General features: G+C 61.4%; 49 protein-coding genes, 2 pseudogenes and 1 riboswitch (1 of these 52 only partly in view). Of the genes and pseudogenes, 35 read left to right on the forward strand and 16 right to left on the reverse strand.

Annotated elements, in window-relative coordinates; genetic code table 11:
* Window positions 1-428 precede the first annotated feature (428 nt).
* The gene (locus E4634_RS01250) at window positions 429-1,043 is read right to left on the reverse strand and encodes a MiaE family protein (protein WP_135440777.1); all 615 of its coding nucleotides are present in this window, start codon (window positions 1,041-1,043) and stop codon (window positions 429-431) included.
* Window positions 1,040-1,510, reverse strand: a complete 471-nt coding sequence (locus E4634_RS01255) for a DUF1289 domain-containing protein (RefSeq protein WP_135440778.1) — start codon at window positions 1,508-1,510, stop codon at window positions 1,040-1,042. Before E4634_RS01255 ends, E4634_RS01250 begins: the two co-directional genes overlap by 4 nt.
* A gap of 186 nt (window positions 1,511-1,696) precedes the next feature.
* Here E4634_RS01255 and acnB point away from each other — a divergent pair, with 186 nt between their 5' ends.
* From acnB to dbpA, 3 genes are all read left to right on the forward strand, one after another.
* The gene (acnB, locus tag E4634_RS01260) at window positions 1,697-4,312 is read left to right on the forward strand and encodes a bifunctional aconitate hydratase 2/2-methylisocitrate dehydratase (RefSeq protein ID WP_135440779.1); all 2,616 of its coding nucleotides are present in this window, start codon (window positions 1,697-1,699) and stop codon (window positions 4,310-4,312) included.
* 542 nt (window positions 4,313-4,854) lie between these two features.
* Window positions 4,855-7,995: a P-loop NTPase gene (locus tag E4634_RS01265; protein WP_135440780.1), complete on the forward strand. Its 3,141-nt coding sequence runs from the start codon at window positions 4,855-4,857 to the stop codon at window positions 7,993-7,995.
* A gap of 273 nt (window positions 7,996-8,268) precedes the next feature.
* Window positions 8,269-9,645: an ATP-dependent RNA helicase DbpA gene (gene dbpA / locus E4634_RS01270; protein ID WP_135440781.1), complete on the forward strand. Its 1,377-nt coding sequence runs from the start codon at window positions 8,269-8,271 to the stop codon at window positions 9,643-9,645.
* A gap of 96 nt (window positions 9,646-9,741) precedes the next feature.
* On the opposite strand, the gene E4634_RS01275 is transcribed toward dbpA, so the two are convergent.
* Window positions 9,742-10,146 (reverse strand): YchJ family protein, encoded by a 405-nt coding sequence (locus tag E4634_RS01275; protein WP_135440782.1) that lies wholly within the window; start codon window positions 10,144-10,146, stop codon window positions 9,742-9,744.
* 22 nt (window positions 10,147-10,168) lie between these two features.
* On the reverse strand, window positions 10,169-10,762 hold the full coding sequence (locus tag E4634_RS01280; protein ID WP_167854712.1) for an HdeD family acid-resistance protein: 594 nt from the start codon (window positions 10,760-10,762) through the stop codon (window positions 10,169-10,171).
* Between the two features lie 403 nt (window positions 10,763-11,165).
* Here E4634_RS01280 and E4634_RS01285 point away from each other — a divergent pair, with 403 nt between their 5' ends.
* The 4 genes from E4634_RS01285 (at window position 11,166) to E4634_RS01300 (ending at window position 16,122) form a co-directional block, all read left to right on the forward strand.
* Entirely contained in the window at window positions 11,166-12,698 is a 1,533-nt protein-coding gene (locus E4634_RS01285; RefSeq protein ID WP_135440784.1) for a PQQ-dependent sugar dehydrogenase, read from the forward strand.
* Window positions 12,699-12,720: 22 nt separating this feature from the next.
* The gene (locus E4634_RS01290; RefSeq protein WP_135440785.1) at window positions 12,721-13,122 is read left to right on the forward strand and encodes a gamma-glutamylcyclotransferase family protein; all 402 of its coding nucleotides are present in this window, start codon (window positions 12,721-12,723) and stop codon (window positions 13,120-13,122) included.
* Between the two features lie 206 nt (window positions 13,123-13,328).
* Window positions 13,329-14,573, forward strand: coding sequence for a cytochrome P450 (locus tag E4634_RS01295; protein WP_135440786.1), 1,245 nt, complete (start codon window positions 13,329-13,331; stop codon window positions 14,571-14,573).
* 178 nt (window positions 14,574-14,751) lie between these two features.
* Window positions 14,752-16,122, forward strand: a complete 1,371-nt coding sequence (locus E4634_RS01300) for an MFS transporter (protein ID WP_276606613.1) — start codon at window positions 14,752-14,754, stop codon at window positions 16,120-16,122.
* Here E4634_RS01300 and E4634_RS01305 read toward each other — a convergent pair.
* Entirely contained in the window at window positions 16,119-16,766 is a 648-nt protein-coding gene (locus E4634_RS01305) for a sulfotransferase family protein (RefSeq protein ID WP_167854713.1), read from the reverse strand. The two genes, E4634_RS01300 and E4634_RS01305, sit on opposite strands and share 4 nt — an antisense overlap.
* A 190-nt stretch (window positions 16,767-16,956) precedes the next feature.
* Between E4634_RS01305 and E4634_RS01310 the strand changes: the two genes are divergently transcribed.
* Complete coding sequence (locus E4634_RS01310) at window positions 16,957-17,385, forward strand: hypothetical protein (RefSeq protein ID WP_135440788.1); 429 nt, start codon at window positions 16,957-16,959, stop codon at window positions 17,383-17,385.
* A gap of 191 nt (window positions 17,386-17,576) precedes the next feature.
* Here the strand turns inward: E4634_RS01310 and E4634_RS21810 are convergent, their stop codons facing one another.
* The gene (locus E4634_RS21810) at window positions 17,577-17,867 is read right to left on the reverse strand and encodes a 2TM domain-containing protein (RefSeq protein ID WP_240725042.1); all 291 of its coding nucleotides are present in this window, start codon (window positions 17,865-17,867) and stop codon (window positions 17,577-17,579) included.
* Between the two features lie 30 nt (window positions 17,868-17,897).
* Window positions 17,898-18,053 (reverse strand): annotated as a pseudogene (locus E4634_RS21965) (helix-turn-helix transcriptional regulator); the annotation flags it as partial.
* 258 nt (window positions 18,054-18,311) lie between these two features.
* Here E4634_RS21965 and E4634_RS01320 point away from each other — a divergent pair.
* The gene (locus E4634_RS01320) at window positions 18,312-19,031 is read left to right on the forward strand and encodes a transposase (RefSeq protein WP_206046751.1); all 720 of its coding nucleotides are present in this window, start codon (window positions 18,312-18,314) and stop codon (window positions 19,029-19,031) included.
* A gap of 116 nt (window positions 19,032-19,147) precedes the next feature.
* Window positions 19,148-19,747: a class I SAM-dependent methyltransferase gene (locus E4634_RS01325; protein ID WP_135440791.1), complete on the forward strand. Its 600-nt coding sequence runs from the start codon at window positions 19,148-19,150 to the stop codon at window positions 19,745-19,747.
* Window positions 19,748-19,767: 20 nt separating this feature from the next.
* Here the strand turns inward: E4634_RS01325 and E4634_RS01330 are convergent, their stop codons facing one another.
* Complete coding sequence (locus E4634_RS01330) at window positions 19,768-20,778, reverse strand: aldo/keto reductase (protein ID WP_135440792.1); 1,011 nt, start codon at window positions 20,776-20,778, stop codon at window positions 19,768-19,770.
* 169 nt (window positions 20,779-20,947) lie between these two features.
* Between E4634_RS01330 and E4634_RS01335 the strand changes: the two genes are divergently transcribed.
* Window positions 20,948-21,817, forward strand: a complete 870-nt coding sequence (locus tag E4634_RS01335; RefSeq protein ID WP_135440793.1) for an AraC family transcriptional regulator — start codon at window positions 20,948-20,950, stop codon at window positions 21,815-21,817.
* Between the two features lie 154 nt (window positions 21,818-21,971).
* Window positions 21,972-22,058: riboswitch (cyclic di-GMP riboswitch) on the forward strand.
* Complete coding sequence (locus E4634_RS01340; protein WP_135440794.1) at window positions 22,059-22,361, forward strand: hypothetical protein; 303 nt, start codon at window positions 22,059-22,061, stop codon at window positions 22,359-22,361. It abuts the riboswitch before it with no gap.
* Between the two features lie 110 nt (window positions 22,362-22,471).
* Here the strand turns inward: E4634_RS01340 and E4634_RS01345 are convergent, their stop codons facing one another.
* Complete coding sequence (locus tag E4634_RS01345; protein WP_135440795.1) at window positions 22,472-24,229, reverse strand: ATP-binding protein; 1,758 nt, start codon at window positions 24,227-24,229, stop codon at window positions 22,472-22,474.
* Between the two features lie 230 nt (window positions 24,230-24,459).
* A complete protein-coding gene (locus E4634_RS01350; protein WP_167854714.1) occupies window positions 24,460-26,106 on the reverse strand; it encodes an ATP-binding protein in 1,647 nt (548 codons plus the stop codon).
* Window positions 26,107-26,486: 380 nt separating this feature from the next.
* Between E4634_RS01350 and E4634_RS01355 the strand changes: the two genes are divergently transcribed.
* The 3 genes from E4634_RS01355 (at window position 26,487) to E4634_RS01365 (ending at window position 32,231) form a co-directional block, all read left to right on the forward strand.
* Window positions 26,487-27,596 (forward strand): CoA transferase, encoded by a 1,110-nt coding sequence (locus tag E4634_RS01355; RefSeq protein WP_167854715.1) that lies wholly within the window; start codon window positions 26,487-26,489, stop codon window positions 27,594-27,596.
* Window positions 27,597-27,748: 152 nt separating this feature from the next.
* On the forward strand, window positions 27,749-30,739 hold the full coding sequence (locus E4634_RS01360) for a DUF11 domain-containing protein (protein WP_135440798.1): 2,991 nt from the start codon (window positions 27,749-27,751) through the stop codon (window positions 30,737-30,739).
* A complete protein-coding gene (locus E4634_RS01365) occupies window positions 30,702-32,231 on the forward strand; it encodes an amidohydrolase family protein (RefSeq protein WP_206046752.1) in 1,530 nt (509 codons plus the stop codon). Before E4634_RS01360 ends, E4634_RS01365 begins: the two co-directional genes overlap by 38 nt.
* A 148-nt stretch (window positions 32,232-32,379) precedes the next feature.
* Here E4634_RS01365 and E4634_RS01370 read toward each other — a convergent pair whose 3' ends face one another.
* Window positions 32,380-33,282, reverse strand: a complete 903-nt coding sequence (locus E4634_RS01370; RefSeq protein WP_206046753.1) for an enoyl-CoA hydratase/isomerase family protein — start codon at window positions 33,280-33,282, stop codon at window positions 32,380-32,382.
* Window positions 33,283-33,368: 86 nt separating this feature from the next.
* Between E4634_RS01370 and E4634_RS01375 the strand changes: the two genes are divergently transcribed.
* On the forward strand, window positions 33,369-34,208 hold the full coding sequence (locus E4634_RS01375) for an SDR family oxidoreductase (RefSeq protein ID WP_135440800.1): 840 nt from the start codon (window positions 33,369-33,371) through the stop codon (window positions 34,206-34,208).
* Between the two features lie 994 nt (window positions 34,209-35,202).
* Here the strand turns inward: E4634_RS01375 and E4634_RS01380 are convergent.
* The 3 genes from E4634_RS01380 to E4634_RS01390 form a co-directional block, all read right to left on the reverse strand.
* The gene (locus E4634_RS01380; protein WP_135440801.1) at window positions 35,203-35,433 is read right to left on the reverse strand and encodes a biotin/lipoyl-containing protein; all 231 of its coding nucleotides are present in this window, start codon (window positions 35,431-35,433) and stop codon (window positions 35,203-35,205) included.
* A gap of 24 nt (window positions 35,434-35,457) precedes the next feature.
* Entirely contained in the window at window positions 35,458-37,476 is a 2,019-nt protein-coding gene (locus E4634_RS01385; protein WP_167854716.1) for an alpha-ketoacid dehydrogenase subunit alpha/beta, read from the reverse strand.
* Window positions 37,477-37,713: 237 nt separating this feature from the next.
* Window positions 37,714-38,535 (reverse strand): alpha/beta fold hydrolase, encoded by an 822-nt coding sequence (locus E4634_RS01390; RefSeq protein WP_135440803.1) that lies wholly within the window; start codon window positions 38,533-38,535, stop codon window positions 37,714-37,716.
* 156 nt (window positions 38,536-38,691) lie between these two features.
* Here E4634_RS01390 and E4634_RS01395 point away from each other — a divergent pair, with 156 nt between their 5' ends.
* From E4634_RS01395 to E4634_RS01405, 3 genes are read left to right on the forward strand one after another with little or no spacing between them, the layout of a single operon-like run.
* Window positions 38,692-39,849: an alpha/beta hydrolase family protein gene (locus tag E4634_RS01395; RefSeq protein WP_135440804.1), complete on the forward strand. Its 1,158-nt coding sequence runs from the start codon at window positions 38,692-38,694 to the stop codon at window positions 39,847-39,849.
* Between the two features lie 2 nt (window positions 39,850-39,851).
* Window positions 39,852-40,868: an LLM class flavin-dependent oxidoreductase gene (locus tag E4634_RS01400; protein ID WP_135440805.1), complete on the forward strand. Its 1,017-nt coding sequence runs from the start codon at window positions 39,852-39,854 to the stop codon at window positions 40,866-40,868.
* A 13-nt stretch (window positions 40,869-40,881) separates the two neighbouring features.
* On the forward strand, window positions 40,882-42,036 hold the full coding sequence (locus E4634_RS01405) for an epoxide hydrolase family protein (protein WP_135440806.1): 1,155 nt from the start codon (window positions 40,882-40,884) through the stop codon (window positions 42,034-42,036).
* Window positions 42,037-42,136: 100 nt separating this feature from the next.
* Here E4634_RS01405 and E4634_RS01410 read toward each other — a convergent pair whose 3' ends face one another.
* Together E4634_RS01410 and E4634_RS01415 are read right to left on the reverse strand one after the other, a co-directional pair.
* Window positions 42,137-43,039, reverse strand: coding sequence for an SDR family NAD(P)-dependent oxidoreductase (locus E4634_RS01410; RefSeq protein WP_135440807.1), 903 nt, complete (start codon window positions 43,037-43,039; stop codon window positions 42,137-42,139).
* Window positions 43,040-43,110: 71 nt separating this feature from the next.
* Window positions 43,111-44,181 carry a CNNM domain-containing protein gene (locus E4634_RS01415; protein ID WP_135440808.1) on the reverse strand — a complete coding sequence of 357 codons (1,071 nt, stop codon included), beginning with the start codon at window positions 44,179-44,181 and terminating at the stop codon, window positions 43,111-43,113.
* 167 nt (window positions 44,182-44,348) lie between these two features.
* On the opposite strand from E4634_RS01415, the gene E4634_RS01420 reads away from it, so the two are divergent.
* The 16 genes and pseudogenes from E4634_RS01420 to E4634_RS01495 form a co-directional block, all read left to right on the forward strand.
* Window positions 44,349-45,512 carry an LLM class flavin-dependent oxidoreductase gene (locus tag E4634_RS01420; protein ID WP_135440809.1) on the forward strand — a complete coding sequence of 388 codons (1,164 nt, stop codon included), beginning with the start codon at window positions 44,349-44,351 and terminating at the stop codon, window positions 45,510-45,512.
* 122 nt (window positions 45,513-45,634) lie between these two features.
* Complete coding sequence (locus tag E4634_RS01425) at window positions 45,635-46,930, forward strand: metal-dependent hydrolase family protein (protein ID WP_135440810.1); 1,296 nt, start codon at window positions 45,635-45,637, stop codon at window positions 46,928-46,930.
* A gap of 401 nt (window positions 46,931-47,331) precedes the next feature.
* Entirely contained in the window at window positions 47,332-47,652 is a 321-nt protein-coding gene (locus E4634_RS01430; protein WP_135440811.1) for a hypothetical protein, read from the forward strand.
* Between the two features lie 727 nt (window positions 47,653-48,379).
* Window positions 48,380-48,535, forward strand: a pseudogene (locus E4634_RS22065) (hypothetical protein); the annotation flags it as partial.
* A gap of 163 nt (window positions 48,536-48,698) precedes the next feature.
* Window positions 48,699-49,145 carry a GNAT family N-acetyltransferase gene (locus tag E4634_RS01440; protein WP_206046754.1) on the forward strand — a complete coding sequence of 149 codons (447 nt, stop codon included), beginning with the start codon at window positions 48,699-48,701 and terminating at the stop codon, window positions 49,143-49,145.
* Window positions 49,146-49,308: 163 nt separating this feature from the next.
* On the forward strand, window positions 49,309-49,767 hold the full coding sequence (locus E4634_RS01445) for a GNAT family N-acetyltransferase (RefSeq protein WP_135440813.1): 459 nt from the start codon (window positions 49,309-49,311) through the stop codon (window positions 49,765-49,767).
* A 1-nt stretch (window position 49,768) separates the two neighbouring features.
* The gene (locus E4634_RS01450) at window positions 49,769-50,458 is read left to right on the forward strand and encodes a DUF3667 domain-containing protein (protein WP_135440814.1); all 690 of its coding nucleotides are present in this window, start codon (window positions 49,769-49,771) and stop codon (window positions 50,456-50,458) included.
* A gap of 344 nt (window positions 50,459-50,802) precedes the next feature.
* Window positions 50,803-51,552: a type 1 glutamine amidotransferase domain-containing protein gene (locus tag E4634_RS01455; RefSeq protein ID WP_135440815.1), complete on the forward strand. Its 750-nt coding sequence runs from the start codon at window positions 50,803-50,805 to the stop codon at window positions 51,550-51,552.
* 115 nt (window positions 51,553-51,667) lie between these two features.
* Window positions 51,668-52,063 carry a VOC family protein gene (locus E4634_RS01460; RefSeq protein ID WP_135440816.1) on the forward strand — a complete coding sequence of 132 codons (396 nt, stop codon included), beginning with the start codon at window positions 51,668-51,670 and terminating at the stop codon, window positions 52,061-52,063.
* A gap of 325 nt (window positions 52,064-52,388) precedes the next feature.
* Window positions 52,389-53,255 carry a CPBP family intramembrane glutamic endopeptidase gene (locus E4634_RS01465; RefSeq protein WP_135440817.1) on the forward strand — a complete coding sequence of 289 codons (867 nt, stop codon included), beginning with the start codon at window positions 52,389-52,391 and terminating at the stop codon, window positions 53,253-53,255.
* Window positions 53,256-53,680: 425 nt separating this feature from the next.
* Window positions 53,681-54,427, forward strand: coding sequence for a class I SAM-dependent methyltransferase (locus tag E4634_RS01470; protein WP_135440818.1), 747 nt, complete (start codon window positions 53,681-53,683; stop codon window positions 54,425-54,427).
* 190 nt (window positions 54,428-54,617) lie between these two features.
* Window positions 54,618-54,950 (forward strand): DMT family transporter, encoded by a 333-nt coding sequence (locus E4634_RS01475; protein ID WP_135440819.1) that lies wholly within the window; start codon window positions 54,618-54,620, stop codon window positions 54,948-54,950.
* A 152-nt stretch (window positions 54,951-55,102) separates the two neighbouring features.
* Complete coding sequence (locus tag E4634_RS01480) at window positions 55,103-55,384, forward strand: hypothetical protein (protein WP_135440820.1); 282 nt, start codon at window positions 55,103-55,105, stop codon at window positions 55,382-55,384.
* Window positions 55,385-55,434: 50 nt separating this feature from the next.
* Complete coding sequence (locus tag E4634_RS01485) at window positions 55,435-56,688, forward strand: serine hydrolase domain-containing protein (RefSeq protein ID WP_135440821.1); 1,254 nt, start codon at window positions 55,435-55,437, stop codon at window positions 56,686-56,688.
* A gap of 105 nt (window positions 56,689-56,793) precedes the next feature.
* The gene (locus tag E4634_RS01490; protein WP_135440822.1) at window positions 56,794-57,261 is read left to right on the forward strand and encodes a GNAT family N-acetyltransferase; all 468 of its coding nucleotides are present in this window, start codon (window positions 56,794-56,796) and stop codon (window positions 57,259-57,261) included.
* A 153-nt stretch (window positions 57,262-57,414) separates the two neighbouring features.
* On the forward strand, window positions 57,415-57,671 hold the 5' portion of the coding sequence (locus tag E4634_RS01495; protein ID WP_135440823.1) for a GNAT family N-acetyltransferase. Its footprint extends 226 nt past the window's final position; 257 of the gene's 483 nt are visible here — the first part of the coding sequence; the start codon lies at window positions 57,415-57,417; the stop codon falls past the right edge of the window.

Genomic DNA, 57,671 nt, shown 5'->3' on the forward strand with positions numbered 1-57,671 from the left:
AGCCCGTGAGCCCGGCTCCAACCTCTCGCGCTGCGCATTGCTTCCCCAGACGAACCTCAGAGGCCCGGCGCGCGGCACGCCCCTCCGGAACAATCAGGCCACGCTTTTAGCGGAGCCGCGTTTGTGGGGGCTTTCTGCGAGCACTGTCCGAGTCCCACAAATTGCGTTAGCAATTTGGACGACCGGAGGTCGCCCCGAAGGGGTGAGAACACCCCTAAGGGTGTTCGAATCAATTTTTCGCGGAGCGAAAAATGGTCGAGTTGCGCAGCAGCCCACAAACGCGGCGGAGCGTGTGGCCGTTCCGAAGGGGCGTGCCGCGTGCCGGGCCGGCTTAAATGCGCCCTCAAACCGCCGCCGCAGACCCGAGGCCGGTCCAGCTAAGCCCTCGAATCCCCAAAGCACGCGCAAAACCGGCCAGACAGCGCCCCCTACCCCGGCACCCCAGAATGAAACCGAAACTCCACATCCGGCGACTCAATCAACTCCCGCTCCAGCTCCAGAAACACCGGCAACCGCTCAGCCACCTCCGCAGCCGATCCCAAGGACTCCGCCAACTTCAGGTAATCCAGAAAATGCCGCGACTCCGACTTCAGCAGCGACTCATAGAACTCCCGCAACTCGGCATCCAGCTCCGGCGCCAAAGCCGCAAACCGCTCACAGGAACGCGCCTCGATGATCGCCCCAACGATCAACGTGTCGATCAGCCGCCCCGGCTCGCCGTCACGCGCCGCCCGGCGCAGCCCGCCGGCGTAACGGGCCGCCGCAATCTGCGGATAGTCGATCCCACGCTTCTTCATCAGCGCGATCACCTGCTCGAAGTGCCGCAGTTCCTCCCGCGCCAGCCGCGAGAGCTTGTGCAGCAGGGAGTGGTGCTCCACATAGCGGTACATGAGGTTGATCGCCGTGGAGGCCGCCTTCTTCTCGCAATTGGCGTGGTCGATCAGCAGCAGTTCCGGGTTCTCCAGCGCCCAGTCCACCCAGGCGCGGGGCGTGGCGCAGGGCAGGAAGTCGCGGATCGGGGCGAGGTCGACGGGCTTGCTCATTCAGGGTCTCCGGCAAACAGGTCGGGGGTGGCGATGTAGCGGTCGTAGTGGGCTTCGGAAAGGGTGTAGAACTCCGCGTCGATGCGGTCGCGCAGGGCCGGCAGCGGCAGGTCGCGCCAGGCGAGGTCCACCTCGAAGCCGAAGTCGCGCGGCTCAGCGATCTGGCCCGCGCCGGCCTTGAGCAGGCTGAAGACCCAGCAGTACTCGTCGTGGTGGGCGGCGAAGCGCACGTTCTGCACCTTGAGCTGCCACTTGAGCAGGGCCGGGTCGAGCACGCGCAGCTTGTTGCTCACGCACTGGGAGAGGAAGCCCGCCAGGCGGCGGTCGACGATGCGCTTCTGTTCGGCGGTGTAGGCGTTCCAGTCGATCACCTCGTGGTGAAAGCGCTTGCAGCCGCGGCACACGCTGTCGCCGATGCCGGTGGAGCAGATGCCGATGCAGGGCGTTTTTACCGATTCGTCGAGCATGGGTCGCGGGGGTCTACTGGGCCCGGCAGTGTAAGGTATCGACCCAGTGAATGCACGGTATCAGGCCCCGCTTCATTTATCTGGGGGGCGCTTGGCGTTATAATCCGCAGTCGATTTTCATCGCCACCGGAATACCGCACCGGCCTCCCCGCCGGGGCAACCCTGGTTACCCAAAGGAGCGCTACCGTGCTAGAAGCCTACCGTGAACACGTGGCCGAACGTGCCGCACAGAATATCCCGCCCAAGCCGCTGACCGCGGAGCAGGTGGCGGGCCTCGTCGAACTGCTGAAGGCGCCCCCGGCGGGCGAAGAAGAAGCGCTGCTGGACCTGATCAGCAACCGCGTGCCCCCGGGCGTGGACGAGGCGGCCTATGTGAAGGCCGGCTTCCTCTCCGCCATCGTCAAGGGCGAGGCCAGCTCCCCGCTGATCGACAAGCCGGCGGCGGTCAAGCTGCTGGGCAACATGCACGGCGGCTACAACATCGAAACCCTGGTCGGCCTGCTGGACGACGCCGACCTCGGCGCCATGGCCGCGGAAGAGCTCAAGCACACCCTGCTGATGTTCGACGCCTTCCACGATGTGGCCGAACTGGCGGAGAAAGGCAACGCCAACGCCAAGGCCGTGATGCAGTCCTGGGCCGACGGCGAGTGGTTCACCAGCCGCGAGGCGGTGCCCGAGTCGATCAAGACCGCCGTGTTCAAGGTGACCGGCGAGACCAACACCGACGACCTCTCCCCCGCCCCCGATGCCTGGTCGCGCCCGGATATCCCGCTGCACGCCCTGGCCATGTACAAGATGACCCGCGACGGCCTGACCCCGGAAGAGCACGGCGTCACCGGCCCGATGAAGCAGATCGAGGAAATCCAGGCCAAGGGCCTGCCCGTGGCTTTCGTCGGCGACGTGGTCGGCACCGGCTCCTCGCGCAAGTCCGCCACCAACTCGGTGCTGTGGTTCTTCGGTGACGACATGCCCGGCGTGCCCAACAAGAAAGGCGGCGGCATCTGCATCGGCGGCAAGGTCGCGCCGATCTTCTACAACACCATGGAAGACGCCGGCGCGCTGGTATTCGAAGCCCCGGTGGACGACATCGGCATGGGCGACGTGATCGAGATCCGCCCCTACGACGGCAAGATCCTCAACGAGGCCGGCGAGACCATCTCCGAGTTCGAACTGAAGTCCGACGTGCTGCTGGACGAAGTGCGCGCCGGCGGCCGCATCAACCTGATCATCGGCCGCGGCCTGACCACCAAGGCCCGCGAAGCGCTGGGCCTGGGTGCATCCGACCTGTTCCGCACGCCCGAGCAGCCCGCCGACACCGGCAAGGGCTACTCCCTGGCGCAGAAGATGGTCGGCCGCGCCTGCGGCGTCGACGGCATCCGCCCCGGCACCTACTGCGAGCCGAAGATGACCACCGTCGGCTCCCAGGACACCACCGGCCCGATGACCCGCGACGAGCTGAAAGACCTGGCCTGCCTCGGCTTCTCCGCCGACCTGACCATGCAGTCCTTCTGCCACACCGCGGCCTACCCCAAGCCCGTGGACATCGACACCCAGCACACCCTGCCGGACTTCATCATGACCCGCGGCGGCGTCTCCCTGCGCCCGGGCGACGGCATCATCCACAGCTGGCTGAACCGCATGCTGCTGCCCGACACCGTGGGCACCGGCGGCGATTCCCACACCCGCTTCCCGATGGGCATCTCCTTCCCCGCGGGCTCCGGCCTGGTGGCCTTCGCCGCGGCCACCGGCGTGATGCCGCTGGACATGCCGGAATCCGTACTGGTGCGCTTCAAAGGCGAGATGCAGCCCGGCATCACCCTGCGCGACCTGGTGCACGCCATCCCCTACTACGCGATCAAGGAAGGCCTGCTGACCGTCGAGAAGAAGGGCAAGAAGAACATCTTCTCCGGCCGCATCCTGGAGATCGAGGGCCTGGACAAGCTGACCGTCGAGCAGGCGTTTGAGCTCTCCGACGCCTCCGCCGAGCGCTCCGCCGCCGGCTGTACCATCAAGCTGCCGGAAGACGCCATTTCCGAGTACCTGCGTTCCAACATCGTGCTGCTGCGCAGCATGATCGCCGACGGCTACGGCGACCCGCGCACCCTCGAGCGCCGCGCGCGCAAGATGGAAGAGTGGCTGGCCAACCCGGAACTGATGGAAGCGGACGCCGACGCCGAATACGCGGCGGTGATCGAGATCGACCTGGCGGAAGTGAACGAGCCCATCGTCTGCTGCCCCAACGACCCGGACGACGCCAAGCTGCTCTCCGACGTCGCCGGCGACAGCGTGGACGAAGTCTTCATCGGCTCCTGCATGACCAACATCGGCCACTTCCGCGCCGCCGGCAAACTGCTGCAGCAGCACAAGGGCAGCATCACCACCCGCATGTGGATCTCGCCGCCGACCAAGATGGACGAGCACCAGCTGATGGAAGAAGGCTACTACAACATCTTCGGCGCCGCCGGCGCGCGCACCGAGATGCCCGGCTGCTCCCTGTGCATGGGCAACCAGGCCCGCGTGGCCGCCAACAGTACGGTGCTTTCCACCTCCACCCGTAACTTCCCCAATCGCCTGGGTGATGGCGCCAACGTCTACCTGACCTCCGCCGAACTGGCGGCGGTGGGCGCCATCCTCGGCAAGCTGCCGACCCCGGCGGAGTACATGGAATTCGCGAAGAACCTGGATGCGATGTCTGCGGAGATCTACCGCTACATGAACTTCGACCAGATTGCGGAGTTCCAGAAGTCTGCGGAGGAAGGGAAGCGGATTGCTGCGGTGGAGATTACGGAGCTTAGTGCTTAGTTTTAGCTGACTTTAGTTAGAACTTTTGAAGTGCCCTGCACCGGGAGGTGTGGGGCTTTTTTGTAACAAATATTGGCTTCACTGACGGCAAATTTTATTACCACTATTTGATCAGAGACAGATATAGTAAAGGTTGGAACTTAAATTGGTCTTAAAGTAAGAATGAAAGCTCTAAACAGATTTCATTTACCGTTGACCACTTCGATCCCGGCTTCGGCCAATACAAAAATAGATAATATGAAAACTCTCAGGACTCAGCGCCTGCCCCCTTAGTAGCTTGAGTGCTACGCCACTGCCCCGGTAGCTCGCAGTGGTCGCACAAATATTAATTCCCCGTAAGAAGAGTATTCTAACTGGCACCAAAGTTTCTCTTTACCATCCGTCGATCTTAAATTGGTTTGTAATGGATTGTTAAATACAGCTGAACATTTTCGGCAATTGGACATTATGTATATAGATTACCTTGAGCGCCTCGCCCTAGCCACCTCAGAGCCTTAAAATGGTCACGTCTTAACAGGCAAGCAAACATGGAGAAGTAATATATGGAGAATGAAATTTCTGCCTGGATCCTAGACAAGATTAGAAATGGTCAAGCAATATTGTTTTTGGGGGCGGGAGCATCCTACGATGCAGAGATACCTGAAGGGCCGGTAAGATTCTCTGCAGAAAAACTCCGTGACTTAATTTGTGATAGGTTCCTCGGGGGCGATCAAAAGGACAAAAGCTTAGTTCAGGTCGCCGACTACGCCAAACACCAAGCGGGATTGAACGAGGTCCAAGTTTTCATAAAAAATCAGTTTCACCCACTACAACCGGCAAACTTCCATAAATTAATCCCGCTTTTTAGGTGGCACTCAATATATACCACTAACTACGACTTGGTGATTGAGCGAGCATATGACCAAGTTAAAGATAGGCTCCAGAAGTTAGCCCCGATATTTCGCGACGGCGATCAGTTCAGCGAAGCGATGCGAGATCCTGATAAGCTTCCGTATTTTAAGCTGCATGGCTGCATATCGGTAATAAACGATGAGAATTTACCCTTAATTCTCGCGAGCGAAGAGTACGCTAAGCACCAAAGAAATAGAGTGAGACTTTTTCAGCATCTTTCTGACTCTGCACTTGAGCACCCAATTATATTTTGTGGTTATAAGATCGGAGATCCAAACATACAACAAATACTCTTCGATTTGTTCGACAAGGGAATTAATCGCCCAAACTATATGGTAGTAGATCCGGGTTTGAATAAGTTCGACGTTCAAATGTGGCAATCAAACCGTATAAACCCTGTTAAATCCACTTTCGCCGAATTTTTGTCGAATATTGATAATTTGATTGAAAAAAACATGAGGGTTCTTGGTGCGCTTATTCAACCCTCAAAAGAATCCTATAGAAGTTTCCTCAAATCAGGCGCAAGCGTCACGCCGCAACTCCTGCAATATCTCTCAACAGAATTAGAACATGTCTACGACGGCATGCCAGTTGGTGGGGTTTCGCCTAAGGACTTTTACACCGGGCTCGACGATGGATGGGCAGGCATCAACCAGGATTTAGATGTAGAGAGAAAGATAAGTGACCAATTGCTTATCGATGCGGTGATAGATGATCAGATAACAGGATTCAATACTTTCTTAATCAAAGGATACGCTGGTAGTGGTAAAAGCGTGTGTTTGAGACGTGTCTCATGGAATGCTGCTCGAGATCATGAGGCAGCGGTTTTTTACTTGAAGAAAGGCGCTGTACTACGGCCATCTTTAGTTAAAGAACTTATCGGGCATATTGATGGACGGTTGGTCATCTCACTAGATGATGCACTGGCTAATAAAGCAGACCTTCAAAAACTTTACGATCAACTCGAGCATGATAATGACGAACTAGTCATTTTGACCACTTCGCGCAGCAACGAATGGAACCAAGATGGCGGTGACTTAGAGCGATATGTCTCGGCAGAATATGAGTTAGAAAAGCTGAGTGATCGCGAAATCGACTTGTTGATTAGCAAACTAGAAAAATTCCAATGTCTCGGAAACCTCAGAAATGAAGATATGCCCGAGGTCAAACGGAACTTTGGGCTAACATCTGACCGTCAGCTTCTCGTAGCGCTGCATGAAGTGACGTCAGGGAAGCCCTTCGAGCAAATCGTATATGACGAGTATCAGAGAATAAACCCAGCAGAAGCCCAGCTACTATACATGGACGTCTGTACGCTACACAGACTCAATGTTCCAGTCAGGGCAGGCCTTGTATCTCGTATTTCAGGCATCAGTATCGAAGATTTCAAATCGAGATTTATTGCACCCTTAGAGCACCTAGTAAAAGTTTATATGGATCAGCGCTCACGAGACTATGTATATGTTTCGCGACACCCATTAATCGCCGAGTTTGTATTTGACCAAGCTCTCGATAATCCCGCTGACAAAGCAGAGCAAATAGTCCGGGTTATATCGAAAATGAATATTGATTACGATGCTGATAAGCATGCATTTTCGTCAATTATTCGGGGTAAGACACTCGCCAAACTATTCAGTGACAAAGGGTTGGCAAAGAAAATTTATGATGCTGCAGAAGAAGCTGGTGCTTCTCCTTCATATATTTGGCATCAAAGAGCAATATTTGAGCTAAATCATCCAGGCGCACAGGCTTCCGCTGCCATGAGTGCGATCAATCGGGCTGAGAGAGAACTAGAGGCGCATAGAACTGACAAATCAATTCTGCACACCAAAGCACTAATTTACAAAAGAATGGCGAAAGAATCTCAAAATAAATTGGAGATAGACAAATATCGGGCGGAGGCGAGACTTATCCTTGAACGACTGCTCAAGAATGATAATGACTCTAGGCCCAGCCACTCCATTGCCGAGTTGCTATTAGACGAGCTGGAGGATCAGCTACGGACTATTGCAGACCCTAGCAGCGAGCCGGAAGATCTTAAAGAACGGGCGCTGATTAGCATTATCAAGAGAGCAGAGGATGCTATATATAAAGGCTTACAGCGATATCCTAGTGATGAATATTTGCTTGTCTCTCAAGCCAAGTTGGCCGAAAAGCTTAACGACAGTAGCAAGGTACGGGCAGTCCTAGACCGGGCTTATCGACAAAACATGTCTAGTGACTATGTCGCAATTGCTTTGGCTAGAAACCTACGGCACGGGGGAGAGACCGAGAGCGCAACAAAAATATTGAGGGAAGCTATTACAAAAAATCCAAATAGTAAGCCACTGCATTTAGAATTGTCCAAGTACCTGATAGCGAAAAATGACCAATCGGTCGCCGAAGAAATAATGCACCATTTAAAGCGAAGTTTTTCTCCTGGCGACAGCAATTATACCGCTCAGTTTTGGTTTGCTAGGCAACATTACCTGTATCAGGACAAGTCAGTCGCTTTAGGTATTTTTGACAATCTTAAAGCAGCCAAAATGCCACCTTTTGTCAGACGAAAGCTTGACGGTCACAGCCTCGACGGTGCAGGAAAAATGCTCTCCTATAACGGTCAAGTTACATCAGATCGTGTCGACTTCGGGTTTATAAGATGTGCAGAACTGGGTGACGATATCTTTACACACATTAGTCACTTAGATTCAGAAAACTCAGCGAGCGGGCTTCGCGTTGGGCTCGAAGTGACATTCAATCTAGCTTTCTCGATGAGAGGGCCTGTAGCAATAAATGTTAGACAAAGGTATTAAAAAGGTTGTTGGTATAAAGCAAATAAAGAAGGAGAAATAATGGGGTCAGAGCCCTTATCGGCCACATCTGATTGGCGCTAGACCATTATTGTCATTCGCTTGGACAGTTTGTGGCTAACGGCTAGTCTGCACATCAATACTAACCTGAATAAAGGGGTCCTCCCTTTTTCCGACCCCCTTTCCCTTTTCGTCGTAGACTGTGCTACCCGCCAACAAAAGTAACTCCGTCGCTGCTGCGGAGTCTTTGATGGCCCACAGCAGAGCAAACACCCCATGAACAGCAACGACTTTTCCGGCCTGCCGCTACCGCCTGAAGTACTCGCCAATCTCAAGAGCCTCGGATATGAGACCATGACACCCATTCAGGCGGGAAGCCTGCCAGCGGTGCTGGAAGGCAAGGATGTTAAAGCCCAGGCCAAGACAGGTAGTGGTAAAACCGCCGCTTTCGGTATTGGCCTGCTGCAAGGCCTGGACACTCGTCTGTACCAGACGCAGAGCCTTGTCGTTTGCCCAACCCGCGAGTTGGCCGACCAGGTGAGCAAGGCGCTGCGCCAGCTTGCCAGGCCCTTCGCCAATGTAAAAATTCTCACGCTCTGCGGCGGAAAGCCCATGGGTCCGCAATTGGCGTCGCTGGACCATCCGCCACACGTGGTGGTAGGCACTCCGGGGCGGCTGCTCAAACACTGCCAGAAAGGCTCGCTGAAACTGGACCAGCTGCGGACGCTGGTCCTGGACGAGGCCGACCGGATGCTCGATATGGGCTTTCTCGACGACATCAACGCCCTGATCGCGTTTACGCCGGATCAACGCCAGACCCTGCTCTACTCGGCCACCTACCCGCAGGAAATTCTCGCCATCAGCAACCAGGTGCAGAAAAATCCCGTCGAAATTACCGTCGAGAGCCTCCACGACGACAGCGTGATCCAACAGCTTTTTTACGAAATCGGATCGGGTAGCAAGCTGGACGCCATTGAAACCTTACTTCGACACTTCCGCCCCGACAGCAGTGTCATTTTCTGCAACCGCAAACAACAGTGCGAAGAACTGGCCGAGGCACTGAAGCAGCGCGGCATCAGCGCCGTCGCCCTGCACGGCGACCTCGAACAGAAGGACCGCGACCGGGTGCTGGTGCTGTTTGCCAATGGCAGCATACCGGTACTTATCGCGACCGACGTCGCAGCCCGCGGCCTCGACATTAAGGAACTGGCTGCCGTCGTCAACTACGAGTTGCCCCACGACCCCGAGGTGTACATCCACCGCATCGGCCGCACCGGCCGCGCTGGAAACGAAGGGTTGGCCCTGAGCCTGTTCCTGCCGGCGGAAGCGCCGCGGGTCAATGCGATAGAGGCATTACTGAATCGGGCCCCCAGCTTGCAAAATCTGCCCGCAGTATCGGAACCCAACCTGGCGATCAAAGGCAGCATGCAAACACTGGCTCTCAACGCCGGGCGCAAGGCCAAACTCCGCCCCGGCGATATCCTGGGAGCACTTACCGCCACGGGAGAACTGACGCGAGATCATATCGGCAAGATCGACATTTTCGATATGGTTGCGTACGTCGCCATCACCCGGGCGCAGGCCGCGAAAGCGCTGGCGATCCTGGCAAGTGGCGGCGTTAAGGGCCGGAAAATACAGGCAAGAAAGGCCTGAGGGAATAAAGGGGTCAGAGCCCTGTTCCACATCCCGCGATGTGCTGCAACGCTGGCTCACCGACGCGCCCGCGAAGACGCTTTGGTTTATTCCCGGTTACAGGTGATCTCCATCCAGGTAAAACCATCGCCCCTCTCGTTTTTCGAAACGGCTTACCTCATGCAATCGGTGACCTTTGCCGTCGATCTTGAACCTGGCGACAAATTCCACGGTGCCTGCAGTGTCCCGGGCACCGCCACCACTGGTCGCTCGAATACTGAGCCCCAACCAGCGTTGCTTGCTGTCAAACCGAACCCGGCTCGGGCGCTTGTCCGGGCTCCAGGTTGCCAGCAGGTACTCTTCATTACACAACACGAAAGCACTGTAACGAGAGCGCATCAACTGCTCAGCGCTGGCGGGCACTTCGTCACCGTTTAAATACAGGCCGCAACAGCGCTCAAAAGGTTCTGCGCTGCCACAATAGCAGCCAGCATTTGCAGGGGAAGTCGTCTTCTTCACCATGAGAGAATGCCAGTTAACGGTGTTAGAGCATTTTTCTGCGCAGGCGTTTAAAACGCGAGCCCAGAAATAGCAGCAACGCGCCGACGAGCAGCGCGGCCAGGCCGATGATCCAGGAAATGACCGCGGCCCCGGATCCCGGCCAGAAGGCCAGCACCAGCCCGACCGCAGCTGCGCCCAGCCCGATTCGCCGGGTAGTTTCCTTCGCAGGGTCGTCCGCAGGCAACTTCCGCGACGTCATGATCTGGCCCAGGCCAACGATAAAGACGGCGGCGCCAAGGGTCATCAAAAGCGTGCGCAGAGTTGCGCCGGGCCAGAACACGAGCACAGCCCCGATAGCGATGACCAGGATGGCCTGGGCGAGTTGTTCGCGCAGCGTCGAGTGATACAGGGCGCCGATCAGCGCGGTCACGCCATCGGCGAGGCAGTAAATTCCGGCCGCCACGATAATCACCCGCAGGTTCTGGTCGGGCCAGAACAACGCAAAGATACCCAGCAGAACCGCCAGCACACCGCGCAGCATCAGAAACCACCAGATATCACCCAACTTGCCCGCGAGGCCCGCCTTCACCTCCGCGGCCGTTTCCTCCAGCTGTTGGCGTCTGTTCTTGTTATCCATAACCACCTCCGCATGGAATAAAGGGGTCAGAGCCCTTTTTGGCCACATCTGATGACCACCTGGGCAGTATTGCTGTTCGATTTCTCGAGGTGCGTATCAGCATAGACGATAATGCCTCGACACTGCCCTGCCCGTGCGGCGTGAGCCTAGCATGTTCTCGCTATATCGAAACGCCCTACGAATCCCCGCGGGACAGGTCTCGCGTAGGCGGCCGGCGAAAGGCCTGTGATCTCCCGACCGCAGGAGACATCAAATTCATCCGAAAAGGGCTCTGACCCCTTCATTGCTAGCTGAGAGAACCGCATACCCCGGCAGTGTGCCGCAAGATATACTTCGCTACATGCAAACAGCACCATCACCTACCTGTGACAGGCCAAAGCCTGCAATGCGGGATTCGATCTGAATGTCCTGGTGGCTGAAACTGCTTATTGGCCTGGCACTGCTGCTTGCGCTTATCGCCGGCGGTGCCACCTGGTACCTCTCCACCTCGGATCAACGCGAACCCTCGAAGCTGGCCTTTGCTGAGCATTGTGCCGACTGCCACGGTGACGGCCTGCAGGGAACCAGCGCTGGCCCGGATTTGGTGAGCGGCGCGCTGGCACACGGCGACACCGTCCCGCAATTGATGGCCAGCATCGTAGAGCGACACCCCGGCTCTGATGTCGCTGACTGGAGGGAATCCATCTCCAGCGAGAGCATCAAGGCCCTGGCGCTCTACGTGGCTGAACGGCGGCGCGCCTGGCCAAGCACCAGCGACTCCTACTTTCTCGACGTAGAGGAACAGGTGGTCAGCTCGCAGTATCACCGCTTCCGGGTTGAAAAGGTCGCCGAGCTGGTCGCCCGCCCCTACGCCATTGCCCCATTGCCCGACGGGCGCATCCTGGTGGCAGAAAAATCCCGTGGCCTCTCCATGGTTACCCCCGACGGTGTGCAGGGTGAACCGATCGCCGGCAGCCCCGAAGTCTGGGCACCCATCGCCACGGTACGTGGCTCACAGCTCACCCTGGGCAGCCTGCTTGATGTCGAACTGCACCCGGCGTTTGCTGACAACGGCTGGATCTACCTGTCTCACACTCATCGCTGCCAGCTCGACTGCGGTTCCCCCTGGCCGGTCAGCATGGTGCGGGTGCTTCGGGGGCGCCTGCGGGACGGCCAGTGGGTTGATGAAGAGCTTATCTGGTCGGTCGACCCGGATTACTACACGGTAGTACCGGACGCGGTGGCCTGCGGCCGGCTGGCCTTTGACAATGCCGGGCATGTTTACGTCACCGTGGGCGGCAAAGCGCCCTACAGCAACCTGCACAAACTGGATACGCCCTACGGCAAGGTACACCGGGTGCGAGACGATGGTACGGTACCGGAGGATAACCCCTTCTATCTGCCCGAATCCGAACGGCAGGAGGGCTCCACCCGCCACACCGTTTACAGCTACGGTCACCGCACCGCGCAGGGGCTGGCGGCAGCGCCCGGCGGCCAAGCGATCTGGAATACCGAGATGGGGCCCCGCGGCGGCGACGAGGTCAACCGCATAGAAGCCGGCGGCAACTATGGCTGGCCTCTGTACACCGGGGGCATCGATTACAGCGGTGAGCCTGTCACCATCGGCGAGGATCTGGGCCTGGACTTCGCCTATGAGGACACCGTGCCGCCCGTGGTGGAATTCACCCCGGCGCCGGCCATTTCCAGTTTCACCTTCCACCGGGGTGAGCAATTCCCGGGCTGGGAGAATGACATGCTGATCGGCTCCCTCAAGGCCCGCACCCTTTACCGGGTACGCCTGCGAGACGGGGTCGAGGTCGAGCGCGAAGCGCTGGCCACCAACCTGGGCCGCATCCGCGATGTAGAGATGGGCGCGGACGGCCTGGTCTACCTCGCCGTTGAGCATGGTGACAACGGTTCACTGTTGCGGCTGGTGCCGACTTCAGAGCCGATGTAGTTAAAGGAGGCTGCTACGCCAGATGCAGGATATCTTCGTCTACGGCACCTTGTTGAACGATGAGGTGCTGAGCATTCTTTTCGATCAGCCCTTGTCAAAGGTCGGCGCCCGCTTGCCGGGCTACAGGCGGGTCACGGTGTCGGGGCAGATGTTTCCCGCGATCCGCCCCGACGGAAACAGCAGCGTGGAAGGCGCCCTGCTCACCGGGCTGGACCAGTGCGCGATAGCGCTGCTGGATGAGTACGAAGGCCGTTTCTACCAGCGGGAGTCTGTGCTGGTTTACCTCGAATGCGGTACTGCGCGGCACTGCCAGGCCTATGTATTCCGGCCCAGTTATTACGACTTCTTGTCCGACGAGGCCTGGTGCAACGAGCGTTTTCGTGAACACCACATGGGCCAGTATCTAGCCCGGTTGCCGAGCTAAAGGGGTCAGAGCCCTTTTCGGCCACATCTGATTGGCGCCAGGGCGCTATTGTCGTTCGCTTGGACGGCTTGTGCCGTCCGCTCAGTTCGCACATCAAACCTGAGCAAAAAGGGCTCTGACCCCTTTTCTTCTGTTAGCCGATTCACTTATTCTCGGTGGACTCATACGCTTCCAATAATAGAGCCTGTCCAGAGGAGACGCCGGCGATGACCGCTGCGAGCCAGGGTGTTGAGCGCCCCGCGCATATCCCCGAATCCGCCATTTACAGTTTTGATATGTACCGCGATGTCGCGGTGGAAAATCCGCATGCCAGTGTGGAGCGGTTGATTCAGGACGCATCGCCCGTTTTCTGGACGCCGCACAACGGCGGCCACTGGATGGTGTTGAGCTACGCCGCTGCGCAGGAGGTGTTTCGCCATCCGGAAATCTTCTCCAGTGCCCTGGTCGCCCCGGAAATCATGGAGGCCACGCTGGCCGCCCTGCCCCCGGGCACGCCGCGCCCGCCCATCCCGACGCCGCTGATGATGGACCCGCCGGAGCATACGCGCTATCGGCAACCCCTGATGCGCGCGTTCTCGCCGAAAATGCTGATGGCACTGCGCGGCAGTATTGAAGACCTCGCGATAAAGTTGATCGATGGTGTTGCGGACCAGGGCGAGTGCGAATTTGTCTCGGCGGTTGCCGAGCAGTTCCCGGTGCGCGTGTTCCTGGAAATGATGGGTTTGCCAAAAGCGCGCCTGGCTGAGTTCCGGGCGCTGGCGCACGAGGTGTTCACCCCCCGCGACCACAATGACCCGGCGCAGGCCTTCCACCTGATGCGCAAGATCGTCGACGCACTGCACGACGATATCGTCGCCCGGCGCGATCACCCACAGCAGGACCTGATCAGCGACCTGTGGGCTATGAGTATCGATGGCGAGCCCATGACGATGGAGCTCATCGAGGACTACATCGTCCTGCTGTTCCTGGCCGGCCTGGATACCGTCGTTATCGCGCTGTCGTTTGGCGTCTATCACCTGGCCGCCAACCCGGACCTGCAGCAGGAGCTGCGCGCTCACCCGGACCTGATCGGTGAAGCCAGCGAAGAGTTGCTGCGTCGTTACTCGTTTACCGTTCCGGTACGGCGGGTGGTAAAGGAGACCGAACTGCACGGGCAGACACTGCAGCCGGACGACCGGGTGATTCTCTACCTGCCCGCGGTCGACCTGGACCCGGAAGAGTTCCACGAGCCCGCGACCGTGGACATCCATCGACAGCGCAAAGCCCACATGCTGTTTGGCGGCGGCCCCCACCATTGCCTGGGTTCGCACCTGGCAAGGCTGGAACTGCAAACGCTGTACCGCGTGTTGCTGGAACGCCTGCCGCCATTCACCCTCGCGCCGGACAATCCGCCGACATTCCACGTGGGCATGAACCTGTCGCTGAGTTCGCTGCCTATACGGTGGGCCTAGGCTTTACATCAGCAAATACAACAACAAGCACAACAGCTAAAACAACAACAAGCACAACAACAATAACAGGAAGGCGCCCATAACCACGTCAACGCAAAAGGCAGGTTCGCCGTGGACGATATCCACCCCCTGGTACCACGGGTGGAACATCGTCTTCGTCACAATTCTGTTCCAGGCCATCACCTACGGCCTGATGATCTACAGCTTTACCTTCTGGGTAACACCATTTCGCGACGACTTCGGGGTGAGCACGGGCACGGTGCTGCTGGCCGCGACACTCGGCCAGGTCACCATGGGGCTGTATTCTCCGGTGGCCGGACGCATCATGGATGCCCATTCCGTACGGCTGCTCGCCACAGCGGGTATTCTCGCCTTCAGCGCGGGCTACGTGCTTATCGCCTTCGCCACCGACTTCTGGCAGGTGCTTGCGGTCTACTGCACCCTGCTGCCCGTCGGCGCCATCTTCGCCGGCGGCATGGCAGCCCAGGTGGCGACCGCGCGCTGGTTCGAAAAGCGCCGCGGTGCGGCCCTCGGTATATCCTCCGTCGGCACGTCGCTCGGCGGCTTCGTCTTCCCGCCGATCGTCACGGCGCTCAACCAGTCGCTCGGCTGGCGGGAGTCCCACCTGGTGTTCGGCGTCGCCTTCGTTTTAATCATGGTCCCGATCATCTGGCTTATCGTGCGCGACCGCGGCACAGGCGAGAGAGAACCGGGGGACACTGCACCGCCGGCACAGGGTCTGGCATCGGCGGAACATGGCCTGGCGTCGCCCGAATATAGAAAGCAATCGCCGGAAAATGGCCTGGCGTCGCCCGAACATAGAAAGGAATCGGCGGAACATGGCCTGGCGTCGCCCGAATATAGAAAGGAATCGCCGGAACACAGCCTGGCATCGCCAGAACACGGAAAGAAATCGGCAGAACCTGCAGGCCAGCCACAGGATTTCCCGGACTGGAAAATGGGCCATCTCGCGAGGAACAGGGCATTCTGGTACCTGGTGGCCGCCCTCACCCCGCTACTGGTGGTCTTCATCACCATCCAGCTCAATACGGCGCCGATCGCGGAGGAGGCAGGCATCCTGGGGCAGCAGGCGGCACTGCTGATTTCCACGCTGTCCCTGGCGATGATTGTCGGCAAGATCGGCTACGGATTCATGGCGGACAAGACGGATCACCGCCTGCTCATCTGGTTTTCGGCGGCCATCGCCATGGTCAGCCTCGTGCTGCTGCAAACCGCTGCATCCTACATCGCGTTCCTGGTCGCCTACGCCCTGGTGGGGATCAGCCAGGGCGGCATCATGCCCACGATGGGCGCTATCATCGCCAGCCGCTATGGACCGGCCAATTTCGGTCGTGTGGGCGGGCTGATCGCGCCACTGCTGACGCTGACCGCCTTCGGGCCGGTGATTTTCGGGTACCTGCGCTCGGGCATGGAATCCTATGGCCCGATCTTCCAGCTGCTCATGCTGGTCGTGGTGCCCTCGGTGGTCGCCACATATTTTCTCGGCCCCAACGGTAGGGAAACGCCGCCGGAGCAGACTGGCGCCTAACCCGCGTAACCCAGCGCCGCCTGAAAGCCCCTGTCCATGACGTCCCGAATAACGCCCTGAACGGCCGCGGTATCGTTGATGCGCGGGAAGTCACCCTCGGGCACCGGCACCTCCAGGAAGCGGCACAGCGGCTCCCACCCCTGCGAGACCTCGAACACCAGCAGGCGTTCGGGCGCGATGGTGCTCTTCACCTCGGCCACGTGCTCGTGGAAGCGCTGGACCAGATGGTCGCGATCGTGCATCCGGTCATCGAAATAGTCGTTGATCGTGGCCTGCAGGTAGGCGCCCGCCTCCGTCCCGGGCAGGAATTCCAGCCACTCCCTGCCGAAGATCGTGTCCTGGACGGACTGGAACCAGGCGTCCGGATCGCGGACGGTCAGCACCACTTTGGCGTCGGGATAGTACTTCGCCAGCGCGGCGTAGCTGGTGCAGGCGGGGAAGTCGACGGTTGCGGTGTAGCCGGCGAACACGGCGTCCCAGTCCGGCTCTGACTTGCCCACCTGTTCCCACAGCTTCCAGTGGGCGGGGCCCTTGGGAAAGCATTCCACCATGTGATAACAGGGGTAGCCCAGTTGCTCCAGGGCCACTTTCAGGGACATGGTCCCGGTCCGGCCGAAGCCCGCACCGATGATTTGCAACGCCATTGCAGTGTCTCGCCAACAGGATGTGTCACGGATTATAAGGGGTCAGAGCCGGCAGAGCAGTTCACAGTTTCGGCGCTGATTCAGGGTTTAGTGTGACCCGGCACACAATCTCGCCAGCACCGCCGTGACCCCCGCCGCGTCAGGCGCTACAACGAAGGCGACAACAACAAAAACACTTCCGGGAAAAAACATGGTAGCTGCGCTACTGGTATCGGCAATCGCACTCACGCTCTTCGCCCTGTGGAGCAAGGGCCGGGGACAATCCGCGCGCAGTACCGCAGGCGGGCAGCTTCCCGCCGGACGCCGCGCCAACCCGGCCAGGACGGCACGCAACCCCTACCGCGCAACATCTATCGTCTGCGGCCAGTTCGCCTGCTCCACTGCACGCAACCTGGAAAGCCTTCGCTATATCGATATCGAGAAAGCGACACCTACACTACCGTTACCGGGTTGCGACAGCACACGCTGCGAATGCCGCTACCTGCAGCATCCCGACCGCCGCGATACCGATGGTGAGCGCCGCCTGCCCAACAACCTGCAGGCGCAGCTGTATGAATCTTCCGGCAACCCCAATCGACGCCGGCGCACAGGCGGGCGGAGCAAGAGCGACTGGGCCTGACCCAGGAAATAGGGGTCAGAGCCCTTTTCGGCCAGATTGGATGCCCTATGGCTCTTGCACAGCTGGCGCCTGACACACAGGCTTTAACTCAAGACAGCCCCACAGGGTTCCAATGAAGCGGACGTCACCAGGGTCTACTGAGGACAAAATATCCCGCTCATACGAAGTATCCAGTAGAGATAAAGTACTCCCTACAACTTCCGCCCCAGCTTGCGCTCGGCGAGGCGCTTCTCCCAGCCCGGGCTCATGAAGCGGATCACCTCGAAGGCGATCAGCCCCTGGAAGATCAGCCCGACGCCGAGGGCGCCGAAGATGATGTAGATGACCGGCTTGCCGTGGAAGACGATCAGGAACACCGCCGCCAGGACGACGTAGGTGATCAGGTACTCGTAGAACTCCTTCATGCGCTTGGCGTAGGTCAGGGCTTCCTGTTCATCGACTTTCAGTTGGGTGTCGCTGCTCAGTTGGGTTTGGTTGTTCATTGGCTCGTCCTCGGGTTGCAAAAGAGATAGGTCTACCTCAAACACCGAAGCAAGCGCCTTGCATGTCTCCATGCTCGGCCGGTGGCCCTGTTCAATCCGCTGAATCGTGCGGGTGGTCACGCCGGCCATCTCGGCCAGCTGGCTCTGGGACCATCCCCGCTTCAATCGCAACTTCCTGACTATCATGGCGCTACCCTTGCTGTGTGAGGCAGGGCCAGTGTTGCCCTTTCCCACCGCTTGCGGAACGACACGAACACGACATCGACACGAAACCTCCACGACAGTCCAATAAAATCAACACCTTACAAGTATACGGGGTCAGAGCCCTTTTCGGCCAGATTAGATGTCCGGGCGGTCAAATCGGGTGTTCTATTCAATCTGGCAGGCTCTAGCATAGTACTTGCCGCCGCTACTACGACCCTGTCCGTGCCCCGCAAGCCTCGCATGTTCCTGCCCGGTCACCCAGCTCATCTTGTGCAACGGGGACACAATCGCCAACCGGTCTTCTTCGCCGAAGAGGACTACCTCGCCTACCAGTCCTTCCTTTCCCAGGCGATAGAGAGATACGACTGCGCCCTTCACGCCTACGTGCTCATGACCAACCATGTACACCTCCTGATGACACCATCGAGTGAAACCGGCATCAGCCAGGCCCTGCAATACACCGGGCAGCGCTATGTCCCCTACATCAACAAAAAGTACGAGCGTAGCGGGACTCTGTGGGAAGGACGCTTCCGAGCCAGCATCATCGACAGCAACACCTACCTGCTCGCCTGCTATCGCTACATTGAGATGAACCCGGTGCGGGCCGGTATGGTAACCGCCCCGGAGGCCTACCGGTGGAGCAGCTACGCCTGCAATGCTGGCACGGGCGAAGATCCCCTGGTCACCCCACACAGTCGCTACGCTGCCCTTGGCACCACACGAGACGAATGCACCCGCAACTACCGGCGCCTGTTCAAGGCTGCCGACGATGGCAACGAACTACAGTTGATTCGCGAACACACGCGGTCAGGCACCCCCATGGGCGATGACAAATTCCGGGACGAGATCGAGAACACCCTGTCCGTCCGCACCGGACAACCCCAGCGCGGCCGGCCGGAAAAGCCGTTGGCTGACCCCCTCCCCCTGGACCAGAGCATTTCCGGTCAAAAAGGGCTCTGACCCCGCTTTTACAATTTTTTGCGTGAGGGTATAGGATAGGCACTGCGGAACCCCAATCCCGCAGTGGTACCCGATCGAACCGCTCGCCGGAAGCGAGCCTTTGGGGTAGCAAGGACATGACACCTGATCAAATCGGACGTGCCTACGACCAGATCGCCCATCGCTGGGCCAGCGATGACTTCAACCGCGAAAACGGTATCGACCAGCACCAGCGCGCAATCGCCTTCGCCGAACGACGGGGCATGGCGCTGGATGTCGGCTGCGGCTGCAACGGCCGGCTTATCGACCTCCTGCTGGTCGCCGGATTCGAACCCGAGGGAGTGGACGTGTCCAGCGAGATGGTCCGGCTGGCGCGCCTGCGCCACCCGGAGATCACCTTCCACCACCGCGACATCTGCAGCTGGGAACCCCCGCGCAGCTACGACTTCATCACCGCCTGGGACAGCATCTGGCACCTGTCGAGCGAACGGCAGGCTCGGGTACTGAGCAAGCTGATCGACGCCCTGCGCCCGCAGGGTGTGATGATCTTCTCCTGCGGCGGGCACGTGGAACCGCAGGAGCACACGGACGGCAGCATGGGTCCGGAGATGTACTACGCCACCCTCGGCGTCAACGGCTTCATGCGGCTGATTCTCGAGGCCGGCTGCACCTGCCGGCATTTCGAGTTCGACCAGCTGCCCGAGGTGCACAGCTACTTCATCGTGCAGAAAACCTGAACCCGCGCCTGCCCCTCGGGCTAAAGCTCGGGCGTATCACCAGCCAGCAGCGATACAGCCGCTGCGGGGTAGCGTCCGCCCCGGACATCGAAGGCATCGAGGATGCGCTCAAGACTTGCCAGGTCTTCCCGCCCCAGGGTCAGGGCCGCGGCGCCGGCGTTTTCCGCCAGACGCCGCAGGCTGCGGGTTCCGGGAATCGTCACGATATGCGGGTCCTGCGCCAGCAGCCAGGCCAGCGCCAGTTGCGCCGGGGTACAACCCTTCGCGGCTGCCAGGTCCCCGAGAGCATCCACCAGTTCCAGGTTGAGGTGAAAGTTTTCCTCGGCAAAGCGCGGGTTTTCCAGGCGCCAGTCGTCCACCTGCAGGTCCGCGCGGCTGCGAATCGCACCGGTCAGGAAACCCCGCCCCAGCGGGCTGTAGGCGACGAAGCCGACACCGAGTTCCCGGCAGGTGGGCAGAATGTCATCCTCGACCTCGCGCGACCACAACGAGTATTCGCTCTGCAAGGCGGTGATCGGATGCACCTTGCACGCACGGCGGATGGTCCGCGCGCTGGCCTCGGAAAGCCCCAGGAAGCGCACCTTGCCCGCCGCCACCAGTTCGCTCATCGCGCCGACGGTCTCCTCGATGGGCACCTCGGGGTCGATGCGGTGCTGGTAGTAGAGGTCGATGCAGTCCACCCCCAGGCGTTTGAGGCTGGCCTCGCAGGCGGATTTCACGTACTCCGGCCTGCCGTTCACACCTAGGAACTCGCCCTTCTCATTGCGCATGTTGGCGAACTTGGTCGCCAGCTGTACCTTCTCGCGAGCGCCGGGGTGCTCGCGGAAGAAACTGCCCAGCAGCGCTTCGTTGGTCCAGGGGCCGTACATGTCGGCGGTGTCCCAGAAGGTGACGCCCTGATCCAGGGCCGCGGCGAGCACGGCGAGGTTGTCCGCCTCGGCGCTGCTGCCGTAGAAATCTGACATGCCCATGCAGCCCAGGCCGATGGCGGACACGCGAAGGCCCTGTGTGCCGAGATCACGTTGTTGCATTTTCTGTACTCCTGTCGGTTGCAGTTGCGACAGTATGGACGCGGCGCCCGGCCAGGGTTCACCGGTTTGTCCGCGGTGCTTGCCTATTCCTCCAGAATCAGCGCGCGGGGCTTCCCATCTGCCGCGGCGCGCCTAGACTGGAGATGACGACTCGCGGAATCCACACACCATGTTCAGTGCCCAGTGTATCGATACCCTGCTCCGCCTGCTGCCACAGCCGGCGGTCGACCCCTCGGTGTACCCCGGCATCACGCTGATACGCTCGGACAGCACCACGCCGTGCACGGCGATAATCTACCAGCCGGTGTTCTACATCGTGATCCAGGGCCAGAAGATGAGCCTGCTGGCTGGCGAGACCTACCGCTACGACTCCGGCCGCTTTCTCGCCTCCAGCGTGCCGCTGCCGATGGAGGGCATGGTCACCCGGGCGAGCGCGCGCGAGCCCTACCTCGCGATCAAGCTCGACGTGGACAGCCGGGTGATAATGGAACTGCTGCAGGAACTGCCCGAGCTGGTGCCGGCGCAGGATGCCAGTCGTGGCGTCTGCGTGTGCCCAGTATCGAAACCCCTGGTGGAAGCCGTGGAGCGCCTGGTCGCGAGCCTCGCCGATCCGCAACGCCGCCGCGTGCTCACCCCCATGCTGGTGCGCGAGATCCTGTTCTACGGCCTGCTCAGCCCGCAGGGCGCGCAGCTCGCCGCCTTCGTCACCCGCGACCGCCACCACCAGCGTATCGCGCGGGTGATCCGCCACATCCAGGAGAACTTCGACCAGCCGCTGGACGTCAACGCTCTGGCGAGCGTCGCCAGCATGAGCCAGAGCGGCCTGCACCAGCACTTCAAGGCGGTGACCAATGCCTCGCCGCTGCAGTACATCAAGGCCATTCGACTACACCGGGCACACCAGCTGGTGGCCGGCGAACACAAGTCGGTGAGCGAGGCGGCGTGGCAGGTGGGCTACCAGAGCGTGTCGCAGTTCAGTCGCGAGTACAAACGCCTGTTCGGCCAACCGCCCAGCCAGGCCCGTGCACTGTCGCAATAAAACGACCGACCGGCCGCGCGACCGCACCCTGAACATCCACCCACGCTATGCCCCTGCGGCATACCGACAAATAAACCCCGGCTATTTGTGATTATTTTTAGTCTTTTTGCGTGAATCACCGCGCAGTTTTGCGCTACGGTCTGTTCATAGCACTTCCGTACAAGGGCAAACCCATCGAAAGGTGGGGACGCAAAGTCAACGGTCTAAGGGGCGCAGGCCCTACGACGGCGGGATTACCGGGATGACACCAATTCGACTACTAGTGCTGGCTCTCGCAGCCAGCTGCCTCGCCAGCGCCGCCTCCGCGGGCGATGCTGGCGACGCCGCGATGCGCTGTGGCCTGCGCCTGGGCGACACCTTCGAGCTGGACAAGAGCTTCGGCGAACGCAAGGCCGAGGCGGAGAAAAAACAGGCCGCCGCCCCGCGTTTCATGGACAGCTACCACCCCCACGAATTCACCCGCAACGCCAACACTACCCGCTCGGCCCGACGCGAACGCACACCCCAGGAATTCACCCTGGCGATGGTCGTGTGTTCCTGGTGAGTTTGCGGTAAGCAGACCGACCCGACGCCGCACGGCGCCGACTCATTTCCCGCTGATTGCTTCCGGCCCGTCCGCCGTGAGGACGGCCAGGTTGAGGTGTGCCCGGGTGACTAGCCCGCGCGACGCTGGGCGAAATCCGGCAGGTAGCGCAGCATCAGCGCGGCGAGGTCCCTGAAGTCGAAGGGTTTGGTGAGAATCTCGGTCATGCCCGCATTGATGCAGCGGTACTTGTCCTCGGCCAGCACGTTGGCGGTCAGCGCGATTACCGGTACCGCCTCATTGCCCGGCTGGGTGCGAATCTGGCGGGTGGCCGCGTAGCCGTCCAGGTTGGGCAGGTGGCAATCCATGAACACCAGGTCGTAGCGTCGGTCGGCGCACATCTGCACGGCCTCGACACCGTCGCGCGCCACGTCGGCGCTGATGCCGATGTGGCTCAGGGCCACACAGGCGACCTTGCGGTTGACCTCGTTGTCCTCCACCAGCAACACGCGCGCGCCGTCGAAGGCGTAGTCGCGGAAGTCGGGGGTGGCCGGCCGCTCGGGCACCACAGGGTAGTGCCGGGTGTCCTTTTCCAGCGGCAGGCGGAACCAGAACGTGGACCCGCTGCCGGGCTCGCTGTGCACACCGATCTCACCACCCATCAGCAGAACCAGTTGCTTGCAAATACTGAGGCCCAGGCCGGAGCCACCGTAGCGGCGGGTGCTGGAACTGTCGGCCTGGGTAAAACGCTCGAACAGGGTCGACTGTCGCTCGCGGCTGATGCCGATGCCGGTATCGCGCACGGACCACTGGATCACGTCGTGCCTGTCATCCACGCTGGAGACGTCCAGAGACACCTCGACAACACCGCTGTCAGTAAACTTGATCGCGTTCCCCACCAGGTTGACCAGCACCTGCTGGATTCGATAGCCGTCACCGAGATAGCTTGGCGCAGATGCCGGGCGCTCGGGAATCCTGAGCTCCAGGGCCTTGTCCGCGGCCATCTGCCGGGTGACCTGATCCACCCGGTGCAGGCAATCCCAGACATCCAGGGACAGCGACTCGATAACCAGGTTGCCCGATTCCATGCGCGACAGGTCCAGCACGTCGTCGATAATCGCGCGCAGCGAGCCGGTGCAATCGAGGATCGCCTGTACCTGTTCCTGTTGCGCCGCATCCAGCTGCGTGTGCAGGAGTGCGTTGGCCATACCCATCACGCCGTTCATGGGCGTGCGGATCTCGTGGCTCATATTGGCCAGGAAATTGGATTTAACCCGGGCGAGGCTGAGCGCCTCGCGCTGGGACTGCTCCAGCTGGCGCGCGGTCTGCTCGGCCTTTTCCTTTTCCAGCTTGACCTCGAGGGTGCGTGCGTGAACCAGCGCCTCGAGCTCATCGCGGTAGCGCGCGAGCGCCGCCTCCTTGGCTCGCTGCTCGGAAATATCCAGCACGTAGGCGAAGATGAACTCCTGCCCGTCGAGTTCAAAATAGTGGCTCTTGATTTCCACCGGGTAGACGTCGCCGTCCTTGGTCCGGTGCTGGGTGTCGAAGTGCAGGCAGCGATGCCGACGCAACTCCTCGAGGTGGGTCTCCCACAATTCAGGGGTCAGCAGCGGGTTCCACTGCCAGGCGCGCAGCCCGATCAATTCCTCGCGCCGGTAGCCCAGTCGCTCGCAGGCGGAGCGGTTAACGTAGACCACCTCGGAATCCGGGCGCATCCAGAACACTTCGTCGGCGGCGAGTTCCACGGAGAGCTGGCACAATTCAAGGCTGTTGAAGACCGGCGAATCCGGTCGCTGGTCGGACCCGGCAGGGTGGCCGGCGGGCAATACCCAATCGGCGGGCCTGAAGGAATCCTCGCGGTAGATGGCGAAGTCTTGGCTGGTTTTCACTTGGTCGAATTCATCCCTGGAACTTGTTTGCAGACAAGTCGACTGCGTCGCTTACCGCGAGGCTCGCCCACGCATTCCGCCAAACAGCGGGCTACGTACTGGCCTGGACAAGAGTCGTACCCGTATTAATACAGGGTAGTCGGCGGCAGGGAAAGCCCTAGTTCATGAAAAGCCGAGAGTCAAAGCACAATGTGTGATTCAACTCGCATTTCGGGCAGCAATGAAGGCCCTTACTCTGCCCGACGCCGGGCGAACTGCGGCAGGTGATGCAGGAGCAGCGCCGCGAGGTCCTTGAAGTCAAAGGGTTTACTCATGAAATCGGTCATCCCGGCATTCTCACAGCGGTAGCGCTCGTCGGCCATGGCGTTGGCGGTCAGCGCCACGATAGGCACGGTCTCCCAGCCGGGCAGCGCGCGAATCTGCTGCGCCGCTGCGTAGCCGTCCAGCACCGGCATGTGGCAGTCCATCAACACCAGGTCGTAGGTGCCGGCACTGCACATCTGCACCGCTTCCAGGCCGTTGGCGGCAACGTCGGCGAGGACGTCCACGTGCCTGAGCGCGACGGTGGCCACCTTCTGGTTGACGTCGTTGTCCTCCACCAGCAGGACGCGCGCGCCGGCAAAGGAATAGTCGCGAAACCGGGTGATCGGCTCCGGTTCCGCCTTGTTCAGGGCGCAGGCCGTATCCCTGGCCAGCGGCAGGCGGAACCAGAACTCCGCGCCGGTATCGACATCGCTGCGCACGCCGATCTCACCGTGCATCAACTTGACCAGTTGCTTGCAGATGCTCAGCCCCAGGCCGGAGCCGCCGAAGCGCCGCGTGGTCGAGCTGTCGGACTGGGTGAAGCGCTCAAACAGGGTTTCGTGCATGTCGGGGTCGATACCGATACCGGTGTCACGCACGGAGATTTCAACGTTGTCGGTCGTCGCATCTAGCGGGGTGAACCGCACGTCGACGTAGACGCCGCCATGTTCCGTAAACTTGATGGCGTTGCCCACCAGGTTGATCAGGATCTGCTGTATCCGGTGGGGGTCGCCCAGGTAGGGCTGCACCTGCGGTGGACGCGGCGGAAACTCCAGTGCCAGGCCCTTGTCCACGGCCATCTGCCCGGTGGCGTTTTTCACCTGCGCCAGGCAGTCCCACAGGTCCACGGAGATAGCCTCGACGGACAGCTTGCCGGATTCGATCTTCGACAGGTCCAGCACGTCGTCGATGATCGACTTGAGCGACTGCGTGCAGTCGAGGATCGCCTGCACCTGCTCCAGTTGCTCCGTCGACAGGCCGGTTTGCAGCAGCGCGTTGGCCATGCCCATCACCCCGTTCATGGGTGTGCGGATCTCGTGACTCATGTTGGCCAGGAACTGGGCCTTGACCCGCGCCAGTCCCACGGCCTCCTGCCGCGACTGCTCCAGTTCGCGGGCCACCTCCTCGGCTTTTTCCTTCTCTTTTTCGAGGGCCAGCGTACGCTCGTGCACCAGCGTCTCAAGATTTTCCCGGTAGCGCTTGAGGGCGTCCTGTTTCTCTTTCTGTTCAGAGATGTCCGAGACATAGGCGAATATGTACTCCTCGCCGTCCAGTTCAAAATGGTGCCCCTTGATTTCAACCGGGAAGACCTTGCCATCCTTGGTGCGGTGGTGGGTGCCAAAGAATATGGAACCCTTGCTGCGAATTTCCGCCAGGAATCCGTCCCAGACCTTGGGATCGAACAAAGGGTCCCAGTCCCACACGTGCATGCCGATGAGTTCTTCGCGGGTGTAACGGAGCTTGTCGCAGGCGGACTGGTTGACGTAGGCGATGGTGGAGTCCGGACGCATCCAGAACACTTCGTCGGCGGCCATTTCCACCGAGAGCTGGCACAGCTCGAGATTGGAAAACACAGCGGGGGCGCGTCGGTGAACTGTTTCTTTCACCGACCCCGGATGCGCTGCGACACCGCCCGAGTTGGGCGTACCGCCACGCGCAGTTGGCGGTTCTCTGCCGGTTTTCATTATTGTCTTACGTCCCTGTATCACGCTTGTGAGTGATTGCAACACACCGCGTCGCGCAATCAGCTCCGGCCTGGTTGCCGTCGGCGGATACGCCAGTTGACTATACGCGAGGCGTACCCCCAATAAAAGTGCGGCCAGGCAGGCATCGGGCACTCGCCCTGTGAAATACTTCGCAGTTCACTCACGGCCCTGCCAACGCACCGGGAATGGGTCGCCGGGAGACGAGCGACGACATGGGAGGGCGCCGGGTTTGCGGGCATAATGCCGTTATGCACGAGGGAAAAACACAGCGCAGCGACGATTCACGCCAAACCGCGACGCCGGACCCGGTGGAGCCGGCCTACCCCGCGCGACTGGTCGGGCACGCCGACAACGCACTGGCCACCTTTCGCACCCTGTGCGGCCGCGATGTTCTGACGGGGATGTGCGGGCGCGACGTCCTCGACGAGCGCATGGCCATCACCGGCAGGCGCCCCCGCGACGGCATGTCGCACAGCGGCGACTGCCGCCTGCTGCCCTGCGCCGATGCGATGCTGGGGGTCAACCTGCCGCGCGAGGATGACTGGGAATTGCTCCCGGCACTCCTGCAGGAGGCAGGCGACTGGCAGTGGGACAGCCTCGCCCGCTGCATCGCATCCAAGCCGGCGGCCCCCCTGGTAGCGCGCGCCCGCGAACTGGGCCTGGCCATCGTCGATGCCACGGCCGCACCGACGCTCGCTGACGACTGGCTGCTGCGTACAACCTGTGGCGAGCCCGCGCTGCGCAACGGCCCTCCGCGTGTCATCGACCTGTCGTCGCTGTGGGCCGGGCCGTTGTGCAGCCGCCTGTGGCAGGCGGCCGGCGCCGAGGTCATCAAAGTCGAGGGCAGCCAGCGGCCGGACGGCGCGCGCCGCGGCTCGGCGGCTTTCTTCCAGCGCCTGAACGCCGGCAAGCAATCGCTGCAACTGGACCTGCACCGGGAGAGCGGACGGCGCGAACTGCGCGCGCTGCTGCACAGCGCGGATATCGTGCTGGAAGCCTCGCGCCCACGCGCCCTGCGCCAGATGGGCCTGGTGGCCGAGGAGATCATCGCCGCCCGGCCGGGCCTTACCTGGGTGAGCATCACCGGCTACGGCCGCGCCGAGCCCCAGGGCAACTGGATCGCCTATGGCGACGATGCCGCCATCGCCGCCGGCTTATCTGCACAGGTCTTCCGCAGCAGCGGCGAATGGCGCGTGGTCGGTGACGCCATTGCCGACCCGCTCACCGGCCTGCACGCCGCTGTGGTCGGCTGGCGCAGCTGGCTGGCCGGCGGCGGCGAACTGCTGGACGTGGCACTGGCTCGCACAGTGCGCCACTGCCTGGCAAGCGACGCCGCACCCGGCGACGCCAAACCGTGACCCACTCCACGTTCTCGACCCTAAGCCCCTGAAAAACTCCGACTTTCTCCCCGCCTGGGGGCGGCTAGCAGGTATGATTCCCGCCGAGTAAAAATCGCCGGCCCGAAATTGCCGGCACCAACAAGCCGTTGATAAAAGGCCGACCAGAACCCATGCGAAAATCCAACCTGCGCCCCTTCAACCAGCTGCTCCTGCTGGCCGGACTCACTCTGCTCGGCGCCGGGCAGGCACTGGCCGAGGGCAGCCGCGAACTGCACCCGGCGAGCTATCCCGCCGGCGGCGCCCGTTCCAACCTCGACATCCAGCCCGGCCAGCGCTACCTGGACAGGGTAAAGCGCGTCGGCTTCCTCTACGTGTATGCCGAGGCCGGCGAGTACATCGCGCTCGGCTCCAGCAACCGCGGCAACGGCGACAGCAGCGACGGCGACATCCTGGTCTACGACCCGCAGGACTTCGGCATCCCGGGAGATGAAACCCTGCCCGGTTCCGCGGACTTCAGCTGTACCAACGGCACCACGGCATCCGGCAACCACAGCGCGGGCAGCTCGCTCGGCTATATCCCCAGCCGCGCCGCGGAACTGGCCGGCGCCAACAGCGCGGACAACAGCACCACGGTCACCGACGGCTACGCCCCCTGCGCCTACCAGGCGCCGGTCACCGGCATTTACGGCGTACTGTTCGGCGCGGCCAGCAGCGGCGGCGGACCCACCGGCAGTGTTGCGACCACCGACCGCAGCTCCAACACCGTCGCCGCCTGGGAAGTCTCGGTGCGCGCCGCGGCGGGCAGCGTGAGCAATATCCCGGGGCGACTGTACAGCTACGCCTTTATCGGTTTCACCGGCGGCAATGACCGGCCGGTGTATTCCAGCCTCTATTACGTGACGCGCGACGGCTACCGCTATCGCCAGGACCTGCGCGGCCTGGACCCGAACGGCTACCTGCTCTACGCCAACACCTTCGGTTTCCTGGATAACGGCGAGCCGCTGTACAAAACTATTCGCGGCAACAACGCCCAGGTCAGCAACCTGCCAGCGGGTGTCACCGCACCCCCGGCGGAATACCCGATTTTCTTCAGCGATATCGCACCCGGCCAACCGGCCGCCAGCGAAGCGGAGAAAATCCTGCAGGCCCTGAGCATCCCCCTGGTGCCGCCCTCGCCGCAAATCGCCAACGTACAGTTCCGCGGTCGCAGTTCCGGCACCACGACCACCACCATCGGCGTCGGTGGTACCTTCAGCTTCACCACCACGGACACGGTCAGCTACCAGATCGTCATCAGCCGCGATGGTGTCGATTTCGACCCGGCCAATCCCGCCAACCGACAGCTCACCGGTATCGCCTTCAGCGGCTCGCACGAAGTGACCTGGAACGGGCTGGACAACGACCAGCTGCCGTTCCCGGCACGCCCGGAGCCCTATGCGTTTCGCGCCTACGGTCGCAACGGCGAAGTGCACTTCCCGATCGTCGACGCCGAGAACAACGGCCGCGGCGGCGTGGTCGGTGGCGGACCTACCGTGGTGCGCCTCAACGGCAGCAGTCCCGGAGACACCACGGCGTTCTTCGACGACCGCGGCTATGTCACCAGTTCCGGGGTACCGGTGGGCGACTTGAACGGCCTGCTGTGCGGCGCGGCCACTCCCGCCCCCGCCTCCCCCGCGTACAATCTCGTGGGCGTGGATTCGACCACCGTCTACCGTCGCTGGCAGGATGGCAACAACGCCAACTCGGACTGCAACAGCTCCGCGGGTTGGGGTGACGCCAAGGCGGTCAACCTGTGGACCTACTTCCTCACGCCGCCGCACTCCGCGGACCTGTACATCGAGGGCCTGCCGGTGGACCTCTCCACCAGCGTCACGGTGACAGCGCTCGCTGAGCCCGGCGATCCGGTACAGGGCAGTGTCAGTTTCGCCAACTACGGCATCAACCCGGCCAGCGGTGTCACCTACCAGTTGCAGCTGCCCGCGGGCCTGGGCAGCGTCAGCTTCAGCAACCTGCCGGCGGGCGTTTCCGCCAGCTACGACAATGGCAGCGGTGTGGTCAGCTTCAGCGGCCTGCCGACCACCCTGGCCAGCGGTGAGGCCTACACCGGCATGGTGTTCACCTACACCGCGCCGGCCAGCGGGCCGCTGCCGGTGCAGTCGAGCATCGACACGACCTTGCTGGACTATGAGCCGATCAACGATACCGCGAGCGCCGTCACCGCGATCGGCACCGTGGACATGCAGGCCCGCGTCAGCGGCGTGGCCGCCAGCGTGGAGCCGGGCAGCGCAGTCTCCGGCAGCGTCGAGTTTTCCAACCTCGGCGTGGACGATGCCATCGACCCCACCTACACCATCCAGTTTGGTGCCGGTGCCACCATTCCCGCCGCCGTCCAGTTCAGCAACCTGCCGGCCGGGGCCAGCGTGTCCTACGACGCCAACACCGGCATCGCCACCCTGCTCGGCATGCCGGCGACGGCACCCGCCGCGGCCTACTATTCGCTGGACTTCAGCTTCGAGGCGCGCGCCGCCGAAGGCGAGACCATGACCATCACGGCGCAGGTGGGCACCGCCTCCACCGATGCCAACCCGGCCAACGACACCGATGCCGCCGAGACCGTGCTGGCCTACCCCCCGTCGCGGCGTATCGACGTCACCGCCAACGCGGTGTGCGTGAACGACACCCCCTACCTCGAGTACAGCATCACGCCGGTGGGCTTCACCCCGGGCAACCTCGCCACCGTCGAGTGGCTGGGTTCGGATGACAGCACGGTGCAGACGCTGGTTGACCAGCCGCTGGACAGCGGCCTGCTGCTGTGGCCCGGCGCCGCGGTTGACGGTAGCGGCGAACCGACGGCCTGGCCGGGCTGGGAGATGGTCGCTGGGCAATGGGTCGAAGTGCCCTCGCTGGTACGACCTACCGCTACCGTGCGCTTCTCGGTGAACCCCAGCGCGGAGGTCAGCGTGGCCTACCCGCCGCCCACCGAGGCCTGCAACGCCAACCCGCCGGGCACGATATCCGCCGCACCGGGCTTTGGCGGCGACGACGCGCAGGCCATCCCCACGCTGCCGCTGCCGGCACTGATCTCCCTGCTACTGGCCCTGGGCGGACTCGGCGCAGCGCGCCTTGGCAGCCAGGGCAGGGGCGCGCGGCAGCAAGACTGACGCCCTACCCTGCCGCGCCGCTGGACATCGCGCCCGGCGCCAAGGAAGATCACTGTCCCGGCCAGCACCAGGACAGGAGACCCAGGCCATCAGCACGCTCATCACCCGCGCCCGGCTGCGCGATGGCCGCAGCGCCGACCTGCGCATCGACGCGGGCAGCATCGCGGCTATCGCGCCGGCGCTCGAGCGCACTGCCCACGACACGGTGATCGACGCCGCCGGCGCGCTGCTGATCCCCGGCCTGCACGATCACCACATCCACCTGGTGGCCCTGGCCGCCGCCCTCACCTCCCTGGACTGCGGTCCGCCCCGGGTAGCCGATGCCGACGCTCTCGCAGCAGCGTTACGCGCCGCGAACAGTGAACCGGGCACGTGGTTGCGCGGTATCGGCTACCACCCCTGCGTCGCCGGCGACATTGACCGCGACTGGCTGGACCGCCACATCCCGGACCGCCCGGCGCGCATCCAGCACCGCGGCGGACGCCTGTGGGTGCTCAACAGCCGCGCGCTGGAGGCGCTTGAGCTAAAGCCCGGCGATGCACCAGCGGGACTGGAACTGCACGAAGGCCGCGCCACCGGGCGGCTCTACGAGGCCGACGTCTGGCTGCGCCAGCGACTGGGCGGACGCCTGCCGGACCTCGCGCCCGCCAGCGCCCTGCTTGCCGCCCACGGCATCACCGGGATCACCGACACCACGCCGCACAATGACGCGGACACCTGGGCGCGTTTCGCCCGGGCGCAACGCGACGGTGTCCTGAGCCAGCGGGTGCGCATGATGGGCGGCGTATCCCTTGCCGGTTGCATCGACAGCGCGATGCTCCAGCGCGGCGAATTCAAGGTACACCTGCTGGAATCGCAGCTGCCGGACTTCGACGCGCTGTGCACAGACATTGCCGCGGCCCACGCCGCGCAACGCGGCGTGGCGGTGCACTGCGTGACTCTCACCGAACTGGTATTCACCCTGGGCGCCCTGCGCGAGGCCGGCGTGCGCCCGGGGGACCGCATCGAACATGCTTCGGTAACGCCGCCGCAGCAACTGGACGAGATGCGCGCGATGGGCCTGCGCGTGGTCACCCAGCCGCATTTCATCGCCGAGCGCGGCGACCAGTACCGCGTGGATGTGGAGCCAGGGGACCGCGACTGGCTCTATCGCGGTGCGGGTTTCCTCGACGCCGGCGTACCCCTGGCAGCAGGCTCCGATGCGCCCTTCGGCAGCGCCGACCCCTGGGCCGCGATGCGCGCGGCGGTGCAACGCACCACGGCCGCGGGCGAGCTGATGGGTAGTGGCGAGCAGCTCACACCGGAGCAGGCGCTCGCGCTGTTCCTATCCCCACTTTCACAGCCGGGGGCGGCGCCGCGCGAGTTGCAAGCCGGCGACCCGGCGGATTTATGCCTTTTGCACCTGCCCTGGGAAGCCGTGCGCGACGAGCTGGACTGCAGCGCGGTGCGCATGACCTGGCGTGGCGGTGAGGTGACCTATAGCGCGGCGTGAAGCGCCAGGCCATTGCGGCTTTTACAGTTGGAGTTCTGCGCTTCGGGATTCCGATTACACGTTGCGCGCCAGGGCTACGGGCTAGAGCTGCGGGCTGCGGGCTGCGGGCTTCGGGCTTCGGGCTTCGGGCTTCGGGCTTCGGGCAGTATCAGCCCCGCTCCGCGATGCTGTCGATCAACCCCCACTCCAGCGCGCGGGCGGCGTTGATCTTGCGTCCGGAGAGTACCAGCCACGCGGTGCGCTGGCGGCCGATACGACGCGAGATACTGACGCAGCCGCCAGCGCCGGGAATCAACCCCATGCCGAGTTCCGGCAGCTGGAAAAAACTGCGCGGCTCTGCACTCAAGCGCCCGGCAAAGGCCGGCAACTCCATCCCCGAACCCAGGCAGGCGCTGTGCACGTGGCAGTGCACGCGAGCGGCACAGCGCGACAACAGGCGGCCGGGGCTGCGCACCGAGCGCACATAGTGAGCGGCGGCGCTGTCCGGCGCCAGGCCGAACTCGCGCAGCTCGCCGCCCACACTGAAACAGGCACCCCGTGCGCTCAGTTCCACGCGCTCGATACTGGCATCCAGTAACACCAGTTCGAACAGTTCCACCAGCGCGTCGCGCATCTCCACGCTCAGGGAGTTGCGGCTGGCCGACCGGTTGAGTTGCGCGAACACCACATCGCCCTCGCGGCTGACCAGCACCGCCGGACCCTCGCCGCCGGCAACCAGTTGCGGCGCGTCCTCGCGTGCCGCCAGCCAGGTGCGATGCTCGGCGCCGGCCTGCAGGGTGGCGTAGGCCATCGACTCGAGGTCCAGCGCGGACTCCAGCGGCAATCGCTCGATCGCTCGCAACACCTGCACCAGCACCAGTGCGGCACGCGGATTGCGTTCTATACCGGCGACCAATGCATCGGCCGCGGCGCGCTCGACAACCACCACGTCGGCGTTCGCCGTCGCACCCTGGCCCACCGCGATCACCGGCTGCGGCTGCTGCAGCAGCCAGCCCGGCTCCGCGGGCAGGGCGGCGATATCGACGATGCGGTAGGGGGAGTAATCAGACATATATGGATACTTTTTAAAAAACGCAGTGTAACGCCGGGCGCCGCCGGTACAATACTGACGAACCATAATTACTCGAGGAGTCCAGCATGTCCGCATCATCCCGTCCCCGTCTTCTGGTCACCGGCGCCACCGGCGGCATGGGCGCAGCCACCTGCGTCGCCGCCATCGCGCAGGGCTACGACCTGCTGCTGGCCGACCTCAACAGCGAAAAGCTGGAGGCCTTCGCACAGCAGTGCCGCGACCAGGGCGCAGCTGCGGACTGGGTGGTGGTGGATGTCACCAACGAGGAGCACGTCGCCGCGCTGGTAGCGAAGGCACAGGACGGCCGCCTGGACGGTATCGTGCACACGGTGGGTCTCTCCCCGACCATGGCCAGCGGCGAGCGCATCATCGACGTCGACCTGATCGGCTATATCAGCGCGCTGGAGGCCCTGCGCCCGACCCTGAGCAGTGGCAGCTGCGCGGTGTGCATCGCCTCGATGAGCGCGCACATGGTGCCGCCCAACCCGCAGATCGAAGCGGTGCTGGCCAACCCCCTGGCACCCGACCTGCTGCAGCGGGTGGCGGAACTGCCGGGCACGCCCCTCTCGGACCCCAACGCGGCCTACCCGTATTCGAAAAAAGCGCTGATCCAGTACGTGGAAGGCCGCGCGATGGCCTGGGGACGCGAGGGCAAGCGACTGGTCACGATCTCGCCGGGGCTCATCGATACGGCGATGGGCAAGCAGGAGGAAGCCAACGACGGCGGCGCCAACTACGCGCGCATGGAGCCGCTGATCTCGCTGCAGCGGCATGGCCAGGCTGAAGAGATCGCAGGCGCTGCGATGTTTCTGGTGTCGCGGCAGGCTTCCTATGTGACGGGGTGCGATATTCTGGTTGATGGCGGCTTTGTGGGGAGTATGCGGCAGATGCAACGGCAGGCTTGATTGGGGTCTGCGTCTTTGGCGGAACTTTCGTGAAATGAGCTTTTCTGGGGTTTGGGTAGCGGTGGTCGGCATGCGCGATGGTGAGCTACCCCCGACGCTCCAAAAGCACAGTCGCGGCGGGGGTAGCTCACCATCGCGCCTGCCTTTTGCCGGTGTTACTCAACCGGTGATCGCCCGCAGATTCCGGGGGGCTTCGAGGGTTGCCGGGAGACCCGCGGGCGGAACGCCCTCAAGATCGCGCCCCTCCGGGGTACCCTCAGTCGGTCGGGAGCCTTAAAGCGCTTCGCTGTCTCGCTCCACGCCCTCGGCGCGTCTTTTGCGAGCGTTCCGCCCGCCCGTCTCCCGGCACTTGCGTCGCGAAACGGTGGGTTTTGCGATTCACGAAATCTGCGCGTTTACTACTTGGAAATGACGATTGTCGGCGCCTGGATTGCGGGAGTCAGTTGCTTGGTGCCTTGAGTAAACTTCTCGCGGCCAGCTCCGCTCGAAACTCGAAACTCCGAACACTCAGTCTCGCGCGATGCGAGGACTGGCAGCGCGGTTGTTGGCCGCGGAAATCACGTCTGGCGCCGAGGGCGTGGAGGGAGACCGCTTGCGGGCTCCCGACCAACTGAGGGCACCGCGGAGCGGCGCCAGACTGGAGCGGCCATCAAGCACGCTGCCAGGCCGTCTGTAGCACACTGGGCCGGCAGCAATCCTGCAAGACAGAGATTAGATCAACAGCCAGTAGCTTCAGCACTTCCAGGGTGAGTGAGCTTTTCGAACCCTGGAAGTGCTGAAGCTACTGGCAATCACCAGGACGCATAGCTTCCAGTGAACCAGCAATTGGCCACGAAAAGATTAGGGTCAGAGTCAAGACTCTGACCCCGGGCCGAAACACGTAGCTTCTGGCCAATGCTTAAACGCACAGCCTTCTGGAAAGCAAAAAAAAGGCCTGCTATTGCAGGCCTCCTTCCGACGCCGAGAGCATCGGCGCCTGTAGCGGAAATGTGGTTCAGGAGATCTCGCCGATCTCGTGGCCCACCGGGTAGGTTTCGCCCGCTGCCGCGCTCTGGGTCAGGGTGCCGGACTCCGGCGCCTCGATTTCCTGCACGGATTTGTCCGTTTCCAGCGAGTAGATCGGCTGGCCGGCTTCGACGGTTGCACCGTCGTCGACCAGCCACTCGGCCAGGGTGCCCTCGGTGGTGGACATTTGCAGTTTCGGAATGGTCAGTTTGGTTGCCATGGTTGGTTTGCTTCCCTCGAAGTGCTATTTGACGATGTCACGGACGCGCGCGGCGATGCTGCCCACATTGGGCACCTGCGCAGTCTCGATGGTCTTGGAGTAGGCGATCGGCGCGTAGGCGGCGCCGAAGCGCGAGGCCGGTGCCTTGAGCTGGCCGAACAGGGTCTCGTTGATGGTGGAGGCGATCTCCGCGCCCAGGCCGCAGAACTCGACGGCGGCGTGCACAACCAGCGCACGGCCGGTCTTCTCGACGGAGGCCAGGATGCGGTCGTAGTCCAGCGGCAGCAGGGTGCGCAGGTCGAGGACCTCACAGCTGATACCGTCCTTCGCCAGTTCCTCGGCGGCCATCAGGCACTGCATGACCTGCCAGCCATAGGTGATCAGGGTGATGTCGGTGCCCGGGCGCTTGACCTTGGCCACGCCCAGCGGGATGCGGTAGTCGCCCACCGGCACTTCTTCCTTGAGCGCGTAGGTCAGCATCATGGATTCCATCTGGATGCACGGGTCGTCGTCGAAGATACAGCTCATGAGCAGGCCCTTGGCTTCGGTGGGCGTGCTCGGGTAGACGATTTTCAGGCCAGGTTGATGCAGCAGCATCGCTTCGGTGGACTGCGAGTGCTGGGCACCGAAGCCGCCGATACCGCCGCCGGCGATCATGCGCACGGTCATCGGCACGTGGGTGGTGGCGCCGGACATGTAGCGCTGCTTGGCGGCGTGGTTGGTGATCTGGTCCATGCACACGCCGACGAAGTCAGCGAACATGATCTCCGCCACCGGGCGCATGCCGACCAGCGCGGAGCCGGTGGCACAGCCGATGATTGCCTGCTCGGCGATCGGGGTCGGGCGGATACGCTCGCCCCACTTGCTCTGCATGCCCTTGAAGCACTTGAACACGCCGCCGGGGTCGTCGCCGATGTCCTCGCCCAGGCAGTAGACGTTGTCGTCCAGCTGCATGGACAGGTCCAGCGCGTCCTGTACGGCCTCGAACATGGCCATCTCTTTGGTCTCGCCGGTGAACTCGGGCTCGGCGGCGCGCTGGGTGCGCTGGCCGCGCACCGGCACCACGTCCGGGTCGCCGTAGACGTCGAGCAGCATTTCGTCCTCGCCCGTGACTTCACTGGCGAGGCCGAACTCGACGGCTTCCTTCACTTCCTCGGCGTTGGCCTTGTCCATGGCATCCAGCTCTTCTTCAGTGCAGATGCCCGCCTCGATCAGCAGCTTGCGGGTGGCAGGCACCGGCCAGGCTTCCTTCGCCGCGGCCAGTTCCTCCTTGTTCAGCAGGTGGCTCCAGCCGACACCGGCGTGGGGTCCCAGGCGCAGGGTCATGGCCTCGACGAATACCGGGCCGTCGCCATTGCGCACGCTCTCGATGATTTCCTTCATGCCGTTGTAGAAGGCCACCGGGTCGTTGCCGTCCAGGGTGATGCCGCGGAAGCCCAGCGCCTCGGCGCGGGCGGTGAAGCCCTCGCTCGCAGTGTATTCCGGGATCGGCGTGTACTCGCCGATCTGGTTGTTCTGGCACATGAAGATCACCGGCAGCTTCCAGGCGCCGGCGAGGTTCATCGCCTCGTGTACGGCACCGATGCTGGTGGCGCCGTCACCGAAGTTGACGATGGTCACCTTGCCGGTGCCGCGCATCTTGTTGGCCAGGGCGATACCGTTGGCGATCGGCGCGCCGGCGCCGACGATGGCGGTGGTGAGCATGGAGCCGGAGGACGGGTCGGAGATGTGCGGCGAACCGCCCTTGCCCTTGTTCACACCGTCGACGCGTCCAAGCGCCTCGGCAAACAGCCCCTTGAGCGGCACGCCCTTGGCGACCTGGTCGTGGATGCCGCGGTAGATGGTGATCATGGAGTCTTCCGCGGTCACCAGCGGGGCGATGGCGGCGGGGATGCACTCCTGGCCGGTGAGGGGCCAGTAGGTGAACATGAATTTACCGCTGGAGAGCCCGGCCTGGATCGCCTTGTCGACTTCGTGGATACGCGACATCTGGCGGTAAATTTCGCGCAGGGTGTCGTGGTTGATATCAAGGTCTTGTGCCATAGGATCGGGCTCCATCAATACGTCTCCGTGGCGGAGATGTCAGCAGGTCTGTCGAATTCAAGCGGCTGGTAAAAGAGGCCACCTGTTGTCTTCTGGTGGATATTTATACAACAGGGCTGTTCATTATCTACAGGGGTCGTCGCAATGTAAAGACGACGCCGCCCGCCGCGGCCCTGCGCGTGCGTGGCGCCTACTGTAACCGATCTGTTGTGTCAGCCAAAACCCCGCTGGCGCGCCTCACCGGGCGGCGAGAAAACCGGCAATGGTGTCTGCGCTTTCTTCGGCCGCCTCGAGCAGCAGCATGTGCCCGCAGCCATCGAATACCCGGCGTTGCACGGCGGGCGCACTGGCTGCGATGACATCGCCGATCAGCTGGAAATCCGGCAGGTCCAGGGCGCCGTTCAGCAGTAGGGTGGGCACAGCGAGCTGGTGCACGCGTTCGATATCCGGCAGCGCGCGCACGTGCGGGTCGCCCAGCCAGTGCACACCGGAGTAGGCCTGGATCTGCGCGCGCAGCTGCGGCGCAGCGGCGCAGGCGCGCGCGGGGGCAAACAGCGGGTGCTGCCACCAGCGCTCGCGCGCGCCGTCCATGTCGCCGGCGCTGGCCAGGGCGACGATCTCCCGCCAGCGCTCGCGCCATTCGGCGGTCCAGTCCCAGGCGACCATGCCCGGGCTCACCAGCACCAGCGAGGCGACCCGCTGCGGGTGGCGCAAGGCGAAGTTGAGGGCCACGGAACCGCCCAGGGACAGGCCGACGAGATCGACGCGCGCAATGCCGCGGGCGTCGAGTACTGCCAGCAGGTCGTCGGCGTGGTCGTAGGGGGTGTGCGCGTCCCAGCCCGAGCGGCCGAAGCCGCGCAGGTCGTAGCGCAGCGCGGGCGTGTCTGCCGGCAGGTGCTGCCACAGGGCATCCCAGCTGTGCAGGTCGCCGCCGTGGCCGTGTAGCATGACCACGCGCGGGCTCTCGCCCTGGATCTCGCCTCGGCTCTCGCCCCGGGTCTCGCCATAGAGTTCGATGCCGCCCGCGGCGACCTGGAACGCGCTGTTTTCGCTGGGCACTGCGGCCTCCGCCTGCCGGAAAGAGAGCCCAGTATAGAGGACTGGGCGCGCGGCACCACGCCGGAACCGGCCCACGAGGTTGGCGCGCCCGCGTCCGGCGCTTTATGCTTGATGCCCGGTCAAGGCGCTACAAAGCGTCATCGAGGAGGCATCGACTTGAAAAAACGCTGGATTGCACTGGTCCTGCTGCTGTTCCTGGCGGTGGCCGGCTACTGGTTCGCGACGGTACCCGCATCGCCCGTGCCCGCGGGCAGCGCCAGCGCCGCGCGCCTGCAACCCGGCCTCTACGCGGTTGTCGTCGATGACTTTCACGCCGAAGACGCCAGCCGCGCCACCCCGCCGAATCGCGATATCTCCGGACACCCGGGCCGGGTGCTCGACGGCGAGATCTGGCGGCCGCAATCCCCGGCGCAACCCGGGCCGCTGGTGGTCTACAGCCACGGCTTCATGTCCTACCATCGCGAGGGCGTGTACCTGGCGCAGTTTCTCGCCAGCCGCGGCTACACGGTGATCGCCGTCGACTACCCGCTCACCGGCATGGCCGGCCCCGGCGACCCGCTGGTAACCGACGTCGTCAACCAGCCCGGCGACATCAGCTTCCTGATCGACACCCTGCTGGCGCGCAACAGCGACCCGCAGGACGTACTGCACGGCAGCATCGATCCCGGCCGCATCGCCGCGGTGGGCGTCTCCCTCGGCGGGCTGACCACCACCCTGGTCAGCTTCCACCCGCGACTGAAAGACCCGCGCATCCGCGCCGCGGTGTCCATCGCCGGGCCCACCACCCTGCTGGCGCCGGCGTTTTTCACTGATATGCAACTGCCCTACCTGATGCTGTACGGCGACGCCGACGTTATCGTGCCCTATGCCGACAACGCGCTGCCGGTACTGCAAGAGCGCCCCGGCACCCTGCTGGTGACCTTGAAGAACGCCTCCCACGCCGGCTTCGCGCAACCCGCGGCGACCATCATGCGCTTCGTCGCCAACCCGGATACCGTCGGCTGCCGTGCGGTCAGCTCCGGACTGGCCGAAGAGATGGCCGGCGACACCGCGGCGCTGATCGCCGCCCTCGGTGATGCCAGCGATGGCATCAACATCCATGCGGAACTGCGCGTGTGCACCGATCCGCCGCCGCCCACCAGTATGCCCGCGGCGCGCCAGCACATGTTTACCACACTGGCGGTTTCCGCCTTCCTCGACAGCGTCTTCGCCGCTGACGCACCGGCGCGCGAGGCCGCAAACCAGTTCCTGCGCCAGACCCTGGGCGTGGAGAACGCCGGCGAACTCAGCGTCACCACAACAACAGGACAATAACGATGCAGAACCTCTACACCGCGGTCAGCTTTGACATGCGCGCCCCCGCCTTCGGCACCGCGACGGCGGACCTCTACGCCGCCGCCCTGGAAATGGCCGCCTACGCCGACGATTTCGGCATCGACCGCATCGGCCTGATGGAGCACCACGCCTCGGAGGACGGCTACCTGCCCACGCCCTTCGTGCTCGGCGGCGGTATCGCCGCGCGCACCCGGCAGTGCCGCATGACCCTGGGCGCGGTGATCCTTCCGCTGCACGACCCGGTAAAAATCGCCGAGCAGATCGCCGTGCTCGACCTGATGAGCAACGGCCGCCTCGACGTGATCTTCGGCGCCGGCTACGTGGAGGCGGAGTTCAACATGTTCGGCGTGTCCCTGCGCGAGCGCGGCAAACTGCTGGACAAGGGCCTGGAGATCATCACCCGGGCGCTGGACGGCGAGCGCTTCGAGGTGGACGGCCGGACCATCTACGTGCGCCCCCTGCCGGTGCAGGAACCGAAGGACATCATCCTGGTGGGCGGCGGCGTGCCCGCCTCGGCGCGGCGCGCGGCGCGCTTCGGCCTCGGCTTCGGGCCGATGCGCCGCGATCTGATTCCGCTGTACGAGGAAGAGTGCCGCAAGCTCGGCCGCGAGCCCGCCAAGTACTACGCCCCCTCGCACCAGCTGCCCCTGGCAATCCACCTGAGCGAAGACCCGGACAAGGGCTGGGAGCAGATCAAGGCCCACGCCCTGCACGTGGTGCGCGAGTATGCCAAGTGGGCGGAGCAGGAACCGAATTCCAACTCGCCGTTCAAGGGCCTTACCGACGAAGCGGCGCTGCGCGCCTCCGGCCTGTTCGCGGTGTGGACGCCGGACGAACTGGTGCAGCGCGCCGCGAACATCGAGCCGGGCGCGACCCTCGGCATCCAGCCCCTGCTCGGCGGTCTCTCCCCGGACGTGGGCTGGAGCAGCCTGGAACTGTTCAAATCCTGCATGCCGCGCCTGGCCGAGTTGCGCCAGCAGCGCGCCGCCAACGCCTGAGACAGGGGGAATCATGGACGCTTTCGAGATCGCCATTCCCGACGCGGAACTCGAGGACCTGCGCTACCGCCTGGCGCACACCCGCTGGCCCGACGACTTCGCCAACGACGACTGGCGCTACGGCGTCAACGCGGACTACCTCAAGCAGTTGGTACAGCACTGGCTGGAGCACTACGACTGGCGCGCCCGCGAGCGCATGATGAATGCCCTGCCCCAGTTCCGCACCGAGATCAACGGCGTGCCTGTGCATTTCGTACACCAGCGCGGCAAGGGGCCGAAGCCGATCCCGCTGATACTCAACCACGGCTGGCCCTGGACGTTCTGGGATTTCCACAAAATCATCGGCCCGCTCACCGACCCGGCCGCCCACGGCGGCGACCCCGCCGACGCCTTCGACATCGTTGCCCCCTCGTTGCCGGGCTATGCGTTCTCCACGCCGCTGCGCAAGACCGGGGTGAACTTCTGGAACACCGCGGACCTGTGGGTGAAGCTGATGCAGCAGCTGGGCTACGAGCGCTTCGGCAGCCAGGGCGGCGACTGGGGCTCGTTCCTCTCCGCGCAACTGGGACACAAGTACGCCGAGCGCCTGATCGGTGTACACCTGCACACCCCGGCACCGCTGCACTTCATGAGCGGTCGCGGTTACCCGAAAGAGGACTTCAGCGAGGACGAGCAGGACAAGGTGCAGAAGATGCGCCGCTTCGCCATGGGCGAGACCGGCTACATGGCGCTGCAGCAGACCAAGCCGCAGACGCCGGCGGTCGGCCTCAACGACTCCCCCGCCGGCCTGCTCGGCTGGATCGTGGAGAAGCGCCGCACCTGGAGCGACTGCGGCGGCGACGTGGAAAGCCGCTTCACCCGCGACGAGCTGATCGACACGGTGATGCTGTACTGGGTAACCCAGAGCTACCACAGCTCCGCGCGCTTCTACTACGAGGGCGCCCACGACCTGTGGCAGCCAGCCCACGAGCGCAGCCCCTGCGTGGAGGCGCCGACGGCGATTGCCATCCTGCCCGGGGAGATCACCTACCCGCCGCGCAAGTTCGCCGAGCGCTACTACAATCTGCAGCGCTGGACCGAGTTCCCCGAGGGCGGGCACTTCGCAGCCATGGAAGTACCGGAGTTGCTGGTGGAGGACCTGCGGGCGTTTTTCCGCGACAAGCGCTGAGCAGCACTGCCAGTGCGCCCGCCTGCGCGGTACCGTGGCTGGCGGCGGGAAGAAAGTGACCCCGCGCGCTGACGGGCGCGGGATTCCGGAAACCGGGGCGTCAGATATCCGAGAGGAACTGCACCCCGGTCATTTCTTCGGTCAGCGTCCACAACTGCTTGCCGAAGTCGACGTCCAGCGCGCGCTTGTTGATCTTCGCCCGCGCCGGCTTGCCGCTGATCTCGAGGAATCCGCCGGGGCCGAAATACTCGCCGTTTTTCACGTCGTCACCGAGGGCGGCGAGCATGGTCGGCTCGCTGGCCTCGTCCGGGGTGGGCACGCGCGACTGCATGCGATCCTGGAACCATTTGCGTACTGGCCCCTTGGGCTTGGTCATGCCGGTCTTGTTGGCGATTTCCGTGGCGGCGAAACCGGGATGCGCGCTCACCGAAATGGTGTTGCTGCCGCTAGCCTCAAGGCGCCGCGCCAGTTCCTGGATGAAGCTCTGCATGGCCAGCTTGCTGCGCGCGTAGGCGGCCATCGGCTTGTACTCGCCGCCGTGCCAGTCGATGTCGTCCAGCGGCACCTTGCCCAGGCGGTGGGCCAGGCTGCTGACACTGACGATGCGCGTGGGGTGGTCCTGGGGGAACAGCGGCAGAAGCATGCCGGTGAGGGCGAACTGGCCGAGGTAGTTGGTGGCCAGGTGCAGTTCGTGACCGGCGGAATTGCGGGTGAGCGGGACGCCGACGATGCCGGCGTTGTTCACCAGCAGGTCGAGGCTGCCGAACTGCTCGCGGAACGCGGGGAAGAATTCGCTCACCGATGCCGGTTCGGACAGGTCCAGCGGCAAAACTTCGAAGCGGCCCTGGGGGCACTGCGCAAGCAGTTCATCGCGGGCCTTCTGCGCGCGCTCGGCGCTGCGGCAGGCCATGACCACGGTATACCCGCGCTGCGCCAGTTTCAGGCTGGTGTGGTAACCCAGGCCGGCATTGGCGCCGGTGACTACTGCAATTGCGTCGGACACTGCTACATCCTGTTGTCGGTGTTTTCCGGGCGGGTATTAAACCAGAACTGGCGCGACGGGCAAGGGCGGACTCAGCTTTGCGCGTCTTCGTGGAAATCCTCGGGGACGATGCCCATCTGCCGCGCGCGCTGGAACCACAGTTCGCGCGCCAGTTTCTGCATGTCGACCGAGGTGTCCGTCTCATCGACGATCTCGATACCGAGCATGGTCTCCACCAGGTCTTCCATCGTCACCAGGCCGCGGATATCGCCATACTCGTCGACCAGCAGCGCGATCTGGCTGCGGCTGCGGGTCATCTGCTGCATCAGGTTGCCGAGCAGGGTGCGGTGCGGGACCGTGAGCAGGTCGCGGCGCAGGGCGGACAGCGGGGTCTCCGGCGGCTGCTTCACCGCGGCGAACAGCAGGTCGTCCTTGCGGATGAAACCGGTGATGTTGCCGGGGTTCTCGAGGTAGACGAGGATGCGCGAGAACGCGATGTGCTGGTGGTTGTGGATCACCTCGCCGACGCTCTGGTTCTCGGGCAGGGAGAAAAATACCTGGCGCGGCGTCATGATGTCCTGGGCCACCAGGGCGCGAAAGCGCAGCACGCTGCGCAGGGTGGCGGACTCCTCCGGGGCGAAGGTGCCCTCGTTTACCCCCTCCTCCGCCAGCGCGGCAAACTCCTCGCGGCTGATCGAGTGACCACCGCCGCCGTGGGCGATCACCCGTGTGATCGCCTGGCCAGTGACCACCAGCGGGTACATCAGCCACACCACCACCTGCATGACCTCGGCGCACATCGGCGCCAACTGGCGCCAGTACACCGCGCCCAGGGTCTTGGGCACGATCTCCGAGAGCACCAGGATCAGCAGCGTGAGCACCGCGGAGATGACGCCGAAGTACGCCTCCCCGAACAGCGCGGTGGCCTGCGCCCCGGCGCCGGCGGCGCCCACCGTGTGGGCGATGGTGTTGAGGCTGAGGATGGCCGCCAGCGGGCGATCGATGTCCGCGCGCAGTTCTTCCCAGAGCTGGCCGTAGCGTTTACCCGCCTGCCGCGCGTTGGCGATGTAGGAACTCGAGGTGCGCAGCAGCACCGCCTCGAGAATCGAGCAGACGAATGATACGCCCAGGGCGAGCAGCACGTAGAAAATGAGCAGCCACATGAGGGTATCAGCGCGGTGAAGAGGTGAGCGGTTTCAGCATGGAGCTAGTGTACCTGCGCGCGCAGACGATTCCACGGGGGTAATTTGCCCCCGCTTCTGGTAGCATCCGGCAAATAACAAACGAGCTTTCATAAATTGGCTCGAGCTGAAAGAGAGGAGAGTTTCCCGTGAGAAAGACCAAACTGCGTCTCGGCCTGTTCGTGGCCCCGTTTCATCCCCTGGACGAGAACCCAACCCTGTGCCTGGACCGCGACCTGCAGCTGGCGGAGTACGCCGACGACCTGGGCATCGAGGAGTACTGGTTCGGCGAACACCACTCCGGGGGCTACGAGATTTCCGCCTCACCGGAGCTGATGATCGCCGCCGCGGCGCAGCGCACGACACGCATCAAGTTGGGTACCGGTGTCGTCTCCCTGCCCTACCACAATCCCTTCAACACCGCCCAGCGCATTGCGCAGCTGGACCACCTGACCAAAGGTCGCCTGATGTTCGGCGCCGGCCCCGGTCTGCTCACCGCGGACGCGCACATGCGTGGCCAGGATGCGCGTGAATCCCGCGATAAACTCGGCCAGGGGCTGGAGGTGATCACCCGCCTGCTGCGCGGCGAGACCGTCACGGAAAAGAGCAGCTGGTACGACCTGCAAGACGCCCACTGCCACTTGCTGCCGGCCCAGCGCGACCTCGAGGTCTGCGTGGCCAGCCTGTTCTCGCCGAACGGCGGCACTCTGGCGGCAAAATACAACGGCGGCATGCTGTGCCTGGCGGCCACCTCACCGGACGGCTTCGACACGCTCTCCGCCAACTGGCAGGTGGCCTGCGAGGCGGCGCGCAAGCTCGGCCGCGAGATGGACCCGTCTGTCATCCGCTGCGCCACCGACATGCACATCGCCGAGACCCGCGACCAGGCCATGGACCAGGTGCGCAAGGGTTTCGAGGTAAACCAGCGCTACTTCCTCAACCAGTCCGGCCACCTGCCCGACTCCCCCGCCCACTACACGCTGGAGCACCTGATGGAGCGCGGCGAGGCGGTGATCGGCACGCCGGACGACGCCATCGAGCAGATCCGCCGCCTGGAAGAGAAGGTGCCCGGCTTCGGCTGCCTGCTGCTGTTCGACAAGAACTGGTCCAGCATGCAGCACAAGAAGGAGTCCCTGGAGATGATGATGCGCTACGTTCTGCCGGCCATTAATGGCGACAACGACAGCCGCGTGCGCTCCTTCGACTGGCAGCACGAACACCGCGAGCCCTTCTTCGGTCGCATGATGGAAGGCGCCCAGCGCGCCATCGAAAAACACGCGAAGGAACAGGCCGAGGACGCCGCAAAAAAATAGCTCCGAGAGGCAAGCCATCCTGCGAGGCCAGTCATTTGGCCTCGACGGGTGCCCCACTATGCTTTTGACGAGCATACCCCCGGGTGCGAGACTACCGGGACTATAACGAGAGGAGCCTTCCCGTGAGCACGACACTGATTACCAACGCGACGATCTTCGATGCCACCGGCGCCGACACCTTCACCGGCGACCTGCTGGTAGAGGGCAACACCATCAAGTCCGTGAGCAAGGGCGCCTCCGGCGCACAGGCGGACGTGGTCATCGACGGCAGCGGCAAGTTCCTGATGCCCGGCATGACCGAGGGTCACGCCCACCTGTCGTTCGACTCCTTCACCTGTACCGAGGACCTGATCAAGCCGCCGCCGGAGGAGCACGCGTTCCTCACCGCGCGCGTGGCCAAGAAGCTGCTGGACATGGGTTTCACCAGCGCTTACGGCGCCTCCGAGGCAAAGCTGCGCCTGGGCGTGGCGGTGCGCAACGAGGTGGACGCCGGCAATATTCCCGGCCCGCGCATCCGCGCAGGTTCCCTGGAAATCTCCGTGACCGGCGGCATGGGTGACGAGGCGCGCATCCATAACCCGCGCAGCCCCATCCTCGACAACGGCACCTCGCCCGGCATCATCATCGACGGCCCCGAAGAAATGCGCAAAGTGGTGCGCATCTGCTGCCGCGAGGGCTGCGACAACATCAAGATGGACGCCTCCGGCGACCCCTTCTACCCCAACACCCCGGCCTTCTCCACACCCATGTCCTACGAGGAAATGGAAATGGCGGTGAAGGTGGCGAAAAGCTTCGGCAAGATGACCAACACCCACGCACGCTCCATCGAGTCCATCCAGAACTCGGTGAAGGCCGGCGTGGACATGATCTACCACGCCGAATACACCGACGAGGAAACCCTGGACATGCTGGAGGAAGCGAAGGACCGCATCTTCGTCGCCCCCACCATCGGCCTGTTCCACACCATGCTGCACCAGGGCGAGCCGTGGCTGCCCAAGTTCGTCGTGGAAGCCATGGGCATCCCGGCACTGATCGAAGCCTCTTCGGAAACCCACACCGCCCTGCGCAAGCGCGGCATCCGCCACCTGATCGGCGGCGACTACGGCTTCAAGTGGGCGGAACAGGGTACCCAGGCGCTGGACCTGCAGTTGTTCGTGAAGTACTACGGCTACACCCCGGCCGAAGCGCTGATCTGCGCCACGCGCAACGGCGGCCTGGCCATGCGCGGACCGCAGGGCGACCTCGGCACGCTGAAGGAAGGCATGCTGGCGGACATGGTCCTTGTGGATGGCAATCCGCTGGATGATCTTTCCATCCTCATGGATGAGAGCAAGCTGGTGATGATCATGAAGGACGGCGGCGTGCACAAGTTGAACGATGCGCTGAGCACCAGTGCTGCAGGACAGAAGGTGGCTTAGTTGTTTGCCCGGGCGGAGTGATTTAGCACCCTGCCCTGCTGTATCGATTAAGCGCCCGCGATTTTATCGCGGGCGTTTTTGTTTGTGGGAGCTGGATTGATGGAAGTGAGGCAGGCTTTCCGGCCTGGGGGTTTTCAGTGAAAATTGCTGAGGATGGAACGGAAATATTTTATAACTAGCTGATATCACGAGAAATCCTGCTTCTTGTTTAGCGGATGGCTGCGGTACGCCTTCACGAGCTAGTAGGAACGTCTCTCAGTATGTTCGGGATATTGGCGGGTAGGTTTTGTTGTATCTTTTTGGTTTTGTTTGGTGGGTATGTTTTGGTGCGGGTTCTTGACTGAGTGTTAGGGGGAAGTGTGAGATATGAAGTGTTCATCAGAATAAGCTGTTAATTCCAAATGGATCCGTTTGAGATAATTAAAATATTCGCTTTGATTTTCATGATCCCTTTCTTCGGGGTAGTTATGCTGTCAAAGATTTCTGAATTAGCCCTCCGGATTCTTTCGGGCATCACTTTTGGCGAGTACCGAGAATTGCATGAGTATTTAGTAGAAAGAAAGTACAAGCTTTCCAATAGCAAGGCCGAGCAGGCAGCGGGACGCCTTTATGATTTCAGTGGCGACCTTTTAACCAAGCTGATTGGCACCTTACCAAGAGGTATTGGTGTTGTATCTGCGCTTACACTTCTATGGGTTTTGGTTGAAATCGCAAAGAATTAACAAGGCGGTGTTGTCGCCTTCGGCTGGGACTGCCCGCTGCGCGGCCAGCCCCAAACCTTGGCGTTAATACCACTATGGCTCCACGCATCATGAGTGATGGCGACTTATCTGTACAGTTTGGCAGGAGTCTCTACTGGACGATTCGGGACCAATTCGAGCAGGTTTCGTCGTTACTATTTGGTTCTCTCAGGGGCAGTGAAGCCTGGTGCTGACTCTTGGCAGGGCGTTGGCGAAAACTGCGATATATAAAGTGCTCATCAGGATGGTACGTTTTGGACTCACGTATTAGATGTACGTTCGTGCATCAGTGATTAATAACCAGTATCGATGGCTCAAATTACATGAGTGAAAGTAAAAATCTGACGACGCCAACATGGAAATTGTGGATTCCAGTCTTTGCCACAATTTTATACTGGTTATGGGAAAGTGGCGCCGAAGGCAATATCAGAGTGGATTTGATATTGATCTATCCACTTCTTTTCGTGATCTACGTAATCACCTTATGGAAGAAGTACAGTGCATATTCGCTGCTGATATCAATTTTTCTCATGCTGCTAAATTTCGGCTTCATGGCGATTTCGTATGATCTCTTCGACAAATCCCCGGGTTAAAACGCGATAGGCCAAGGCAGTAAGGATGTTTCGCGCCGGGCCCCGCTCACGCTGGCCCGCTTGAAGCGCCAAAGGCGTCTCAAATGTCTGGTAGCGCTGGATAACCAAAATGTGAATTCAAATGTGTCGCTGTTATAGGCAGTTCTAAAGGCGCTGAACTGGCGCTCTCACTGGCATCGAGACAACCAGGGATTGCGATAGCGTTGATGGATAACGGTGCTGTTGAGTACGCCAAAATAGGAGTGGAAGATATTGACGGCCCGATTCTGTAAATTTCCGGTGAAAAAGATCAGGTATGGCCATCCAGGGAAATATCAGATGAAGTGACAAAGCAACTGAAAGCTTGGGTGATTCACTTCATGAATACACACTTTCTGCCTACTTGCGATGCTCCACATCAGGTCGTCAACTAACCAAGCGCGAGGCGAAACTATCGTGGGAAGAATCGAGGAGAGCAGCCCCAATAGCGAAGCCGCTCGTTCATTGATCGATGAACTAAGTAATACCCTGAACGACATCACTGGCGACGATGGTCGAAGCTCATACTCGCGCGAAGCTTTCAATCCGACGACGGACGCCTTCCTAATATACTGGGAAGGCAGCGAAGCGATGGCCTGCGGTTCGCTCAGGCGAGTGGACAATCACACCTGCGAGCTAAAACGAATGTATTCTCGCAGCAGGGGTTATGGGAAAACGGTGCTTTCAGCGCTTGAATCGAAGGCATGCAGTCTGGGATATCACTTTATCATTCTTTCCACTCGCAAAGTGAATGCGGGGGCAGTGAGGTTCTACCTCAAGAACGGATATCGCGAAATCTCTCCTTATGGAAAGTATCGATACTCAGACGCTTCGGTATGTCTGGGCAAGCAGCTTTCCACCTGACCGGCAAGGACTATCAACACCACCACTCCCGGCTTCGACGCCACGCTCTGGCGCGGCAGCTGTCTCCACATGGTGGGACTTGAAGTGAAAAACACTCTGCCTCGATACAAGTGACAAAATCACTGGGGGCGAACCACGAGTCAACAGCAATGCGAGGTGGGTTATGAAGACACAGATAGTCACTATATGCGATGACCTCGACCACCTCGTCCAGCAAATCAACTGTGCTTCGTGGGATGACTCCAACGAAGTCTGTGAGTACGATGTGGAGAGCATGAAGGAGTATCTGCAAAGGCAGGATACGGTTTTTGTCGCTTGCCACGATACTGAGGGTACGCTACTGGGCATTGCTTCTTCTCGAATCGAGATAAAACCATACGGCAGAGAGCTCTGGCTCTACGTTGATGAAGTCGATGTCTGCTCAGACAAGCGACGCAAAGGGGCGGCCAAACTGATCATGCAGACCCTGATCGGGATTGCCAGAACCAGAGGCTGCAAAGAACTCTGGCTAGGAGCAGAGGTCGACAACATGCCGGCAAACGCCTTGTACCACTCGCTCCATCCAGACCAGGTAGCCAGCGTCGTAGGCTATACGTATCGAATGAAAGACACTGACGACTGACATGCACCGCACCTGTAAAAATTGCCAGACCAGCCTCCCAACTGACGCAAATTACTGCACCAAATGTGGGCAAAGCACAAAAAGCACTCGGCAACCGTTTGCCCTGTTTGTGAAAGAAGCCTTGAAAGAGCTCCTGGACATCGATGGACGCTTGTCACTTACCTTGAAGACCCTGGTTACAAAGCCAGGTCTTGCCTCGTATGAGTACGACCAGGGTATGCGGGCGAAGTACACGCCTCCGCTACGCCTTTACCTGGTAATCAGCGTCATATTCTTCCTGCTGTTTTCAAGCTTCCAGCAGATATTTACCGGTCATACGGAGCTTTCCGCATCTTCCATTGATCTGTACTCGCGCATCATGTTTGTTTTGTTCCCCATGTTCGCCTTGTACATAAAGGTGATCTATCCAGGCAGTTATCTGGTATCGAATATCGTATTCTCCCTGCATCTTCACAGCGTCGGTTATCTGATTCTGATCCTGATCGGCCCACTTGAAGCGTTGGAACGACAACACCTGACATATTTGGCCCTACAGATACCGGTACTGATATACCTACTTTGGTATTTGCTTCAGGCGTTCAAAACCATGTACCGGGCGTCCTGGTCTGTCACCGCCTGGAAGGCTGCGCTCATCTTTGTGATCTACATGGCGACCCTGGGCCTGGCTTTTGATGTAATCTTGCCAGGCTGATCTAAAAAATCATGAGGTACAGGAACCACTGCGATTTCGATGGCCGGCTTCAATATTTGGAAATTTCGGCCATCTCAAATCCGAGGATTGTAATAGGCTGCAAAGACATGAAGTCGCCATGTCAGGCCTCGAGTTCGCAAATTCTGGCTATTCCCGCGTGCATTCAGGTGTACCAACCTCATGCCCGCGGCACGCCTATGCGCGCAGCCCTGATAGCAGTGGGAGTTTTATCTGGGTGAACTCACACGCGCCGGCTAGCGGGCTGACAATAGATTGACTATCGAGACCGCGCACCGGATTCAAGTATCGGTGCTCTATTTCCAGAACCTGAAACAAGGCAAGCAATGAAACATCTAATCGCGTTCCTTCTGTCAGCAACCATACTTGCTACAAGCGCTGCGGCAGAATCTACGAAAAAAGTGCTAATTATCGTGTCGAACAGGGTAGACATGGGAGATCCTGAAAAGCATGACGCAAGAAATAACCTGTGGGAGGTTGCGCCTCCTTATCACGTTTTTCTGAGTCACGGCTTCGACGTCGATTTTTTATCACCTGAGGGTGGTGAAGTTGAGTTCATGATGGATCCTCTGGGCATCAGCAGCTATACCATCGCATATGAAGGCTTCCTGGATAAAGCGAACAACTCATTCAAGCCGTCCCAGATCAATCCGACGGACTATTGGGGCGTATTCATTGGCGGCGGCTACGGCGTGATGTTCGATGTCGCGGAGAACGAGGATGTTCATTCAGTCATCCGCAGCATATATGAGTCTGGCGGCATTGTCGGTGTCGGTGGTCATGGTGCAGCCGGCATTGCCAATGTGACCCTGTCCAACGGGGAGTTCCTGGTCAAGGGAAAAAGAATCGCCGGATTTCCGGACTCCACTGAAAAGACTAAAACATGGGCCAAACAGGGGACGTTGCTGCCTTTCCTGATTGAAAGTCAGCTTAACAAGAATGGTGCCATTGCACAGAACAAGCAAACCCTGGAAGACAAACACGCCGTGGTGACCGATGAGCGGATTGTTTCAACCATGTTTTTGCCCTCTGCTGCGCTGGTCGCCAAGGAAATGATATTGCTACACCGGCAATAGTTCGCGGTTTGGAACATGCTAATCTTTTGTTGTCTTCCTGCTTCGCCCAGTTAGTCGCAAATGTAGCTTCTTTGCATGGAGTGCCGACCATCCACTTGAATGGAGCAATTGGAACGTGAAAGAGATCACCCGAATCAATCATATTGGTATACGAGTGAAAGACATGAATGTCGCCAGACACTTTTACGAACAACTGGGGTTCAAATTCATCGCCGGCCCACTTGGACCGGAACCTGTGGCGATAATGGAGCACCCCTCGGGCATCAACATCAATTTTATCCTCAATGCCAATGCGGACTGCCATGAAAACGTACTCATGGATGTACCCGACAAGCACACGGGTTATACGCATGTTGCTCTGGAGGTATCCAGCTACGAAGCCGCCCTGAGTGAAATCACAACATTGGGGATAGAGATTACCGGGCAGGTGGAATTTGAAGGAGCCAGGTTTTTCTTTATCAGGGATCCCGACAAAAATGTCATTGAATTTCACCAGCCAGCGAACGACTGACGATGTCCAGCCTCTGCCTGCCTCGATCTATCGGGATTGCTATGCGTGTCGAAACCCGCAACGGGATTCAGCCACGGAAAAGGGGAATGAGCAGAAACTGTCAAGAAGACACTGTTGCGAACGTTTTGAAGCATCCAATGGATTTTGTGAGAGGAACGGAAAATACCCGGAACAGAGAAGTCCGCTTGGCTCACTCTCTGAGTTCAGGAAGAGTCCGTTCCAGTTGCAATAACCATTGTGCATTTGAAAGACACTCTCTCAGCAGTCGCACTGATATAACAGGACGATTTCCCAGTATGACAAGGCCCCGCTGCAGTGAATCACGATGATGAATAGCACCTTGCGATTCCCCACCGTCTTTATATTTCTGGTGATCGTGCTGTATCCGCTGGGTATATGGCTACTGCTGAGGTACCAGGGCGCCAGCCCATTGATGCTCACGGTCGGCCTGGCGGCCATCAGCGCTTGTCTTTTGTGTCGCCGCAATCCCGGCACTCTCGGCTGGCATTGGGGCAATTGGAAATATCACTACCAGAGCTATCTCGTCCCCCTCCTCTACGCAACCATTGCCTACATCGGGATATGGGTCCTGGATTTCGGGGGTTGGTATGCAGTTGGCTTCGTGGACGAGTTACGCCAGGACTATATGCTCGAGTCGTGGTCTGACACGTCACTGATCGCACTTCACTTCGTCCTGACGGGTACTGTGAGCTTTGTGCTCCTCCTACCGGGCGTCCTGGGTGAAGAAATCGGTTGGCGAGGCCTGCTGGTGCCCGCACTCTCGGCTCGATTCCGTTTCACAACTGTCGCGCTGTTGAGCGGTTTGCTGTGGTCAATGTGGCATTGGCCGCTGATGTTCCTGGGTTTCTACGGCAACTCCGAAACGCCTTTAGTATTTCAACTTGCAAGCTTCACACTGTGTCTTGTCTCCATATCTATCGTGATGGCGTATTTCCGCTACAAATCTGACAGCCTCTGGCCGGCCGTGACCCTTCACATGAGTCACAACGTCTTCCTGCAAAAGTTTTTCTCGCCCATGACCGAAGCAACCGAGGCCACCGTGTGGTATGCCGACGAGTTTGGGATTGCATTACCCCTCGTGGCTGCGTGCTTTGGCGCTTACTATTGGCGAAAAGGTGTTCGCGAGTTCGACGCTGTCGAGGAACAGCAACACACCGAGGCGGGCGCATGAACCACCAGTCGATCTCACAGGTGTGAAGAGGTGTACTGCGTACGGCTCCCCTGTAGGCCTGGATGATGCGTATCCCAGTTAAAAGACAAGGCGGGTTCACCTGGATAGAGGTAATGCTGTGTCTCGTCATCCTACTCCTGTGCGCGCGCCTGGTATGGGCCGCTGAACTGAGCGAGTTGGAGAACCAGTTCATGGCGGCAATGGGACTTGAGCCGTGGACAAAGTACATCATCACCGTACCGCTGTTCATTGCCTGGGTGGTACTGACGTACCGGCAGGAATCCAGGCAACTGGCGGGCACGGGGAAGCGGGTCATACGCCTCCGTGTAGTAGTGTTCGCTACTGCTGTATTGGGAGCTCTTATCCTGTACTTATTGTCTTTGTAGCAAACGATCAAGCTCTCGCCGTTGCGCATAAGGAGGCAGATGTCGACGATATACGACAGCATGGGCGTGAACTATTCAGTCAGACGCTGCACCGATCCGCAGATATTCCTACAGCTCTACGCAGAACTGGAGGGCGCGACACGGATCGTGAATATCGGCGCCGGAACTGGCTCATATGAGCCTGCGGACATCCCACTGGTTGCCGTTGAGCCCTCACAGGAAATGATTTCACAACGACATCCATCGGCTCATCCAGTGGAACAGGCTTTCGCTGAATCCCTCCCCTTCGAAAACGAGAGTTTTTCCCACGCGATGACGATTCTCTCGATGCATCATTGGCACGACAGAGCAGCGGCCTATCGCGAGATAAACAGGGTCGCGACCGAGAAGTTCGTTGCTATCACCTGGGACCCTAACGCGGAGCCTTTCTGGCTGACCCGGGACTATTTCCCGGAAATGTACGCCCTGGACAGGCGAAATTTCCCCGGCCTGGAGGAACTAAGGGCCTGTTTCGACGACGTGGAGAGCGCGCCCCTGCTCATCCCGGCGCAGTGTGAAGACGGATTCCTGGCCGCCTTCTGGAGAAGGCCGAAAGCCTATCTCAGCAGCCAGGTCCGGCAGTCGATTTCGTCATTTTCCAAACTGCATCCAGCGCCCGATGGCCTGCGACGCCTGGCGGCAGACCTGGCCAGCGGCGCCTGGGCCGAGAAAAACCGGAGCATACTGGAGGAGCCGTACCTGGATGTTGGGTACAGGATTATTACGGCGAAAACTACAACCCGATAGCTGTCCCAGTCGAAAAAGCTTTTCAGATCAACCGGAGTTTTTCCCCGGAAACCGCACCTCGGCAGGGCATCTGGTTCAGCAAAAACGATTCGTTATACTACCTGCTCAGCAATACGGCACGGAGTGTTGCCAAAGTTCGCGCCCACCCCAGCCGATATCTGAACACCCTTACAACCACAGGAGAATCAAGATGGCATGGGTCGCTTTATTCGTCGCTGGTCTGTTTGAAATTATCTGGGCGCTGGCACTCAAATATTCAGAGGGGTTCACCCGGCTGTGGCCATCTGTCATTTTCGGCGTTGCTGCCTGGCTGAGCTTCGCACTGCTGTCCTACGCCCTGAAAACCATACCAATGGGCAACGCCTATGCGATCTGGACCGGCATCGGCGCAGTCGGTATTGCACTGGTCGGAATATTTTGGCTCAATGAGTCGGCGGATTTTATGCGTATCGCCTGTATCATTTTGGTAGTGATGGGCATAGCGGGCCTGAAGATCTCGGGATCGGGCAGCAGTATTGTTTGAACTGGTACTTGTTGTTCGACCTACAGTACAGCCTGTTGATGGCGAGCAGCCTCCGCCGCATCGCGAAAACAACTGAACAGACCGTCCGCAGTCGCGAATCTTAACCCCCAGGTATTCCGCCTGGCTCGCAACAGGTACAAGACTGAGCCCCCATGACCCACGCACAGCACAACCAACCCCGCCTCACCTGCACTACCGGTGCTGTCATGCAGTATGTGTTTGCGTGTTTGGGCGCTGTGGCGCTGACGCTTGCAGCGCGAGCTGCACTCGCCTCCCCCGCCCATACAGGCCCCGTCATCGACATGCACCTGCATGCCTACACCGCCGATGGCAATGGCCCGCCGCCCACCGCGATCTGCGTCGGCGTTGCCGCGAACCTGGCTTACGACCCCGCTTCCTGTAACGGACTCGTCGCCTTAACTCCGGTTGTCTGACGGCAAACTCGCCGTCGCCCCGACACACTGTCCAGAACCGAGACCTCCCTATGTACTATCTGAAATGGACCGCCGGCCTGCTGGCCGCCATGCTGCTCTGGCTTGCCATCAGCGTGTATGGCGGGCTGAGCGGCTGGTGGCTGTCCGCCATCGCGCCCGCTGGCGACACTGCTGCATTCACCCGCGCACTCGGTGAAAAACTGCACGCGGAAAAACGTGGCAATACGGCCCTGGTCCTGATCGAGAACGGGGAAGTCGTTGCCCAAGACTTCTCCGCCTCGGTAGACACCATCGACCAGGACACCCTCTTCCCCCTGGCCTCGGCGAGCAAACTGCTGGCAGCCTACGGCGTGCTCAGCCTGGTCGAGTCAGGCGCGCTGGCGCTCGACGCGCCGGTATCCCAATACCTCACCCGCTGGCAGTTGCCCGACAGTGAATTCGACAATAATAAGGTCACTGTGCGTCGTTTGCTCTCGCATACCGCAGGCCTCACCGACGGTCTGGGCTTTGACGACTACAAGGCAGACGAATCGGTACCGACACTGGAGGAATCCCTCGCAAACCCGCGCGCGTCCCGTGGCGAAAAGACCATTGAGGTTGGTCTCGAGCCCGGCAGCGAATGGAAGTATTCGGGCGGCAGCTACCTGCTCCTGGAACTCCTCGTCGAGGAGACCTCCGGCATGAGCTTCGAACGCTGGATGCAGCAGGCGGTTTTCGACCCGCTGGGCATGCGGCGCGCGACCTACGCCTACCTGGCGGACCAGGACAGTATTTCCTACTCCTACGACACCAGCGGCCAACGCGCACCACTGTACCGCTATGCCTCGGCAGCCGCGACGGGCCTGTCCGCAAGCACCGATGACCTGGTGAAATTCGCCACGGCGCTGGCGCGACCCGGCAGCGCACCGCAGCCCGCCCTGGGCGCGGCCAGCGTAGACCTGTTGCGTCAGCCTCTCGGATACCAATTGGGGGCGGCCATCTGGGGCCCGGGCGCGATGCTCTATGCCCCGACAGGCGACGACTTTGTGTTCGGCCACGACGGGTCCAACGAACCGGCTATCAACAGCGCCCTGCGCGTAAACCCGGCCAACGGCGACGCGATTGTCGTCCTCTCCACCGGCCGCGCGTTCCTGGCATCCTCGCTCGCCTACGAATGGACACTGTGGCAGACGGGCTATCCGGACTTCTTCGCCTTCGATACGGCGCTGTCCAGTGCGGTCACGCCCGCACTCTTCGGCCTCGCGGTGATCCTCGTGGTGTTTGTCGCCCTGCTGGTGCGGCGCCGGCGCCGGGTGCACAATTGACACACGCCACTGGCGCGGTAGTCGCGGCGCTGTAGCGTGAATACGCTGTATCTCAGCTGAAACTATCGGACCACACGGGAGAATGTCGTGACGGAACTTGTGCCAATGCGCGAACAGGATTTCGAGCAGTTCCTCGTAGCCTCAGCCACCGGCTACGCGGAGGACAACATCAGGTCCGGAAGATGGCCGCGAGAAAACGCACACGACAGGGCGATGTCGGAGTTGAAGGAATCCCTGCCACAGGGGATAGCCACGCCGGATAACCACTTCTTCTCGATCCTGGCCTGTCCGGACGGAGCAATTGTCGGCCATATCTGGTGCGCGGTGCGAGACAACGTCGGGCAGCGCAGTGCATTTATCTACGATGTGGAAATCAAACCGGAATTCCGCCGGCAGGGATATGCGAGTGACGCTTTCGTGGCGATACAGGAGCGACTTGCAACCATGGACGTGCAAAGCCTCGGCCTGCATGTCTTTGCGTTCAATGAAGGGGCCATCACCCTGTACAAAAAGCTTGGCTTCGAAGTAACCGGGTTCAACATGCAAAAAGAGCTGGGAGCTCAGGAATCCTGACTGGTTGCCCTGTAGCGATACTGCACTTTCGGGACACTAAAGGGCGTCGAGGGACGCCATCCCTCCTGCAAATCACTTGTACGCCCTGGCTCGCGAACGCCTCCCTACTCGGAAGCGATTTACCACAGCCTGTTTCTCAACCGGGATACGTGAATGGATATCACACTGCGCAAATTCAGCCCCGAAGACGCGCCCCGTGTTGCCGAACTGGTCGGGGATCGCGAGGTATCAAGGTGGACCTCGAATATCCCCTATCCCTATACACAACTCGATGCCGTGGAATGGATAAACAAAATGGCGCTTGATACGTCGGCCCGGGCATTTGCCGTGGAACTGGACGATCAACTCGTCGCCTGCATTTCCCATTGGCCAAATGCATCGGGAGAAATCGAGATCGGATACTGGGTGGG

The sequence above is a fragment of the Mangrovimicrobium sediminis genome (assembly GCF_004745945.1).
Classification (GTDB): domain Bacteria; phylum Pseudomonadota; class Gammaproteobacteria; order Pseudomonadales; family Halieaceae; genus Mangrovimicrobium; species Mangrovimicrobium sediminis.

What these genes read in the sequence shown, in the direction of transcription:
- E4634_RS01250 (WP_135440777.1), bottom strand. Translation starts at nt 1,043, where the DNA reads ATGAGCAAGCCCGTCGACCTCGCCCCGATCCGCGACTTCCTGCCCTGC.
- E4634_RS01255 (WP_135440778.1), bottom strand. Translation starts at nt 1,510, where the DNA reads ATGCTCGACGAATCGGTAAAAACGCCCTGCATCGGCATCTGCTCCACC.
- E4634_RS01265 (WP_135440780.1), top strand. Translation starts at nt 4,855, where the DNA reads ATGGAGAATGAAATTTCTGCCTGGATCCTAGACAAGATTAGAAATGGT.
- dbpA (WP_135440781.1), top strand. Translation starts at nt 8,269, where the DNA reads ATGAACAGCAACGACTTTTCCGGCCTGCCGCTACCGCCTGAAGTACTC.
- E4634_RS01275 (WP_135440782.1), bottom strand. Translation starts at nt 10,146, where the DNA reads ATGGTGAAGAAGACGACTTCCCCTGCAAATGCTGGCTGCTATTGTGGC.
- E4634_RS01280 (WP_167854712.1), bottom strand. Translation starts at nt 10,762, where the DNA reads ATGGATAACAAGAACAGACGCCAACAGCTGGAGGAAACGGCCGCGGAG.
- E4634_RS01285 (WP_135440784.1), top strand. Translation starts at nt 11,166, where the DNA reads ATGTCCTGGTGGCTGAAACTGCTTATTGGCCTGGCACTGCTGCTTGCG.
- E4634_RS01290 (WP_135440785.1), top strand. Translation starts at nt 12,721, where the DNA reads ATGCAGGATATCTTCGTCTACGGCACCTTGTTGAACGATGAGGTGCTG.
- E4634_RS01295 (WP_135440786.1), top strand. Translation starts at nt 13,329, where the DNA reads ATGACCGCTGCGAGCCAGGGTGTTGAGCGCCCCGCGCATATCCCCGAA.
- E4634_RS01305 (WP_167854713.1), bottom strand. Translation starts at nt 16,766, where the DNA reads ATGGCGTTGCAAATCATCGGTGCGGGCTTCGGCCGGACCGGGACCATG.
- E4634_RS01310 (WP_135440788.1), top strand. Translation starts at nt 16,957, where the DNA reads ATGGTAGCTGCGCTACTGGTATCGGCAATCGCACTCACGCTCTTCGCC.
- E4634_RS21810 (WP_240725042.1), bottom strand. Translation starts at nt 17,867, where the DNA reads ATGAACAACCAAACCCAACTGAGCAGCGACACCCAACTGAAAGTCGAT.
- E4634_RS01320 (WP_206046751.1), top strand. Translation starts at nt 18,312, where the DNA reads ATGTTCCTGCCCGGTCACCCAGCTCATCTTGTGCAACGGGGACACAAT.
- E4634_RS01325 (WP_135440791.1), top strand. Translation starts at nt 19,148, where the DNA reads ATGACACCTGATCAAATCGGACGTGCCTACGACCAGATCGCCCATCGC.
- E4634_RS01330 (WP_135440792.1), bottom strand. Translation starts at nt 20,778, where the DNA reads ATGCAACAACGTGATCTCGGCACACAGGGCCTTCGCGTGTCCGCCATC.
- E4634_RS01335 (WP_135440793.1), top strand. Translation starts at nt 20,948, where the DNA reads ATGTTCAGTGCCCAGTGTATCGATACCCTGCTCCGCCTGCTGCCACAG.
- E4634_RS01340 (WP_135440794.1), top strand. Translation starts at nt 22,059, where the DNA reads ATGACACCAATTCGACTACTAGTGCTGGCTCTCGCAGCCAGCTGCCTC.
- E4634_RS01355 (WP_167854715.1), top strand. Translation starts at nt 26,487, where the DNA reads ATGCACGAGGGAAAAACACAGCGCAGCGACGATTCACGCCAAACCGCG.
- E4634_RS01360 (WP_135440798.1), top strand. Translation starts at nt 27,749, where the DNA reads ATGCGAAAATCCAACCTGCGCCCCTTCAACCAGCTGCTCCTGCTGGCC.
- E4634_RS01370 (WP_206046753.1), bottom strand. Translation starts at nt 33,282, where the DNA reads ATGTCTGATTACTCCCCCTACCGCATCGTCGATATCGCCGCCCTGCCC.
- E4634_RS01375 (WP_135440800.1), top strand. Translation starts at nt 33,369, where the DNA reads ATGTCCGCATCATCCCGTCCCCGTCTTCTGGTCACCGGCGCCACCGGC.
- E4634_RS01380 (WP_135440801.1), bottom strand. Translation starts at nt 35,433, where the DNA reads ATGGCAACCAAACTGACCATTCCGAAACTGCAAATGTCCACCACCGAG.
- E4634_RS01385 (WP_167854716.1), bottom strand. Translation starts at nt 37,476, where the DNA reads ATGGCACAAGACCTTGATATCAACCACGACACCCTGCGCGAAATTTAC.
- E4634_RS01400 (WP_135440805.1), top strand. Translation starts at nt 39,852, where the DNA reads ATGCAGAACCTCTACACCGCGGTCAGCTTTGACATGCGCGCCCCCGCC.
- E4634_RS01405 (WP_135440806.1), top strand. Translation starts at nt 40,882, where the DNA reads ATGGACGCTTTCGAGATCGCCATTCCCGACGCGGAACTCGAGGACCTG.
- E4634_RS01415 (WP_135440808.1), bottom strand. Translation starts at nt 44,181, where the DNA reads ATGTGGCTGCTCATTTTCTACGTGCTGCTCGCCCTGGGCGTATCATTC.
- E4634_RS01430 (WP_135440811.1), top strand. Translation starts at nt 47,332, where the DNA reads ATGGATCCGTTTGAGATAATTAAAATATTCGCTTTGATTTTCATGATC.
- E4634_RS01445 (WP_135440813.1), top strand. Translation starts at nt 49,309, where the DNA reads ATGAAGACACAGATAGTCACTATATGCGATGACCTCGACCACCTCGTC.
- E4634_RS01450 (WP_135440814.1), top strand. Translation starts at nt 49,769, where the DNA reads ATGCACCGCACCTGTAAAAATTGCCAGACCAGCCTCCCAACTGACGCA.
- E4634_RS01455 (WP_135440815.1), top strand. Translation starts at nt 50,803, where the DNA reads ATGAAACATCTAATCGCGTTCCTTCTGTCAGCAACCATACTTGCTACA.
- E4634_RS01465 (WP_135440817.1), top strand. Translation starts at nt 52,389, where the DNA reads ATGATGAATAGCACCTTGCGATTCCCCACCGTCTTTATATTTCTGGTG.
- E4634_RS01470 (WP_135440818.1), top strand. Translation starts at nt 53,681, where the DNA reads ATGTCGACGATATACGACAGCATGGGCGTGAACTATTCAGTCAGACGC.
- E4634_RS01475 (WP_135440819.1), top strand. Translation starts at nt 54,618, where the DNA reads ATGGCATGGGTCGCTTTATTCGTCGCTGGTCTGTTTGAAATTATCTGG.
- E4634_RS01480 (WP_135440820.1), top strand. Translation starts at nt 55,103, where the DNA reads ATGACCCACGCACAGCACAACCAACCCCGCCTCACCTGCACTACCGGT.
- E4634_RS01485 (WP_135440821.1), top strand. Translation starts at nt 55,435, where the DNA reads ATGTACTATCTGAAATGGACCGCCGGCCTGCTGGCCGCCATGCTGCTC.
- E4634_RS01490 (WP_135440822.1), top strand. Translation starts at nt 56,794, where the DNA reads ATGCGCGAACAGGATTTCGAGCAGTTCCTCGTAGCCTCAGCCACCGGC.